The organism is Halalkalibacter akibai JCM 9157 (assembly GCF_000513135.1).
Lineage (GTDB): Bacteria > Bacillota > Bacilli > Bacillales > Bacillaceae_D > Halalkalibacter > Halalkalibacter akibai.
On the sequence record NZ_BAUV01000011.1, the window covers coordinates 57,672 to 101,537 of the forward strand.

General features: G+C 35.9%; 40 protein-coding genes and 5 pseudogenes. 32 read left to right on the top strand and 13 right to left on the bottom strand.

Annotated features, from left to right (window positions below):
• Positions 1-100 precede the first annotated feature (100 nt).
• The 8 genes and pseudogenes from JCM9157_RS08675 (at position 101) to JCM9157_RS08710 (ending at position 11,168) form a co-directional block, all read left to right on the top strand.
• Positions 101-1,542, top strand: a pseudogene (locus JCM9157_RS08675) (carbon starvation CstA family protein).
• A 363-nt stretch (positions 1,543-1,905) separates the two neighbouring features.
• The gene (locus JCM9157_RS08680) at positions 1,906-4,632 is read left to right on the top strand and encodes a GTP-binding protein (protein ID WP_148296838.1); all 2,727 of its coding nucleotides are present in this window, start codon (positions 1,906-1,908) and stop codon (positions 4,630-4,632) included.
• A 176-nt stretch (positions 4,633-4,808) separates the two neighbouring features.
• A complete protein-coding gene (locus JCM9157_RS08685; RefSeq protein ID WP_035663923.1) occupies positions 4,809-5,036 on the top strand; it encodes a hypothetical protein in 228 nt (75 codons plus the stop codon).
• A 52-nt stretch (positions 5,037-5,088) separates the two neighbouring features.
• A complete protein-coding gene (gene adhE / locus JCM9157_RS08690; RefSeq protein WP_035663924.1) occupies positions 5,089-7,692 on the top strand; it encodes a bifunctional acetaldehyde-CoA/alcohol dehydrogenase in 2,604 nt (867 codons plus the stop codon).
• Between the two features lie 256 nt (positions 7,693-7,948).
• Positions 7,949-8,422 (top strand): hypothetical protein, encoded by a 474-nt coding sequence (locus JCM9157_RS08695; protein WP_035663927.1) that lies wholly within the window; start codon positions 7,949-7,951, stop codon positions 8,420-8,422.
• 14 nt (positions 8,423-8,436) lie between these two features.
• Positions 8,437-9,258, top strand: coding sequence for a DUF5667 domain-containing protein (locus JCM9157_RS08700; protein WP_035663929.1), 822 nt, complete (start codon positions 8,437-8,439; stop codon positions 9,256-9,258).
• A gap of 144 nt (positions 9,259-9,402) precedes the next feature.
• Entirely contained in the window at positions 9,403-10,116 is a 714-nt protein-coding gene (locus JCM9157_RS08705) for a sigma-70 family RNA polymerase sigma factor (protein WP_035663932.1), read from the top strand.
• Positions 10,113-11,168: an anti-sigma-I factor RsgI family protein gene (locus tag JCM9157_RS08710; RefSeq protein ID WP_035663934.1), complete on the top strand. Its 1,056-nt coding sequence runs from the start codon at positions 10,113-10,115 to the stop codon at positions 11,166-11,168. Before JCM9157_RS08705 ends, JCM9157_RS08710 begins: the two co-directional genes overlap by 4 nt.
• Before the next feature lie 218 nt (positions 11,169-11,386).
• On the opposite strand, the gene JCM9157_RS08715 is transcribed toward JCM9157_RS08710, so the two are convergent.
• The 5 genes from JCM9157_RS08715 to JCM9157_RS08735 form a co-directional block, all read right to left on the bottom strand.
• A complete protein-coding gene (locus JCM9157_RS08715; protein WP_035663936.1) occupies positions 11,387-12,058 on the bottom strand; it encodes an oxidoreductase in 672 nt (223 codons plus the stop codon).
• A gap of 15 nt (positions 12,059-12,073) precedes the next feature.
• Entirely contained in the window at positions 12,074-12,496 is a 423-nt protein-coding gene (locus JCM9157_RS08720) for a MarR family winged helix-turn-helix transcriptional regulator (protein WP_035663938.1), read from the bottom strand.
• Between the two features lie 17 nt (positions 12,497-12,513).
• A complete protein-coding gene (locus tag JCM9157_RS08725; protein ID WP_035663939.1) occupies positions 12,514-13,287 on the bottom strand; it encodes an SDR family NAD(P)-dependent oxidoreductase in 774 nt (257 codons plus the stop codon).
• A gap of 114 nt (positions 13,288-13,401) precedes the next feature.
• On the bottom strand, positions 13,402-14,214 hold the full coding sequence (locus tag JCM9157_RS08730; RefSeq protein ID WP_235714868.1) for a deoxyribonuclease IV: 813 nt from the start codon (positions 14,212-14,214) through the stop codon (positions 13,402-13,404).
• 139 nt (positions 14,215-14,353) lie between these two features.
• Positions 14,354-15,076: a DsbA family oxidoreductase gene (locus JCM9157_RS08735; RefSeq protein ID WP_035663941.1), complete on the bottom strand. Its 723-nt coding sequence runs from the start codon at positions 15,074-15,076 to the stop codon at positions 14,354-14,356.
• Between the two features lie 310 nt (positions 15,077-15,386).
• Between JCM9157_RS08735 and JCM9157_RS08740 the strand changes: the two genes are divergently transcribed.
• From JCM9157_RS08740 to JCM9157_RS08750, 3 genes are all read left to right on the top strand, one after another.
• The gene (locus JCM9157_RS08740) at positions 15,387-15,854 is read left to right on the top strand and encodes a hypothetical protein (protein ID WP_148296839.1); all 468 of its coding nucleotides are present in this window, start codon (positions 15,387-15,389) and stop codon (positions 15,852-15,854) included.
• Positions 15,855-15,905: 51 nt separating this feature from the next.
• Positions 15,906-16,646, top strand: a complete 741-nt coding sequence (locus JCM9157_RS08745) for a Cof-type HAD-IIB family hydrolase (RefSeq protein WP_035663946.1) — start codon at positions 15,906-15,908, stop codon at positions 16,644-16,646.
• A 440-nt stretch (positions 16,647-17,086) separates the two neighbouring features.
• A complete protein-coding gene (locus tag JCM9157_RS08750; protein ID WP_035663948.1) occupies positions 17,087-17,275 on the top strand; it encodes a hypothetical protein in 189 nt (62 codons plus the stop codon).
• A 113-nt stretch (positions 17,276-17,388) separates the two neighbouring features.
• On the opposite strand, the gene JCM9157_RS25890 is transcribed toward JCM9157_RS08750, so the two are convergent.
• Both JCM9157_RS25890 and JCM9157_RS08760 read right to left on the bottom strand, forming a co-directional pair.
• Positions 17,389-18,216 (bottom strand): LysM peptidoglycan-binding domain-containing protein, encoded by an 828-nt coding sequence (locus JCM9157_RS25890; protein ID WP_035663950.1) that lies wholly within the window; start codon positions 18,214-18,216, stop codon positions 17,389-17,391.
• A gap of 324 nt (positions 18,217-18,540) precedes the next feature.
• Positions 18,541-18,984 carry a universal stress protein gene (locus tag JCM9157_RS08760; RefSeq protein ID WP_035663952.1) on the bottom strand — a complete coding sequence of 148 codons (444 nt, stop codon included), beginning with the start codon at positions 18,982-18,984 and terminating at the stop codon, positions 18,541-18,543.
• 144 nt (positions 18,985-19,128) lie between these two features.
• Here JCM9157_RS08760 and JCM9157_RS08765 point away from each other — a divergent pair, with 144 nt between their 5' ends.
• The 7 genes and pseudogenes from JCM9157_RS08765 to JCM9157_RS08795 all read left to right on the top strand — a co-directional run bounded on the left by JCM9157_RS08765 (position 19,129) and on the right by JCM9157_RS08795 (position 25,466).
• Positions 19,129-19,749, top strand: a complete 621-nt coding sequence (locus JCM9157_RS08765; RefSeq protein ID WP_035663953.1) for a YczE/YyaS/YitT family protein — start codon at positions 19,129-19,131, stop codon at positions 19,747-19,749.
• A 349-nt stretch (positions 19,750-20,098) separates the two neighbouring features.
• A complete protein-coding gene (locus tag JCM9157_RS08770) occupies positions 20,099-20,377 on the top strand; it encodes a YkvA family protein (RefSeq protein WP_035663955.1) in 279 nt (92 codons plus the stop codon).
• A gap of 15 nt (positions 20,378-20,392) precedes the next feature.
• On the top strand, positions 20,393-21,181 hold the full coding sequence (locus JCM9157_RS08775) for a TerC family protein (RefSeq protein ID WP_035663956.1): 789 nt from the start codon (positions 20,393-20,395) through the stop codon (positions 21,179-21,181).
• Positions 21,182-21,204: 23 nt separating this feature from the next.
• The gene (locus tag JCM9157_RS08780) at positions 21,205-21,882 is read left to right on the top strand and encodes a serine/threonine protein kinase (RefSeq protein WP_035663957.1); all 678 of its coding nucleotides are present in this window, start codon (positions 21,205-21,207) and stop codon (positions 21,880-21,882) included.
• Between the two features lie 73 nt (positions 21,883-21,955).
• The gene (locus JCM9157_RS08785; RefSeq protein WP_035663958.1) at positions 21,956-22,423 is read left to right on the top strand and encodes a hypothetical protein; all 468 of its coding nucleotides are present in this window, start codon (positions 21,956-21,958) and stop codon (positions 22,421-22,423) included.
• Positions 22,424-22,628: 205 nt separating this feature from the next.
• Positions 22,629-24,208 (top strand): annotated as a pseudogene (mbcS, locus tag JCM9157_RS08790) (acyl-CoA synthetase MbcS).
• A gap of 128 nt (positions 24,209-24,336) precedes the next feature.
• Positions 24,337-25,466: pseudogene (locus JCM9157_RS08795) on the top strand (NAD(P)/FAD-dependent oxidoreductase).
• Between the two features lie 156 nt (positions 25,467-25,622).
• Here JCM9157_RS08795 and JCM9157_RS08800 read toward each other — a convergent pair.
• Positions 25,623-25,964 (bottom strand): hypothetical protein, encoded by a 342-nt coding sequence (locus JCM9157_RS08800; protein WP_035663960.1) that lies wholly within the window; start codon positions 25,962-25,964, stop codon positions 25,623-25,625.
• Between the two features lie 196 nt (positions 25,965-26,160).
• Between JCM9157_RS08800 and JCM9157_RS08805 the strand changes: the two genes are divergently transcribed.
• Positions 26,161-28,023 carry a diguanylate cyclase gene (locus tag JCM9157_RS08805; RefSeq protein ID WP_035663962.1) on the top strand — a complete coding sequence of 621 codons (1,863 nt, stop codon included), beginning with the start codon at positions 26,161-26,163 and terminating at the stop codon, positions 28,021-28,023.
• 52 nt (positions 28,024-28,075) lie between these two features.
• On the opposite strand, the gene JCM9157_RS08810 is transcribed toward JCM9157_RS08805, so the two are convergent.
• Positions 28,076-28,774, bottom strand: a complete 699-nt coding sequence (locus JCM9157_RS08810) for a DUF1287 domain-containing protein (protein WP_035663963.1) — start codon at positions 28,772-28,774, stop codon at positions 28,076-28,078.
• Between the two features lie 189 nt (positions 28,775-28,963).
• Between JCM9157_RS08810 and JCM9157_RS08815 the strand changes: the two genes are divergently transcribed.
• From JCM9157_RS08815 to JCM9157_RS08835, 6 genes and pseudogenes are all read left to right on the top strand, one after another.
• On the top strand, positions 28,964-30,121 hold the full coding sequence (locus JCM9157_RS08815; RefSeq protein WP_035663964.1) for an exonuclease SbcCD subunit D: 1,158 nt from the start codon (positions 28,964-28,966) through the stop codon (positions 30,119-30,121).
• Positions 30,118-30,468, top strand: a complete 351-nt coding sequence (locus JCM9157_RS23325) for an AAA family ATPase (protein ID WP_052013033.1) — start codon at positions 30,118-30,120, stop codon at positions 30,466-30,468. The genes JCM9157_RS08815 and JCM9157_RS23325 overlap by 4 nt, the downstream gene beginning before the upstream one ends.
• A gap of 2,207 nt (positions 30,469-32,675) precedes the next feature.
• A pseudogene (locus tag JCM9157_RS26195) lies at positions 32,676-33,209 on the top strand (SbcC/MukB-like Walker B domain-containing protein); the annotation flags it as partial.
• Between the two features lie 201 nt (positions 33,210-33,410).
• Positions 33,411-33,698 (top strand): hypothetical protein, encoded by a 288-nt coding sequence (locus tag JCM9157_RS08825; protein WP_035663966.1) that lies wholly within the window; start codon positions 33,411-33,413, stop codon positions 33,696-33,698.
• Between the two features lie 323 nt (positions 33,699-34,021).
• The gene (locus JCM9157_RS08830; protein ID WP_035663968.1) at positions 34,022-34,612 is read left to right on the top strand and encodes a hypothetical protein; all 591 of its coding nucleotides are present in this window, start codon (positions 34,022-34,024) and stop codon (positions 34,610-34,612) included.
• Between the two features lie 110 nt (positions 34,613-34,722).
• A complete protein-coding gene (locus tag JCM9157_RS08835) occupies positions 34,723-35,016 on the top strand; it encodes a hypothetical protein (RefSeq protein ID WP_035663970.1) in 294 nt (97 codons plus the stop codon).
• Between the two features lie 74 nt (positions 35,017-35,090).
• Here the strand turns inward: JCM9157_RS08835 and JCM9157_RS08840 are convergent, their stop codons facing one another.
• Complete coding sequence (locus tag JCM9157_RS08840; protein ID WP_035663972.1) at positions 35,091-35,336, bottom strand: HPr family phosphocarrier protein; 246 nt, start codon at positions 35,334-35,336, stop codon at positions 35,091-35,093.
• 242 nt (positions 35,337-35,578) lie between these two features.
• Positions 35,579-35,704 carry a hypothetical protein gene (locus JCM9157_RS25725; RefSeq protein WP_268870935.1) on the bottom strand — a complete coding sequence of 42 codons (126 nt, stop codon included), beginning with the start codon at positions 35,702-35,704 and terminating at the stop codon, positions 35,579-35,581.
• A 155-nt stretch (positions 35,705-35,859) separates the two neighbouring features.
• Between JCM9157_RS25725 and JCM9157_RS08845 the strand changes: the two genes are divergently transcribed.
• Positions 35,860-36,651 (top strand): Cof-type HAD-IIB family hydrolase, encoded by a 792-nt coding sequence (locus JCM9157_RS08845; protein ID WP_035663974.1) that lies wholly within the window; start codon positions 35,860-35,862, stop codon positions 36,649-36,651.
• Positions 36,652-36,718: 67 nt separating this feature from the next.
• On the opposite strand, the gene JCM9157_RS08850 is transcribed toward JCM9157_RS08845, so the two are convergent.
• Entirely contained in the window at positions 36,719-36,898 is a 180-nt protein-coding gene (locus JCM9157_RS08850) for a hypothetical protein (RefSeq protein ID WP_035663976.1), read from the bottom strand.
• Positions 36,899-36,986: 88 nt separating this feature from the next.
• Here JCM9157_RS08850 and JCM9157_RS23330 point away from each other — a divergent pair, with 88 nt between their 5' ends.
• From JCM9157_RS23330 to JCM9157_RS08860, 3 genes are all read left to right on the top strand, one after another.
• Positions 36,987-37,730: a DNA polymerase beta superfamily protein gene (locus tag JCM9157_RS23330; RefSeq protein ID WP_052013035.1), complete on the top strand. Its 744-nt coding sequence runs from the start codon at positions 36,987-36,989 to the stop codon at positions 37,728-37,730.
• 85 nt (positions 37,731-37,815) lie between these two features.
• Positions 37,816-37,956, top strand: coding sequence for a hypothetical protein (locus JCM9157_RS24895; protein WP_162831759.1), 141 nt, complete (start codon positions 37,816-37,818; stop codon positions 37,954-37,956).
• Positions 37,957-38,092: 136 nt separating this feature from the next.
• The gene (locus JCM9157_RS08860; RefSeq protein WP_052013036.1) at positions 38,093-38,623 is read left to right on the top strand and encodes a CBO0543 family protein; all 531 of its coding nucleotides are present in this window, start codon (positions 38,093-38,095) and stop codon (positions 38,621-38,623) included.
• A gap of 140 nt (positions 38,624-38,763) precedes the next feature.
• Here the strand turns inward: JCM9157_RS08860 and JCM9157_RS08865 are convergent.
• Positions 38,764-40,028: pseudogene (locus tag JCM9157_RS08865) on the bottom strand (L-lactate MFS transporter).
• Between the two features lie 583 nt (positions 40,029-40,611).
• Here JCM9157_RS08865 and JCM9157_RS08870 point away from each other — a divergent pair.
• From JCM9157_RS08870 to JCM9157_RS08880, 3 genes are all read left to right on the top strand, one after another.
• Entirely contained in the window at positions 40,612-41,943 is a 1,332-nt protein-coding gene (locus JCM9157_RS08870; RefSeq protein ID WP_035663978.1) for an extracellular solute-binding protein, read from the top strand.
• A 112-nt stretch (positions 41,944-42,055) separates the two neighbouring features.
• The gene (locus JCM9157_RS08875) at positions 42,056-42,907 is read left to right on the top strand and encodes a carbohydrate ABC transporter permease (RefSeq protein WP_235714870.1); all 852 of its coding nucleotides are present in this window, start codon (positions 42,056-42,058) and stop codon (positions 42,905-42,907) included.
• A gap of 76 nt (positions 42,908-42,983) precedes the next feature.
• Complete coding sequence (locus JCM9157_RS08880; RefSeq protein WP_035663979.1) at positions 42,984-43,814, top strand: carbohydrate ABC transporter permease; 831 nt, start codon at positions 42,984-42,986, stop codon at positions 43,812-43,814.
• The last annotated feature ends 52 nt before the right edge of the window (positions 43,815-43,866 follow it).

A 43,866-nucleotide genomic window follows, 5' to 3' on the forward strand; every position in this document is an offset into this window, starting at 1 on the left:
TCTTAACCTTCTATACAGACATGTTATCACAATTTCGACACAAACGAGATTGTGGGCCATATAATGAAAGCGTATTCATAAATTGAAAGAGGTGTTTAACTTGATAACATTTTTAGGATCTATTGCACTTTTAATTATAGCTTACTTCACGTATGGGAAATTTATTGAGAAAATGTTCGGAGTAAAGGATGCTAGACCAACTCCTGCATACAGCATGAAAGACGGAGTCGATTATATCCCAATGGGGACAAATCGAAATTCCCTCATTCAATTGTTGAATATTGCTGGTGTTGGACCTATTTTCGGTCCAATCATGGGTGCTCTTTACGGGCCTGTTGCTTTATCTGGATCGTAGTTGGTTGTATTTTTGCAGGGGCAGTACATGATTATTTAACAGGGATGATTTCCATTCGTAATAAAGGAGCTCACTTGCCACAATTAGCAGGAAAGTTCTTAGGAACATTCATGAAGCATTTTGTAAACTTTGTTGCTGTTTTACTTTTACTTCTTGTTGGAACCGTTTTCGTAACGGCGCCAGCTGGCCTTCTTTACAACTTAATGAATGGTTGGGTTGCATTAGGTGTTATTACTGCAGCAATCTTTATTTACTATATCTTTGCTACAATGTTACCAGTTGATAAAATCATCGGTAAAGTTTACCCAATCCTTGGTGCGCTTCTATTAATTAGTGCAGTTGGTATTGGAGGTATGTTAATTGTAACAGGAGCACCAATCCCTGAATTAACTCTTGAAAATATGCATCCTGCTGGAACGGCTATTTTCCCAATCTTATTTATTACAATTGCTTGTGGAGCTGTTTCGGGTTTCCATGCAACACAGTCTCCAATTATCTCACGTACATTACAAAACGAGCAAAATGGACGTAAAGTTTTTTACGGGATGATGATTGTTGAAGGGATTATTGCCATGATTTGGGCGGCAGCAGCGATGAGCTTGTTCTACGGACAGGATTTAAGTGAATTAATTGCTACTGGTGGGGCAGGTCTTGTTGTAAGTGAAGTATCATTCACATTACTTGGGGCGCTTGGCGGAACATTGGCGGTACTTGGAGTTATTGTTTTACCAATTACTTCTGGTGACACAGCTTTCCGTTCAGCGCGTATGATTATTGCTGACTACATTAAAGTACCACAAATGAAAATTGCTAGCCGATTATGGATTGCTTTACCATTATTCGTTATTTCATTCATCTTAACGACAATGGATTTCACTCTACTATGGAGATATTTCGGTGTAACGAATGCAGCACTTAGTGCAATTGCATTATTTGTTGGAGCTATGTATCTAGCTATTCAAAAGAAGTTTCACTGGGTCGCTTTAGTACCTGCAACATTTATGACGATGGTATCACTGACATTTATCTTTAGTGCACCGATTGGCTTCGGTTTGGCAATGTCAACAGCTTATCTTGCAGCGTCAATTGGAACAGTTATCATTCTTGGACTGTTTGCATATAAGTTAAAATTAAACCGTGCTGAATCTGACTTCCAGCTTGATGAAGAAGTCGATAAGGTAGCTTAATCAAATAGTTAAACCACAAGGGATTTTAAATCCCTTGTGGTTTTTTACTGTTTTTCCTATTATACTGTCGTTATTTGGTATAACATAGTAGAAAGTTCGAACTAGAAGAGACAGGAAAACCCGATAGATCTAGTATTCAAGTAATATGGCTTTAAGAAATGTCAAGAAAGAAGTTATGTAAAAATGAATAAAAGACAATCTAGATTGTAGTTAAAATGAAATATGACTGAAACTTTCCATCAAAAAAAATTTGTTACAATATCGTGATAAAGCAAGATTCATCTTAATATATTCATTATTGAGAAATGAATTGAATGTGCTTTAAGGTTTTTCGGGTAAATCCGTATAACTTCGGGGAAGGAAATGACTATGACACTAGAAAATAAATTAATTCAAAAAACCTATTATAAACAATTCATTGAAAACCAAGAGAAAAAAGAAGGTGCAATCCTTAAATTAGCTAACTCTGCATTAGAAGAGTTGAAAAATGAATTACCAGATTTATCACAGATTCGCTTTTCACAAGGAGAGTTGTACTATCAACTAAAAGACTACGAGGCAGCGATCTTTAAATGGGAAAACATTCATAATGATCTTAAGCCATGGGCACAAAAAAATATGGCAGATGCCTATTATGAATTAAATATGTTAGCAGAGGCTGAAGAATTGTATCAATCTGTTGAATCAGATCATTTAACGTTAAACACAGAAGTATTGCTTCAGCTTTTTTCACTTTACATGGATATGGAACAATTGGAACAATCGGCTAATATTATCAAAAGAACCGTAGATTTGAATCCAGATTATCCGAATGTCACTACTATAGCCAGGTCCTTTTTTGAAGAATACAAAGATTATAGTAGTTTAATTGAATTAACAGTAAATGAAACGTTACGCACTGAGTCAATTGAATGGTTCCAAACATTGCATGAATATGTTAAACAAAAAATGACAAAAACGACATCTCCTGATTATTTTCTACCGATTCTTCAAAAACTAGCAGATGTTGATCAAGTGAGATTCGAGCAAATGGTTCTTGCGTTTTGGAATAGTTATCAAAATGGTCCTTTCTATTTTGAGTGGCTTAAGCAGTTTAATGAGCTATTCAAATCGACTGAAGTCTATCAGTCGAATTTATGGATTGATTTATCGAAGAAATACGAACAATCTTATTTTTCTTTAATTGATGGTTCATTCTATATCAATGAGATCAGAGATGTTGTTCCCAATTTACTAGAAAATTGGTTGAAAATTAGCCATCAACCAGAGGCTACAGCCGCTGCTGTTCTTGCATGGGAGGAGACATTCCCTGAAAGCTTTATTGAAGCAGTGGTAGATCATGCAATCAAAGTAAAATCAGATCTAAGCGCTGAATCCAATTTAATGCAACATAGTTTGCAATTATTCGAAGCGATTTGTAAGTGGGCAAATGAACATGATGTAGAAGTAAGTAATTACTTGAATTGGAGTGTGGAGCAGTTATTAGATGGGGACAGTCATAATCTTTTGATTGCAGGAAGTTCAGGAAATGGAAAAACAGCCTTTATTAATTCTTTATTTGGAGAAACGATTTTAGAATCTTCGTATTCAACGATTGTGTTTCAAAATCAACAAGAATTAGAAATTAGAAAAATAACTGAATCACAGATAGCAACCGATGTAACTTTAGAAGAATTCAAAGAAATAACGACCATTCGCAGGCAACCTCATCTTGTTGATGTTCGATTACCTTCTCCATTTCTAAAGCAAAATAATGTAGCGATTATTCATACACCAATTTATAACGGAGATAGTGAAGGCAAAGAATCTCATATGCTTCATTTAGCAGATTGTTTGCTCTATGTACTAAACGCGAATACCCCTTTTACAGATGAGGAAAGACAGGTTCTATTAAACATCAGTCAACATGCACCTAGCCTACCTATCCATTTTATTTTAAATAAAATAGATGTTCTAAACGAACAAGAAGCAAAAAGGGTTATTGAGGACACGAGTGCTCGGGTTCAAAGTGTTTTCCCGAATGCAAAAGTATTAGCTTATTCTTCGCTCGTAAATAAGCATCAGTACAAGTTGGTTGAGATGATAAAAGAGGCTTTGCCTAAACAAAGGAAGTCAACAAATGCAAAATTGTTACACTTCATTCGAAAAACGATTACTTACTTACTCAAAAAGCGAGTAGATTTAGAAAATGAACTAATTGATTCAGTTCATTGGAATGAAGAAGCCGTATTGAAGTTAAATGGAGCTATTCACCAACTAGAAGATCTAGAGAAAGAAAAAGTAGCTGTAATCAAAAATGCTTATCAAAAAATAAAAGTAGACACTAAAAATCAATTAAAAGCAGCTGTTCCAGAGTTACTTCGGGAGTGTGCTAATCTAGTTGATGAAACAAGTGATTTTAAGAAACTTCATCTAGAGCTCAATAAAGAGATGAATAAGAAAATTCAACAATACATTCAGAGCAATTTATTGCCTGCATTTTCCGATTCCATTCAGCAATGGTTAGAAAAATCAAACGTTGAATTTATTCAAACTCAATCCTACTTAAAAGAGATGTGTGAAGGATTCAATGCCTATTACCGGGAAGAACGATTCAAATTTAACTGTGATTTTAGAGTGTTAGATGATTGGTATCGTGATATTGACCGTATGACGAACGGAGTTTATCTTGATGATATCAATGTTCTATTGCGATTAACACCATCACAGTTACTTCTAAAAAGTTCTGGTAAATTTTTTGGCGTGTTTCCGACAAATAAAACGCTGCTTGCAAATTTGTATAAAAAATTTATTGAAAATGAAAATTATGAACAAGTAACAGACACAATTACGAATCAATTCATGATGCAATTTGATATGTTTGAAAAAGGACTCCAACGTGATATTTCTCTTTCCTTTAGAAGTCCATTTACAGCAATAAATGAAGCAATAAGAGAAGCAGAACTTGAAATTGTAACAACAAAAGAATCATTGAAAAAGCTACGAGCTAATCCTGAGATTTATATTGATCCTTTAACTTTATTTAAACTGAAGTTAAGACAACAGGAACTAATGATTGAAACAAAGCAAACTCCGCAACTTTTAGTTTAGATATCCTAACCCTAGATGTTTTTAACACATCTAGGGTTTTTATTTTGCTCCTGATAATTCCTTAAAAATATATTTTTGAAAAGTTTTAAAAAAGTGATGAAAATCACATTTTTTGGAAAACAATGGAGTTACAATCAACTTGTGAGATAGAAACAAGTAAGAAGGAGGATACCAACATGATGCTTTGCGAGTGGAGAGATTTTTCAACGGATACTGAACTTTATACACAAGCTGATTTTGAAGAGTTAGTAAATGATGAATTCGAAGCTATGATGTTTCAAGGTGACGAAAAAATTCCTGCTTATGTTTGGACGGTTAATTTCGTCTGCATTATTCAAAAAGGAACGCGCATGATAGATGATATTTCAGTTACAAAAATTCCTAGAAATCCAGTTTGTGCATAGCTTTTTTAAAAACAATAACTTGTGAAAACATTCACATATAGGGGGATTTAAAATGGTTGTTGATCAAAAACAATTGGTTGAAAAAGCAGAAGTGTTAAAAACGGTTGATCAATTAGTAACAAATGGTCAAAAAGCGTTACGTGAATTTGCACAGTTTGATCAGATTCAGATTGATGAGATCGTAGAGAAAATGGCTTTAGCGGGACTTGAAAATCATATGGAACTAGCGAAGCTTGCTGTTGAAGAAACGAACCGTGGAGTGTTTGAAGATAAGGTTATAAAGAATTTGTTTTCAACAGAGTATGTCTACCATAATATCAAATACGATAAAACGGTTGGGATTATCAACGAAAATGAATATGATGGTGTAATTGAAATTGCTGAACCAGTTGGAGTGATTGCTGGTGTTACTCCTGTTACCAATCCAACATCAACAACCATGTTTAAAGCCCTAATCGCGATTAAAACGCGTAATCCAATTATATTTGCTTTCCATCCATCAGCTCAGAAGTGTAGTAGCGAAGCAGCGCGTGTACTACGTGATGCGGCCATTTTGGCTGGCGCACCCGAACATTGTATTCAATGGGTTGAACAGCCATCTATAGAAGCAACGAAAGCGTTAATGAACTCAGAAGGAGTCGCACTGGTTCTTGCAACAGGTGGTGCTGGAATGGTGAAATCGGCTTATAGCACTGGTAAACCAGCTCTTGGTGTAGGTCCAGGGAATGTTCCTTGCTACATTGAAAAAACAGCTGAAGTAAAACGTGCAGTTAACGACTTAATTTTATCTAAAACATTTGATAATGGTATGATTTGTGCTTCTGAGCAAGCTGTAATAATTGATCAAGCTATCTATAATGAAGTGAAGCAAGAGCTCATTAATAATAAATGTTATTTCTTAAATGAAGAAGAAAAGGCTAAAGTAGAGAAGCTAGTCATTAATGAAAATACTTGTGCTGTTAACGCAGATATCGTTGGTAAATCAGCTTACTTTATTGCCAATTTGGCAGGGGTCACAGTTCCAGAGGATACAAAAATCTTAATCGCCGAATTAAAAGGAGTAGGACCTAAATATCCACTTTCTCGAGAAAAATTAAGCCCAGTACTTGCTTGCTACCGCGTACGCACAACAGAAGAAGGAATCACTCGTGCCGAAGAAATGCTGGAATTTGGTGGCCTAGGTCACTCAGCTGTCATTCATTCTAATGATGAAGCTGTAATTAAACAATACGGGTTACGTATGAAAGCGTGCAGGATCATTGCGAATGCACCATCTTCTCAAGGCGCAATCGGTGATATTTACAATGCTTTCCTGCCATCTTTAACACTTGGTTGTGGTTCTTACGGGAAAAACTCTGTATCAACAAATGTAGGAACCGTTCATTTAACAAATGTCAAAAAAATCGCGCGGAGAAATGTGAATATGCAATGGTTTAAAATTCCACCCAAAATTTACTTTGAGAAAAATTCAACTCAATATTTAGCTAAGATGCCCAACATCACAAAAGCATTCATTGTAACAGACCCTGGGATGGTGAAACTTGGATATGTTGATAAAGTCTTGCACTATTTAAGACAACGTCCAGATTATGTTCATTGCGAGATTTTCTCTGATGTAGAGCCAGATCCATCTATTGAAACAGTAGAAAAAGGCGCCGAGATGATGAGAAGCTTTCAGCCTGATTGCATCATCGCATTAGGCGGAGGGTCTGCGATGGATGCAGCGAAGGGAATGTGGTTATTTTACGAGCATCCAGACACAAGTTTCACTGGGGTAAAACAGAAATTTTTAGACATTCGAAAAAGAGTGTTCAAATATCCGACACTTGGAACACTAGCTCAATTCGTGGCTATTCCAACAACATCTGGAACTGGATCTGAAGTAACGTCTTTCTCTGTTATTACAGATAAAAAACAGAACATCAAATATCCGCTTGCTGATTATGAATTAACACCAGATGTGGCAATCATTGATCCACAATTTGTCATGACTGTTCCACCTCACGTAACAGCTGATACTGGTATGGACGTGTTAACACATGCAATTGAAGCCTATGTATCTATTATGGCAAATGATTATACGGACGGACTTGCAATGAAAGCTATTCAACTCGTATTTGAATATTTACCTCGTGCTTACCGCAACGGTAATGACGAGGAAGCACGTGAAAAAATGCATAATGCTTCTACAATTGCCGGCATGGCGTTTGCGAATGCGTTCCTTGGTATTAATCATAGTTTAGCACATAAACTAGGAGCTGAATTCCACATTGCCCATGGTCGTTCAAACACGATTCTAATGCCACATGTTATTCGATATAATGCTCTAAAACCAACGAAGTTTGCCGCATTCCCTAAATATAAACATTTTGTTGCAGACAAACGTTACGCAGAAATTGCTAGAGTATTAGGGTTACCAGCTGCAACAACAGAACAAGGTGTTGAGAGTCTCGTTCAAGCGATTATCAAGTTAGCCAAAGAAATGGATATTCCAATGAGCATTAAAGATAACGGGGTTGATGAAAAAGTCTTTGAAAGCAAAGTGAATTATCTAGCTGAAAAAGCATTTGAAGATCAATGTACAACGGCGAATCCGAAGCTACCATTGGTGACTGAGTTAGCTGAAGTGTATCGCGCGGCTTATAAAGGAGTTTAAAGTAAAACAATGACTATCTTTAAAGTTAAGTAAGATTGAATGATGATTAAGAGGTTGTCCTAAAAGGTCAAAAAGACCTATGGGGGCAACCTCTTTCCTGTTGTAAAATAAGAACTTTTGAGTAGGTTGACTTCAATAGGTTACATTGTTTCTTTTTAAAAATTGTTTGACCCCCTTAAAAAAAGATAGGCATTCGTATAGATTAGGGAGTCGGTTTTTTTACTTACATTTTGTATGACAAGCGAGGTGGCCACCAATGACAAAAATCCGATTAGTCATGTTTATGACGCTGTTACTGATTGTTTCAGCATGTGAATCAACACAAGCTGAGCATATCGAGAAAGTTGTCATGTACGAAAACGAAAAAGCGGGCATTCAGATTCTTGAATCAAGCAATTGGATGTTGGATTCAGAGGTTTCAACTGAACCATTTAATGTCACATTTAAGCAAGATGAAATTAGGGCAATTGTCTCCATAATTCCAAACATAAAGTCATTAGAAGAAATAAAGAAAGAGCTAGATCTAACAAGTGATTATGTTCAAATTATTGAAGAAACACCTGAAAGACTTTCTTTCAGAATGGAGCAAACCGAACATACCCGTTCAGATATTTATGTTCAACAAACTGGAGAGGAAACACTAGTTCTAGCATTTTTTACACCAGATCATGACTATTTAGCAAACTATGAGAAGATAGAGGAATTCAGAAAAAATATTACATTATATTGAGAGAGGGTTTAACAATGAAAAAAATATCGCTTATATTGATAGGAACACTGCTAGTAGCACAATCTGCATTCGCTGAAGAGAATATAGTTCAAGAAATTGAAGAAGCTCCAATCTATGTTTACACAACTGAAAGTAAAGGTGAGGAAGGTCTAGAAGTTGATTCCGATTTAATAGGGTTTGTCGATATTTTTCAAGAAGTTGCTATTGATCTAACAGAAGATGAATCAAATAAAATGCTATTATTGGTAAAATTCATCTCGCAATCTAATGAAAAACTGCAAGCTCTTCTAAATGCTGGTGAATATGAACAAGCTACTAACATGCTCAATAAATATAATGAAGATGTAGCCGTAGTTCAAGAGATACTTGAGACACCTAATGCTGTGAAAGATCCAGAAGAACTTACTGTATATGAGGAAGTTTTAGAACAATTACCAGAAAAAACATCTATGCGTGGAGTTAATTTAGAAAAGTTATTAAGTGAAGGAACACTGCCAGCTACTGCACTTGCAGGAATTGAAAAAGCATTAGCTAATCAAGAAAGAGCACAAGCTAAACGACAAGAAGCAAAAGATAGAAAAGCAGAACGCAAAGCTTTAAAAGTTGAAGAAACAAATGAAGAAGAAGTAAAAGAAGAAGAGGTTGAGACAATCGTTGAAGCCGCAAATGCTCCGAAGTCAGCAAAGCCAGAAAAAGCTGTTAAAGTACAGGAAAAAGCTTTAAAGAAAGCTGAGAAGAATCTAAAAAAAGCTGAAAAATCAAATGGAAAAGGTAAGGGTAAAGCTGAACAAGCAAAGGAAAGAAACCAAGGCAAAAAAGGAAAATCTCATGAGTAGTAAAAGATAAACTCTTACTTGACCAGCAAAGAGATTTAGAAGATGGGTAACAACTGTTGACAGTTGTTACCTATTCTCTAAAGTTCTTAAACGTGCTATCGTAGATAAATCAAAGAAAAGGTCACTAGAGTAGGTGTCAGCACAATGAAACCAGATGATTTAAGTGTAATGTTAAAGCGAGTAAAAACAGGCGACGAATTGGCACGTGAACGCTTAATTACTCATTATAAGCCGTATATTATAAATGTTGCAGGTCAGATCACCCATAAGTATGTTTCGTGGAGTGAGGAAGAGGCTAGTATCGCTTTGCTCGCATTTAATAAAGCGATTGATACATTTGATCCATCAGCAGGTCGTCAATTTCTAAATTACGTGTACTTACTAATTAATAGAGATTTGATTGATTATTATCGTAAAGAAAAAAAAGAAACTCACAGCTCACTTGACTTAACTAATGACAATGATACGTCTCTTTTAATAAATGAACATGAACAGTCAATTGAGCAATTTGAAAAACAAGTTCAAACTTCTGAACTAGTGGAAGAAATTTTAGAATTCGATGCAGCATTAAGAGAATTTCAAATTACCTTTGAAGAGCTCGAACATTATTCTCCAAAGCATAGTGATACAAGGGACACATTATTTGTATTAGCATCTGTTATAGCTAACGATGTTGAGTGTGTTGAAACATTAAGAAAGAAAAAGAAGTTGCCCATATCTATGATTGCAAAAAAATACGAGTATAAGAAAAAAATGTTAGAGCGCCATCGGAAGTATTTAATTACATTGGTTGTGCTTTATCAGAATCCACAGTGGGAGCAACTTTCACAATTCATTAAAAAGGAGGGAAGTAGATGAATAAGGGTAGAATTGAAGGGACTGTTCTAAAAGTTACAGAAGCGCACGTTGTTCTACTAACAGAAGAGGGAACGTTCAAAAATGTAGCTTTGCCTAAATCAGCAGAACGTCCATTAATAGGGGAAAGTTATGTTCATGTTGAAAAAAAGAAATTTATACCTCGACGTTTGTTCCAATACGGTACAGTGGCAGCTGCGATTTGGTTACTTATTCTTGCTTCGTTTGCTTTCCCATTTGGAGGAAAGGCCGAGGAAGCTTTTGTTGTAACTATTGATATTAACCCGAGTCTAGAGTTAGCGGTCGATGAGCAGTATCAAGTGATACGAGCTGAGGGCTTAAATGATGACGGAGTAGAAATACTTTCCTCGTTGCTAGTTGAAGGAGATTTAAAAGATGTAATGGATCGAATACTAGATGAAACTATTATAAAAGGCTATATCTTAGTTGACGAGCCTTTGATTTCAACATCCGTCGTTCCTTTACAAGAGGAATCATTAGAAGTGATGTCGATCGTAGAGGAAACGATTCACCTTGTTCTGGAAGAACACCAGATTGACTCAGAGGTGAGTATTACTCAAGAAGATAAAGAACTTTACGATGAAGCAAAACAACATAATCTTTCAGTGAACCTCTATAAAGAGATAAAAGGGTTACAAGAAAAAGGAATTGTTAAAAAGAAAAATGACGTAAAAGGCAAAAGTCTTGCTGAATTAAAGCAAATGGAAAATCAACAGCGTAAAGAAGCAAAGCAGAAGCAAGGTTCAACTCCAAAGCCGAATGCAAAGCCAAATCCGAAAAAGGAATCAAATCCATCGGAGAAAAAGGTAAACAAGGAAAAAGCAAGCCAGTCAAATGAAAAGAGTTCAAATAAGGAAAAGAACAAAGCAGTTAATGGTAAGGATAAGGGGAAGCCAACTGAGGGACAGCAGGGGAAACCTTTAAACAAAGGAAAAGAACAAGCTGAGAAGAAAAAGCAGCCTGCTGAAAAGAAAGGCAACTCTGGAAATGGAAAAGGACAAGGAGCATCACAAGAACGTGGTAATCGCAATTAAGTTTAAAATCTGGAGTGTTGGTCCAGTGGGCTGATAGTTATTCTTGTTAAAAACTTAAAATTATTCAAGATAAAAAGAAAGATCCTTCATCGGTACGATGAAGGATCTTATTTCTTCCAGTGTCCAGTCTATGAAATGTCTAATGATTTCATAAGTGCCTTATGCATTAGTTACTACTTTATTAAAACGTAAAGAGTCCTTTTCTTTACTTACAAAAGCTATAATACAGATTGTTTTAATGTTTCCATATCAACAGACGAATAAATAAAGGTTCCTTGTTGTGATTTTTCTGAGACTTTTAACATAGCCATTGCGACTGTTTGGCTGTGAATGGCTTTATATCGTTTCAGTGGACCCTTGAAAAGAAAAGGTAGTAGGAAAAACGTGAGTTCAGCTGTTTTCTCACCTAATCTAAATTCTTGTCTATTTCCTAGTAATAGGGAAGGGCGAAAAATAGAGACTGTTTGAAATCCAATTTTCTGTAATTCCTCTTCTAATTCACCCTTAATTCGTGAGTAAAAAATCGTTGATTTAGCGTTTGCACCAAGTGCACTTACGAGTAAAAAGTGTTTAGCACCCAGTTTTTTAGTGAGATTGGCTAGTATAAGAGGATACTCAACATCGACTTTTCTCATAAGATCCTTCGATTTGGCTCTTTTAATTGTTGTTCCCAAACAACTATAAACATCGTCTATTTGGAAATTGATTTGTTCATTTTCAAGATTATTAAAGTCAATAATTCTCTCATCTAATTTTTCGTGTTTAATATCTAAAGGTCTACGTACAAGTACTACTACTTTTACATACCTTGGACTCTCTAACAATAAATTTAGTAAATCACTACCAATTAAACCAGTTGCGCCAATTAGTAATGCGGTTTTAGTTTGCACTAGCTTCCTCCTAGTTTAATCTGCACGATTTAATTTTAATATCATTTGTTTTAATTGAATAAGCTCTGAATCGGTTAAAACACCAAACATTTTTTGCATTTGTTGGTACTTTTGTTCTCTTGCTTTCTTAAGCATTGCTTTTCCTGCTGAAGTAATATATAACCCGATCGCTCGCCGGTCTTCTATTAGAGGTTTTCGATCAACTAACCCATCTTTAACAAGTTTGTTAGTAAGTCCGGTTATCCCTCCTGTTGTAATGTGTAGGCAAGCAGCTAAGCTTGATGGACGAAGTGACTGATTTTCTAATAGTTCAAGTATTAGTATGTGAGAGGGAGAAAGACCTATTTGATTTGACATATTCCATTCATTCGACCAATTTCTAGCATACAGGAGAAATCCTTCATAAAGCTCTACCATGACTTGATATCTAGAGTTCATTTAAGCAATCCCACCCTTTATTTGTTGGTCTTACTTAGAATCTTCTGAAGTAACTGTCTTGGAAGTAATCGTGTTAGGCCAACCATACTGCGGAACTTCCAACCTGGAACAACGACAGGGAGTTCTTTTTTCATTGCATTATATCCAGATAAGGCAACTTCTTGTGCGGTTGTACCATGAACATTAAATATTTCTTCTAAATGGCCTACATTTGCAACAGTAGCAAAATTTGTTTTGGTTGGTCCCGGACAAAGAGCAGTTACTGCGATATCGCCTTTTTGTTTTAATTCACTATGTAATGACTCTGAAAAGGAAAGAACAAACGCTTTTGTAGCAGCGTAAACACTCATTGTAGGCGTAGCAACAAACGATGCAACAGAACCGACATTAATAATTCGGCCAAAGTTATTTTTAATCATGTCTTGAACAAATAAATGGGTGAGTTCGGTTAACGCTATTATGTTTAATTGAATCATGTTCATTTGTTTATTCAAATCTAATTCAAAGAAAGGACCAGTCATTCCGTAGCCTGCGTTGTTGACTAGAATGTCTACGTGTTTATTTAATTGCTTGATTTCCTTATAAACTTCGTTGGCAGCTCCAGGAACAGAAAGGTCTTTTACGATTACGGTTATCTCAATTTGAGGATTGTTGAGTTCCTGTTTAATTTCTTCAAGTTTAAGTTTGTTTCTTGCGATTAAAATTAAATGATAATGGTTTGCGGCAAAAATTTTAGCCATTTCATAGCCAATGCCACTACTTGCACCAGTTAATAACACTGTTTGCTTCATTACATACACCTCAAAATGAAGAATTTATCTTAGTACTAAGATAAAGTTATTTTACTATGGGTTGGTCGGTTAGAGCAACTTATACACTCTTGAATTATTGATGTGTCCATGTTTTCATAAGCATAATTTCCTCGCGATGTTCGTAGATTCGTCTTTTGGTGTTTCTAATATAAAAGGAATTTCGGATAAAGATGAAGTACTCAACACTTCTTGTAATTGAGATGGTGTGATATGACCGTCTATTAAATTAGCATGACGGTCTTTTCTTTGCCCAGTTGAGTACTTGGAATTATTAAAATGAACTGCTTTCAATTCATTAAAATAATTCAACTCTATAGCTTTTTTTTCTAACAAAGACCAATTTTCCCCGGTCCAGATCCCACTTGCAAAAGCATGACAGGTATCGAAGCAAAAGCCTATTTGATCTGGAAAATCAGTTAAGGAACGAACTTGGACCATTTCTTCGAGTGTAATTCCCATATCACTACCAGCACCAGCGTTGTTCTCAAGTAAAATTTTCGCTGTTCCACTCCAGTTGGTTAAAACCTGGTTTAATACATCAATCATTTTCTTATAACCTTCAAGTGGATCAGTTTTTGTTGTCGTGCCAAAATGAACGACAACACCAATGGAGCCACAGGCCTCAACAATTTCTAGATCATTCTGAAGTGAGTAAATGATTTGCTGTTCAAGATCTTTATTATCTGGAATAAGTTTAGTTGGATAGGGGCTATGAGCAACGGAAGCGATATTATGTTCAGAACAAAAAGTAGCGCAGTCCTTAGCATCTTCTAGATCAAAATTTTTTACCCCAATACTTCGAGGATTTTTGGGGAAATACTGAAATGCGTTAGCACCTAAATCTAAAGCAGTTTTAGCTGCCTGCAAATAACCGTTACGAATACTTACATGACTACCAAAAAACATGAGAGACTCCTCCAAAATTAGTAAGTGTAATCTTCTTTTCCCCGATTACAGACTTTATTATGTTAAGTGTTGAAAATTAGCAACAAGGGACTAAGAAAAACACTAAGTCATTGGAAGTGACCTAGTGTTTAACTACGGATTATTTGTTGTCGATGTCACAGCCAGTTTCATTGCAAACAGCAGCAGTTTGATCGGTTTTTCCTAATGGCTGTAATGTCTGTTTCTGGTTTTCTTCTTCCCATACTTGTTCAAGAGCATTAAGAAAGACCTCTTTAGGCTGAGCTCCTGAGATTGCGTATTTTCGATTGATGACAAAAAAGGGAACCCCTTGAACACCTATTTCTCTAGCTTCTTGTTCATCAAAACGGACTTCTGACTCAAATTGATCTCCTTTAAGGATAAGATCTGTCTCCGTTTGATCTAAGCCCAGTTCAGCTGCTAGTTTTAGAAGAGACTTTTTATCGCTTAACACGATGTTGTCATGAAAATAAGCATGTAATAACCGTTCTGTCATCTCAGCTGCATTTCCTTTTGTCTCAGCAAATTTGGCGAGGCGGTGAGCATCCAATGTATTGGTGAACTTAACTTTATCATAATTGAATTGTAATCCGACCTCTTTTGCCTGTTGAACAATGTTATCGTTCATTTTTTTAGCCTGTTCAACAGAGGTTCCGTATTTCTTTGCTATTGCTTCATGTATCGTTAGAGTAGTTTCACGACTAGCATTCGGGTCCAATTCAAAAGCTTTAAATTGAATCTCAACTTTATCTTTGTGAGGAAAAACGTCTAATGCTTGTTCTAAACGACGTTTCCCAATATAACAAAATGGACAGACGAAATCAGACCAGACTTCAATGATCATTACTATCACATACCTTCCTTTATTCAATAAGGATACAGTAACATAAATTCATTTAATCAGCTAAAAAAGAGTGTCATGTTCCTAGATATTTTTTCATATGAATCAAGACAAGCATAGATGGGAGGAGTCTGTTACGTGTCTTTTTTGCATGAAAATGGATGGTTACTTTTCTTGGTGTCTGAAGGTTTAACTTGGATTTTAATTGCTTTCTTTTTTTACTGTCGATACTGGCTAAGGTATGATAGGTTAAGTCAATTATGGTTAATTCTTATCGTTTTTATAAATATCTTTCAAATTCTTCTTGGTGGTATTGATTTTTATATTACCGGTGAAATTTCGTTTTTTTCAGATATTTATTGTTCTATTCATTACATATGCTACAACTCTAGGAAAATCAGACTTTCAACGCCTAGATCAATTTATTAAGGAGAAAATTCATGCAACGAGTAAACGAATAGACCGTATTACAGAATTGGAAGAATTGCGCCAATACCTTCCTTTTCGCCTCAATCTGTTTGCGTTACACACAATTGCTTTTGTGTTAATACATTATTTCTGGCTCTTACTTGATGTATCTGTAGGGGATAAGTGGACGAATTTCATTACAGTCTACTCAAGTTCTTGGTTCCAGCCCATCACATCCACATTTTTCGGGAATTCTATTTTCGTGATCATTAGCTATGTTTGGAGCATCATTTATTTATTTGATTTAATCGTTTTCCTCGTCTACGTAGGTATTAGGCTTTCATGGATAAAAGAGGGAATCAGCAGAAAATAGTTAATTCTGGTATTATAGGATTGTGATAAGCCTTATAAGGGAAGTGATCATATGGCAATAGAAAAAACAATAAAATTAATAGCAATTGATATGGATGGAACGTTATTAAACCAAAATCATGAGATTTCAATTGAAAACCGAAAAGCAATTAAAGAAGCAGAAGAAAAAGGAATTCATGTGGTCATTAGTACTGGACGTACACGAATGACTTGTGATAAGTTAGTTAATTCACTAGGTCTTACATCGCATCTAATCACTGTTAATGGCAGTGAAATTTGGGACGAGAACCGAACGCTTATTGAGAGACAATTACTGGATCTTGAACATATCGAACAGATGTGGGGATTGAAACAAAAGCACAATACTACCTGCTGGGATGCGACTGTAAACCAAGTGTTACGAGAAGATTTCCCAGAGGAACTGTCAGAACATCAATGGATGAAATTTGGCTTTGATATAAAAGATGACCAAATCAGACAAAGCATTTTAGATGAATTATCGGCTAATCCTGCTTTGGAAATTACAAATTCAAGCCCGACTAACCTTGAGATAAATGCTGTTGGAGTTAACAAGGCAAAAGCAATTGAAAAAGTCTGCGATAGAATTGGAATCACTATGGACAATGTTCTAGCAATGGGTGATAGCCTTAACGATTTAGCGATGATTAAAGAAGCCGGCATAGGTGTCGCAATGGGAAATGCACAACCATTCGTTAAAGAATGTGCTAATTGGGTAACGGCTTCAAATGTAGAAGATGGAGTTGCCTTGGCGATCCGAAGATGGGCGTTGTGAATAAAGACGGGGGACTGAAGAAGACTTGGGTCTCCCGTTTTTTTCGTTGAAAGTTATCCCGAATAACGTAACCACAATTGCGATAGAATGGGGATAACACAAGGGAGTAAGATTACCTATTGATACATTAGGCTTTTTTTGTTGACATAGACTGTTTTTCTGAACTGTTACAACTATCATAGACAAGAAGCATAGAAATCTCGTAAACTTAAATTATCTTAATAGCCTTATAAATTAAATATTAGTAACTTTTCTTAAAAGCTCTTAAAGTGCCGTTTCACAATTTATTAAGTTGAATATTATGATAGTGAGTAGAATAAGTATCTTGTAAGTTAATATATCTATAAGAATAGACTAAGTTAATAGTTGTTGTATGGTAATAGAGACTCACTGAATTCTGCTTGAATGTTAATTAAAATAATGAAAAGGAGGTAAAACAAATGGACTATCTCATGTTCTGTGATCATTGTGGAATGCCAAAGCCGATCGAAGAATACATCATGAGGGAGTACTTTTGGATTGCAAGTCATGTTTATTGTAACAATTGTGAAATGGCAAATGATATTCCAAAGCATTTACAATCTCTGGCTCTAGAGATGAGAAAAAATCGCTATGGCAGTATAGACTAATTGCTTAAGATAAATTTTTCTAGAGATAAAAGGGACAAGCGACTAACCAACGTTTCTTTTAATTAATCAAAAAGGATCAATTTGTTTTTAAAAAACAAATTGATCCTAAAATGTTATTTATAGACAGTTACTTTTACGTCACGAACACCCCAGTTGATAGCATCTTGCTTCTCAGGAATAAAAAGGTCAATTTTATTACCAACAATTGCACCGCCTGTATCACCAGCAATCGCATGCCCATAGCCTTCTACATATACTTTAGAACCTAGCGGGATAACAGATGGATCTACTGAGATAACCTTTTTATCTGGATTATCGAGTAAATTAAGGCCAGTTGCTGTAATACCAGAACATCCGTTACAAGAAGCAGTATAAGCAGTTGCTGACATGGTTAGTTCCATCGCTACATCCTCTGTAGAAGTTTCCTCTTTGACAGGCTTGTCTACTTTGACTTCAGGCTCTTGCGTTTGTTCTTTTGTTGCCGCCATTTCGACCGGTTTTTCAACAATCCTTTCTGCTTTTTGCTTTTCAGATGTTGTTACTGTTTCTTGATTTAAGGAAGCTTTTGATGAATGCTCCAAGTAAATATCTAAAATTTGCCCCTCGAAAATAAGGCTTGCGTCTTTTATGTTATTCCATTCTTGTATTTGTTTCCAATTAATATTATTAAATTTCATGGAAATATCAGATAAAGTTTCTCCTTTTTGTACTTCATATTGTTCTACTAATTCAACTTTAAGACGATCTCCAGGATATATAAGGTGGCTTGAAAGATTGTTCCATTCTTTAAGTGTATCAACTGATATGGAATGTTTAGATGCGATCGCTGATAGTGTGTCTCCTTTTTGAATTGTTACTTCTGCAGCAGATGCATGTAATCCAAAACTAAGTGTTCCAAGTAGGGTAGCTACAGTGGCGAGTGAAACAATACTTTTTTTCATGTGATACCTCCAAAATGTGTTGTAACTATTCAAGTGCCTTAACTATAACATCTATCTTTCTAATCCAAAGAACAAGAAAATAACATTTGGATTACACACATAACAGATTGATGTTAGGTGTGTGACAAGCCTTACGTGATTTTACATAATGCACTTTTGAACTCCTAACTATTTCACGTTCTTATGTGATAATATGAAAATAGGAAAAGGGATAATCCAAAGGCTTTGCTACTGCCCTTTTAGATTATCCCAATGATGGACGGCTAGAATGGAGATATAGAACGATCTGTTACTCAATGTTGCACAATATACTGTGATAAATTGTTAATGTTGTTTTCTTACAATTAATACATCACATTTTGCCCGTCTAGCTATATTCTCTGAAACACTTCCTATAAATAATCTCTCAACAGCGTTAATTCCGGTTGCGCCTGCTATAATGAGATCTGCTTGATACTTATCTGCTATGTCTCTAGGAATTTTTATTTTCGGTGATCCGTAATCAAGAGCTATTTCTACATCAAGAATGCCAGCTTCTTCGGCGTCTTTTTTATAAGTTATTAACATCTCTTGCCCATATTTTTCAGTTTGTTCTACAATTGTTCGGTCGTACTGTTCAATAGTTGCTGATGGTCTATTATCAATAATATATGAAATGACAAGCTTAGCTTCCTCCAACTTTGCCATTTTAAAAGCTTTCTTTAAAGCTAATTCAGATTCAGTTGACCCGTCCACTGCAACTAAAATAGTCTGATAATGAAAAGCCATTTTTACCAACTCCTTCGTTTATCTAGTGATCCTATATGTTAATCGTAATGGATTTTTACTCAGACGACTGTGATGATCATCACAGTTATAAAGTCATTAAAAAGAAAGTAGGAATTTTTTATTAACTATAAAAGTAGGTGTGAAGTGAAAAAACGTTTAATTATTTATTTGGTTGGGCTTTGTATTACAGCTTTAGGTATTTCCTTGATCATTTTGTCTCAGGCTGGAGCTGGTCCAATGGATATGGTAGCTGTTGGATTAAATCAGCATTTAGGATTAACTATTGGTGTATGGGCAATTCTTTCTCAAGCCGTCCTTGTGTTAATTACAGGGGCAATTGAGTGGAAAAGGTTACAATTGGAATCCATTATAGCGATAGTCGTTAGGAGTTGGTTTCTTGATTTTTGGATTTACATAGCATTGAAAGACATTCCTTTTACAGCTACATGGGGTTCGCAGTGGCTGACCTTTTTACTAGGCATTGTTGCAGTTGGACTTGGTATTGGTATCTACTTAGAAGCAAGATTACCAAGAACACCAATTGACGGTTTGATGCTAGCAATTCACAACAGGACAGGGTGGAGCTTAAGCGTGTCCCGAATTTTAATTGAAGCAGGAGCTGCAATTGCCGGTTATTTGTTAGGTGGACCAATAGGTTTAGGAACCATATTAATTGTCTTGATTTTAGGAAGAATTATTCAATTCACGAACAAAAAAGTTAAGCAATTACTAAGAAATCCATCAGTGGCAGTGGCCAATCATTAAGTGGAAGAAGTGGGAGAAACATGAAAGTAGTTATTATACCAATCCGTATAAAGGAAGCTTACTGTTGAAAGATCCTTCGTCTTTTAAATTTCGACAGAAAAATAGGTTGACGGAAGGAGACCGATAGATTAATATAAACTCATTCATAATAAAATAGTTCTCCTAAAGGGGAGTAGCTTTTACAGCAAAGTCGTCATTACGGAGCAAATGCTCTCGGCTTTGTTGGCGACGATTACGTTGTTAGCAAGACCTTTACATTTTGATGGTAAAGGTCTTTATTTGTGTTTAATTAACCTTTACCTGTCTAATTGGTAAAGGTTTTTTGCATTTTAAAAGGTGGTGAATGGTTATGGGGAAAAAGCTGAAGAGACTTGGGTTTATGCTGAAATTCTGGAGATTACTTCCTTTTTTGAAAGACTTTTTTCTTTCTGAAGAGGTGATCTGGAAAAAGAAATTTCTGGGTATTGGTTTGTTAATCATTTATGTAGTATTTCCATTTGATTTAATTCCTGACTTTCTCGGGATATTTGGTTTATTAGATGATCTTGTGATTGCAACCTTTGTGATGAACAGAATAATTCATTTAGCGCCACTAGCTTTAAAACAAAAATACGAGTTGCAAGTATAGGGAGGATTATAAAAATTGGATTTCTCAATCATTATTGAATATAGTTGGGTGCTTTTATTATTAATACTATTAGAAGGTTTGTTAGCGGCGGATAATGCTTTGGTTCTTGCTATTATGGTAAAGCATCTTCCTGAAGAGCAAAGGAAGAAGGCGTTATTTTATGGTTTAGCGGGAGCATTTGTGTTTCGCTTTGGATCGTTATTTGCTATTTCATTCTTAATTAATGTATGGCAAGTTCAAGCAATTGGTGCTGTTTATTTGTTATTCATTGCCCTCAATCATATATTTAGAAAATTCATCATAAAAAAAGCCGAGGATTCGATCGAAGAGAGCAAGCAGAAAAAGCAATCAGGCTTTTGGGTTACAGTTCTAAAAGTGGAACTTGCAGACATTGCTTTTGCAGTCGATTCTATTTTAGCAGCTGTCGCATTGGCAGTGTTGCTTCCTGATACAGGTCTACCAAATATAGGTGGGTTAGACGGAGGAAAGTTCCTGGTCATTTTTGCGGGTGGATTTATTGGTTTAATTATAATGCGTTTTGCAGCAACTGTCTTTGTTAAACTGCTGCATGCTAGACCAGGTCTGGAAACTACTGCGTTTATCATTGTTGGTTGGGTTGGAGTAAAGCTTGCAGTTTATACTTTATCACACCCTGCACTAGGTGTAATTCCAGAAGCTTTTGTTAAATCACCTTATTGGAAGATAACCTTCTATGCTGTCCTTGTTCTAATAGCAGTAGGTGGTTGGTTCTTTTCTAAAGAGGTCCCTGAGGATCAACAAGAAAAAACGAATCAAACGGCTTAACTTTAAATGAAGGGTTGATTAATATGGAATGGGATCAAGCAGCTGAGATGATAGATAAGATTGAAGTTGTCGCAAGTAAAAATAATGAACTTGTGAAAGTGAAAGATGTCCCTGAATGTTATCAATGTGTTGGTGTTGGAACGGATGCTGCTGTATTCCGTTCCACAAAAGCACCAGAGTTTGCCTTTAAAGTATTCAGTCATATTAAGCTTGAAAAGATGGAAATGGAAAAGCGAGTATATGACGTGCTAGGAGATACGTCTTTCTTTCCTCGATACTACGGGAGTGGTGAGAACTATCTAGTTTTAAGCTATGAAGACGGTTTGACATTGTACGACTGTTTAATTAAAGGGATTGAAATACCGAAAAGGGCTATAGAAGATGTAGAAGAAGCACGTGCATATGCAAAAAGTAAAGGGTTAAATCCTAGAGACATTCACTTAAGAAACATTCTTCTTCACAATGGAAGAGCGAAGTTGCTAGATGTCTCAGAATATATGAAACAAGGAAATGATACTAGGTGGGAATGTCTAAAAGCTGGATATATGGAATATTATTATTTATTGAGTGGAAAGCCAATTCCGGTTTGGATACTTGAAACAGTTCGGAAGTGGTATAACCAATGTGAACCTGAGTTTTTTAATGAGCAAGAGTTTATTCATAAGCTGTTCAAGTTGTTTAAACTCGAAAATAACACATAATGAGGTGTAACTTTTCAATTCTTTCCTTCGTTCTAATAGTACGTAGCATGATAACAAATGAGTAGGTGAACATATGATATTCGCATTATTACTTTTTGTGGTGTTAATCGTGTTTATTGTCTTAATAGTTTTTGGTGCAAAACGCACAGTTACTCATCTAACAGAAGAGGAGCGAGGAGATATGGTGAAGCAAGTGTATCAGTATGCCGTTGCATTTATCACTTTAATTATGGTGATAGGTGGTGGTGTTTTTGCGTTTATGTCTATAGCGGATTATGTATCACCGTCAATGTATGTTGAGTCATTTGAAGATTACAAGAATATGAGAGACTATAAATCAGAGGATGGGACGGTTCAAAAGGAATTGAGTGAAACCGAGTGGCGAGCTCAATATGACGCAATGGTTGAGCAGCAAATAGAAAATGGGAAACAATCCGCTCTAAACAGTCTCATTAAAAGTCTAGGTTGGATTATTATTCCCCTTCCTATATTCATTTTATTTCAACGTCGTCTTCATGGGAGACGGAAGGAAAATAGATAATTAGAATAAGTGAAGCGATCAGTTAACATAAAACTTTTCGCTTCTTTTGGTATAAGAGAGACATTCTATGTATTTTTTGTAATTAGAAAAGGGTTCCTTCAATATAATGACGAAGATGTGAGTGTGTCCAAATTTCTTATTAGAGTGTCGGGACGCATTAGTATTTAATAAAAAAATGTAAGCGTAAACAAAAGGGAGGAATATAATGAATCATTCAGATTTACTTGCTCCAGAACTTTATAATATGGCTCAGGACATTGACCGGTTTGCAGATGATCCTAAAAAGGTGGCTCTCATTTGGACGAATGAAGATGGAGACACTCAAAAAGTAACGTACTTACAATTAAGAAAACAATCCAATCGCTTTGCAAATGCATTACAGCGGATGGGACTAAAAACAGGAGAGAAGGTAATGGTCACTCTTCCAAGAATCCCTGAGACATACGCTATTTATTTAGGTGCTTTAAAACTTGGGTTAATTATCTCACCAGGATCTGAAATGCTTAGAGAGAAAGATTTGCTTTATCGTGCCGAACATTCACAGGCGAAAGCAACAATTTGCATAGATACTATGACGGACCGCTTTGATCAGATAAGAGAAAGTACGAGCATAGAGTATTTTATTTCAGTTGGAAAGGAGGTAGAGGGTTGGAGTCATTACAATCAACTGCTTAAAGGAGAATCTGAACAATTCGAAATGGTACAGACTAGGTCAGATGACATTGCCTTTTTAAATTATACATCAGGAACAACAGGAAATCCTAAAGGGGTCATTCATCCACACAGCTGGCTTATGCTCATCAAGCTATCGCAGCCAAATTATGGCTTGATGTGAAAGAGAGTGATATTGTTTGGGCGACGGCTGCGCCTGGCTGGGCAAAGTGGAATTGGACACCGTTTATGTCAACACTTGGATCCGGTGCTACTGGGTTTGTTTATAACGGTAGATTTGATCCAGAAACTTATTTACGGTTATTGGAATCGTACAACATTAATGTTCTCTGTTGTACTCCAACTGAATTCCGTTTTATGGCAAAGCTAGATAAGCTAGAACGCTATCAACTTCCCCATCTTCGGAGTGCGGTAAGTGCAGGGGAGCCTTTAAATCAAGAAGTAATAGATACGTTTAAGAAATTTTTTGGAGTGCAAGTACGCGATGGATACGGACAGACTGAAAATACACTTTTAATTGGTACTTTAATGGGGATGGAGTCCAAAACAGGTTCAATGGGGAAACCGACTCCAGGAAATCAAGTTGCTATTATCAACGAAGAAGGTATGCCTGTTCCGAATGGTCAGGTTGGCGATATTGCAGTACATCGTAGTACACCTGCTTTATTTAAAGGCTATTTACATGATTCAGAAAGAACTTCTGCTGCCTTTCGTGGCGATTGGTATTTAACCGGTGATCAAGCGAAGATGGATGAAGACGGTTATTACTGGTTTGAAGGTAGATCGGATGATATTATTATTAGTTCTGGTTATACGATAGGACCGTTTGAAGTGGAGGATGCCCTTATTCGCCATCCTCTAGTGAAAGAATGTGCAGTCGTTGCGGCACCAGACGAAATTCGCGGTTCTATTGTAAAAGCGTATGTTATTTTAAAAGATCAAGAAGCGGGCAATCAAGTTTTAGTGAATGAACTGCAAGAACATGTTAAAAAGATGACTGCACCTTATAAGTATCCACGAGCCATCGAATTTATTGATGAGCTTCCTAAAACGACTTCAGGTAAAATACGTCGTGTTGAGTTAAGACAGCTTGAGAAACAAAAGAATAGGTAGTGTACAAAGGACTTGGGGCAGAAACCTTTTGCTTCAGGTCTTTTTACGTAAATTCATTGGTGTTTGCTATCCGTTACGAGTAAAATACAAAAGAGATATTGAAAAAAGAAAAGTGTAGGTGTGTTTATATGAAACCATATATCATTGTTGGGGCTGGAATTATCGGAGCTTCAGCAGCTTACCATCTTGCTAAAAAGGGAGTAAACGTCCTTTTAGTTGACCGACAAGAACCAGGAAAAGCAACAGATGCAGCTGCTGGTATTGTTTGTCCATGGCTTTCACAAAGGCGAAATCAAGCCTGGTATCAGTTAGCAAAAAATGGAGCGAAATTTTATCCCTCATTAATAAACAAATTAGAAGCAGATGGAGAAAAAGAAACCGGGTATGCGAGAGTCGGGGCTATCAGCTTCATGTTGATGAAGGGAAATTAGATAAAATGGAGGAACGTGTTCGGAAACGACGCGAGGAAGCACCTGAAATAGGAGAAATTACACGATTAAGTCCTGCTGAGACGAAAGCACTATTTCCCCCTTTAAGGGATGACTTTGGGGCTGTGCATGTAAGTGGAGCAGCTCGTGTAAATGGAAAAGCACTATGTCAGTCTTTAATTCAAGCAGCAATTAAACATGGGGCTACGTATATACATGCAAATGCACAGTTAACCTTTGAAGACACAAAAGTGACTGGAATTCATTATGAAGGGAAAACAGTATTAGCGGAACAGGTGTTGATAACTGCTGGAGCATGGGCAAAAGAATTATTGCTCCCTTTGGGAATTGAATTCAAAATAGAACCACAAAAAGCTCAAATCATTCATTTAAAGCTTGAAAACGTGAACACCAATTCCTGGCCAGTTGTGATGCCTCCAACGAATCAATACTTACTTTCGTTCGAAAAGGGACAAGTCATCATTGGAGCAACCCATGAAAACGATGGTGGGTTTGATCAACGCGCTACAGCTGGAGGAATTCATGAAATCCTAGACAAAGCCCTTAAGATTGCACCAGGACTAGTTGATGGTACTTTTGTAGAAGTAAAAGTTGGTTTTAGACCAGTTGCACCAGATTTTCTCCCTGTAATCGGAGCGGTTTCTGGCTTTAAAGGTATTATAGTTGCCAATGGCCTTGGATCATCAGGTTTAACAGTGGGTCCATATTTAGGTTCAGAGCTTGCGAAGCTGGCCCTTGGTGAAGAAACCGAGATTAGCTTAGAGCTTTATAATACAGTAGGTGCAATGGATGATTATATAAATGATTAAACTACAAGGTTAAGCGTTCGTGCTAGTTCGCTTAACCTTGTTTCATTATGTACAGGCAATCTCAAAGTCAATGAGTTGCTACATTAGCGATAACTGTTGGGAGGAACGTAAAAATGGGTTACCCAAACGTGGATAACCCTACTTGTAAATTTGATATTAAAAACCATCTTCTCCGCCAGTGTAAGGAATATTTAGATTCTGCTCGATCACACGAAGTCTTTGGTTCAATCTAAATAAGCGATTAGTATGAATTTCATCATTTTGATTTAAACGTAAAATTTCATCATTGATACGACTTAATTCACTATTTAGACGAATGATTTCTTCATTGATACGGGTTATTTCCTGAACTTGTGCTTGGTTTTGTCTTTCTAATTGATCGACTCTTTGATCTAGTTGTCTAGGATCACGTTGATAGTGGTTAAAAGAATTAGCTGGGAAAGATCTTGCTAATTCAGGTTGTTGGGGAACATAGCCATGATAGTAATACGGGTTCATTTTTACAACTCTCCTTTTAAATAGATGATTACCCTAATAAACTATGTAAACAACATGAAAAACGTTATTCTTATAGAAAGGAAGTAAGAATAGGTGACAACTCATATAGTCTTTTGGTATGATAAAAGAGTAGTAATAAAGTCACGGTCCGGTAAACGGTATTTACTTTTTAATTAAGGGAAAAGTAGGAGAAAAAATGAAAAGGACAACTGCAGTTCAAGCTGTTTTACTTACTTTATTTGTGAGTATTTGTGTTTTTTTACTTGTTATAACGATTAATCTAAACAATACAGATCAGCATGTGCCTGAAGCTATTGATGGAGTTATAGACTTTCAAGGGTGGAGTTTTTCCGAGAATGGGGAAGTTGATTTAAAAGGGGATTGGGAATTTTATTGGGGGCAACTCCTTGAACCTACGGCATTTCAAGAAGAAATTCAACACCGAATGATAAAAGTACCTTTAGTTTGGGATCACCTTGACCAAAAAAAAGGTTATGCAACATACCGTTTACTTGTGAATGAATTGCCGTTAAATGATATATACGGATTAAAGATCATGGACCTCTACTCAGCTTATACAATTTGGATCGATGGAGAAAAAGTATTATCTACAGGTACCATTGGAGACTCTTTTGAAACTGAAAAAGCTCAATTATACCCGCAAGTTATCACATTTACACCAACTTCTGAAGTTACTGAAATTGTTCTACAGATTTCAAATTTTCATTTTCGAGAGGGAGGTATTTGGTACCCGCCTACACTTGGAATATCTAAACAAATCCACAAGGACCATACAACTCAGGTTGCTTTTGATTATTCAGTGTTTGTGAGTCTGTTGTTAATTGGTCTTATTCATATCATTTTATATATTAACAGAAGAAAAGATAAGGAATCGTTATGGTTTGGGTTATTCTGTTTAGCTATTAGTTTAAGATCTATTGCTGTAGGTGAAATGATCCTAATGGATTGGTTTCCAGAAGCTCCATTGGAAGTAATAACGAAATTCTCGTATTTCTGGTATTTTCTAACTGGACCATTTGTTCTGCTATTTTTATACAATATGTATAAAAAAGAAACGTCATTGTTTATCACAAAAGTTATAAGTATAATTGGGTATCTCTTTGCCAGTACAGTTCTTTTCTTACCGGCAAGTATATATACGAATTTCCAGCTTGTTTACAATATCATTATTATAGTTATAGTTAGCTATGTTTTTTATGTATTAATAAAGGCGATGATGAAAAAGCGAAGAGGAGCTTTTTTTATGTTCCTTTGTTTCCTCTTTTTCTCTTACACGATCATAAATGACATCTTAGTCGTTCACTATTTATATTATGGAAAACAGTTAACCGCATTTGGCTTATTGGTGTTTGTCTTTTCGCAATCGTATGTGTCCTTCTCGAAATTAGCAAGGACATTTCGGGAAGTTGAAGAAGTTCGCGAAGAGTTAAAAAAAGTAAATGAAACTTTAGATGAAAAGATTATTGCACGAACAGAACAGTTAGAGCGTTCTCAACAGAAGTTGTTAGACATGAATGAACAATTAAGTAAGCTTTCCTATTCCGATGGATTAACGCAAGTAGCAAATAGAAGATTGTTTGACCAAACGCTAATGGATCAATGGAAGCTACATGAAGAAACTCAACAACCTATTTCACTTTTACTTTTGGATGTTGATTTCTTTAAAGGCTATAATGATAAATATGGCCATTTAGCTGGTGATGACTGCTTGCGAAACGTAGCTCTTACCTTAAATCAGCTGTTTAGTGAAGAGCATCAATTAGTAGCTCGCTATGGTGGAGAGGAATTTGCGATTATACTTTCAGGTGTTGCCAAAGAAGAGGCTATTCTTTTGGCTGAGTTCTGTAAAGAGAACATTCTAAATCAAAAAATACTGCATTCAGAATCACCTATTTCACCATTCGTTACAGCTAGTATTGGTGTAGCCACGATGATTCCTCATGTACGGCAAGGCGAACAAGAACTCGTTCAAAAAGCAGACGAGGCGCTTTACCTGGCTAAGGCTCATGGAAGAGATAAGGTAATGGCTTGTAGTTAGTCAGTGGAGAAAATAAGATAGACTCTACGTTGTGGATAGTAGAGTCTATCTTTTAATAATGCCAGCGATAATGACCAGCAATTGGAGTTGTAAAAGATGTAAGTTTAACTTCTGCAGCAAATGGAGGGTTGTTATGGATGAGGTATGGAACTCCGTCTTTGTCTCTTTTATCTGAAACGATTCCAACATGGTGGAACCCGTCAAGAAAAACGACAATATCACCTGGTTGCCACTGAGCTAGATTCGTAACATCACGTGGCCTTAACTCGGTCGTTAAGGACTCAGTAAAGCGTTGAAAATAAACAAATTGATTAGGAACGCGTCTGAAGTCAATGTTAGGGTCAGGCTTTTGGTCTACTCGTGGGTACAATTCAACATGATTTTTAATATCTTCATCTATTAAGTCTTTAAATTCTATGCCAGCTCCGAGCAACCCGCGCCAAATCACATCTGTACAAACACCTTCGTTATCAGGAGGAAATCCACCGGCGTAATAAACACTTTTATAGGTTGTCCGCTGCTCTACTTCGTTTCTAGCTGCGTTAACGATGTCAATTGGATCAGGTATGCCATTATTGTTACGATCAGTAAGCATATACTCAATTGGAATTTCTACTCTTTTCTTAAAGGGCATCTCAATATGAATGCCTAGTGAGTCATAAATAATGCCTTTTTTATATAAAGTAGATGCAATTCCAATGGCAATAAGAGCAATGAAAAAGATTTTACCTAAATATTTAAGTTTAGACATATTTTAACCTACCTTTTTGTTAAGGAGATTTCGTTTAATAAATGTAATTATTTCTGTTTATGATAAACTAAATTAGTAGCTTATAGGGGTATACCGCTTTTGGTATACCCTTTCTGGCATACTAATCTTATTAACTTATAAAGCTATTATAAATGTACCACAAAATGGAAAAAGAGGATGGTGTATTCAGTGAAATTATTTCATACGGCAGATTGGCATCTTGGCAAACTGGTTCAAGGTGTATATATGACAGAGGATCAAAGACATGTGCTAGAACAGTTCGTTCAAGCAGTTGAGGAAGAAAAACCAGATGCTGTTATTATTGCAGGAGATCTTTATGATCGCTCGATTCCTCCAACTGAAGCTGTTGATTTATTAGACGAAATTTTGGAGGAAATTGTCATTAAATTGAAGACGCCTGTTTTAGCTGTTGGAGGGAATCATGATGGACCAGAACGGTTAGATTTTGGTAGCAAAATCATGAAAGCAACGGGCTTTCATATTAAAGGATCTTTCACGGATGGATTGGATCCTGTTGTCCTGCAAGATGAATATGGCGATGTACACTTTCATCTAATTCCATACGCGGATCCGAGTAAGGTTCGTTATGAACTTAAAAATGAAGAAATCAGAACTCATGATGATGCGATACGAGCAGTGATAGAGAAAATCCAAGAATCACTGGATCAAAAGGCTCGTCATGTTTTTATTGGACATGCATTTGTTACACCAGGAGGAGAGAAAAAAGAAAACACGAGTGACTCTGAGAGGCCATTAGCTATTGGTGGTGTTGAACATGTGAATGCAGCCCTTTTTAAACCTTTTCATTATACGGCATTAGGCCATCTTCACCAGGCACATCACGTAGGAATTGAAAATGTACGTTATGCAGGCTCGCTCTTAAAATATTCAATTTCAGAAGAACATCATAATAAAGGCTATTATGTTGTTGAACTTGAGCATGATGGTCAAGTAACTGTCGAAAAAAGACTATTGAAGGCAAGACGTCAGCTCCGGACAGTGGTAGGACTTATAAACGAAATTGAACAACATGAACGGAATGACGATTATGTGTTTGTAAAATTATTAGATGAAAACCCGGTTATTTATCCGATGGAGCGTGTTCGTTCTGTGTATCCGAATGCAATGCATGTTGAACGGAAAATGCCAATTCTTAATCAAAATGGGGATATGACCCCTACAGTTGCCCGTTCTAAAATGGACGAGCTTTCTCTTTTTAAAGCTTTCTATAAAGAAGTAAAGGGTGAAGAGATGAAAGTAAAAACGGAGGAGTTGTTTAAAGAGGTACTACAAGAAACAATGCGCAAAGAGGGGGAACGAGGATGAAACCGTTAAAAATTACGATAACAGCCTTTGGGCCTTATAAAAACGTAGAGACCATTGATTTCACTGAATTAAAGGAACAGCGGTTATTTGTTATCTCAGGGAACACGGGAGCCGGTAAGACAACGATTTTCGATGCGATTTGTTTTGCTTTATATGGGGACGCAAGCGGAGAAGATAGAAGTGACTCAAGAATGTTGCGAAGCCAGTTTGCAGATGAAGATATTCATACGTCTGTTGATTTTCAGTTTATTTTACGTAATCGCACGTATCGAGTGTTTAGGCAGATGGCTCATGTTAAAGCTCGAATAAAACCGCCACTGGTGATAAGTATGAAATTTATGAAATAACGAACGGAACAGACGAGCTGTTAGTTGATAAATTAACGGTTGGAAACGTGAATCAAAAAATTCAAGATATCATTGGATTGACAAAAGACCAGTTTCGCCAGATTGTCATGCTCCCACAAGGAGAATTTCGTAAACTGTTAACTTCGGATACAGAAAACAAAGAGGAGATTCTTCGTAAGATTTTCCGGACGGTTCATTTTAAGCAAATGACTGAAGGGTTAAATGAAAAACGAGTAGAGTCGCAAAAGCATTTTGAAGCTAACAAACAAGAGCGTGACCTTACTATGAAAAATCTTGAGAAGAATCTACCAGCTAGAGAGGGTTCAATTCTGTTTGAAGTACTTAATCAAGATCATTACAATACACACCAAGTCATTGAAGCGTTAGCGAAGGAAATAGATTTTTATCGCGAACAGCAACAAACTTTAAAAAAACAAGTGTTACAGAAAAAAGATCAGTTAACTAAAAGCACAACTACTTATCATCATTCAAAAGCCATTAATGATCGTTTTACTGCTCTAGAAAAACATCTTGAGCATAAAGAATTATTAGAGAAAGAACAGTCTACTATAGATATCAAGAAACATAGGTTACAAGAAGCAGAGAAGGCAAGCCAAATCGAGCTGCAAGAACGTTTCCTAAAGGAACTAGAAATGGAAGAGAGTCAATTACAAGATCAAGTAAAACAATTAAAACACGAACTGAACAATGCATCTGAGCTTCTATCCGGGGTCCAATCCGCATTTTTAATCGAAGAGAAAAAAGCGCCAGAGCGAGAGGCAGCCCATTTCCTTGTCAACAAACTAAAAGATATGATTTCTGAAGTTGCAGCCCTAGATAAAAAGAAACAAAAGGTAAGCATACTCAAACAAGAAGTAGCAACCTGTAAACAGCAAAATGATGATATTTCGAGTCAGACTACTGAATTGAAAAAAGAAAAGGTTAGTTTAACATCAGAGTTAAAAGAATTAGAAAAAATGGTGCAAAAGCTACCTGAAACGAGCGAACTAAACCAAACGACACGTCAAAAGTTAAAAGTGGTGAATGAGTGTATTAGTCTGTCCACCAAAGCTACTGAAATCTCTAAACAAGCTTTCAATGAAGAAGAAAAATTAGGAACATTAAAAGAAGAGTATGAACAACTGGAAACGCGTTGGATTGAGGGACAAGCGAGTTTATTAGCACTTCATCTTCACAACGGAGATCCTTGTCCAGTCTGTGGTAGTAAAGAACATCCTGACTTAGCAGAATCCCAACAAGAAATCCCGACAAAAGAACAGCTTGAACAAAAACGAATGTTAAAAGATCAAGTTGAAGGAATATATCGTACGTTACAAGCACGAATAGAGAGCTTGAACAATCAGCTAACAGAAAAGGAAACAGATCTACAGGTTTTGGGTATTGACCATAAAGATTTAAATTCAGTGTATAGCGATTTAGAAGAAGCAGGTCAAGAGCTTGAAAAGAAACTTACTCAACTAAGAGCAGATCAAGATAAATTTGGAAAAGTTAGAAGCAAGTTAGAACATGTAGAAAATAAACTTGAAGAGTTAGAAATGACCAAGGAAGAAAATGACAATACACTTCATCAATTGCTAGCTAATTATCAAACGGAACAAGCATTATTTGAGGAGAAATTACAAACGATTCCTGAACATCTTCAATCTAATCAAGCCCTTGCTGTCGAAATAGAGAAAGCAGAAAATGATAAACAGTTATTAGATCATGCTTGGAAATCCATTCAAATAAAATTAAATCAAGCAAAAGAACAGAAGCTGAGAGCTGAAACAACCTTAAACAGCCTTGCCAAACAGTTGGAAACGACTTTAGAAAGAAAAGAAAAAGCTGCATTCAATTTTAAAGAAGTACTTTTGAAAGCTAATTTCCAATCAACAGAAGATTATAATCAAGCAAAACTGACTGAAACTGAACGAGCCGAGTTGAAAGAAGAAATAGAGCTTTATACAAGTCATCTTCAGGCGATTACAAAACAAGTCGCAGACCTACAGGTAGAACTAAAAGGAAAAGAAAGACAAGACCTAAATCAGCTATTAGAACTTATTTCAACATTAGAATACGAACTAGAGCAAGTTCAGCGTTCGCTTTCGCAAATCACTCATTATCTTGAATCTGCAACGACGGCTTCAAGCGATATTTGCCATGCTCACGAAAAAGTGAAAGACGCAGAGGAGATATACTATCTTCACAAAGATTTATATGATGTCGTAAGAGGTGAGAATTCAAAGAAAATTTCATTTGAACGCTTTTTACAAATTGAATTTCTTGAAGAAATCATTCAAGCTGCAAACCAACGCTTAAATCGACTTTCCAATGGTCAATTCCATTTAATTCGCAGTGATCGCTTAGAAAAACGAGGCAAGCAAAGTGGACTAAGTCTCGATGTATTTGACAATTATACGGGTCATAATCGTGATGTAAAAACACTGTCTGGAGGGGAGAAATTTAACGCTTCACTAAGTTTAGCTCTTGGGATGGCTGATGTAATTCAATCTCATCAAGGTGGGATTTCGATTGAAACAATGTTTATTGATGAAGGCTTTGGATCATTGGATGAGGAATCGTTAAATAAGGCAATTGACACTTTAATTGATCTTCAACAGTCTGGAAGATTAATTGGAGTAATCTCACACGTTCAAGAATTAAAGCAAGCAATCCCGGCTATTCTTGATGTGAGAAAAATGCGAGAGGGTCACAGTGAAACTAGGTTTCTCATCAAATAATTGAATAGGAAAACAGTTATGATTAACAAAAAATCTCTAGTAAAACACGAAAACTTTTCAAAAAGTTACTGAGTACTATCGCAAAAATTGTAAAAACCTCCTATTGAAATGGTAAAGTCGTGGATGCTGTGTACAACAAAAAAGAAACAGGATACTATAGCAATTGTAAAGACGAATTCACATTTCTAGGAGGTTTTTTATATGAAAAAGAAATTATTTTTAACAGCAGCTTCAGCAGTTCTAACGGTGGGGATCTTAGCCGCTTGTGGAGATAGTGAACTAGATGAGCCAACGATGGGTGAAGGTCAAGACTTCGAACAAGAAGTGGAAATGGAGTTCGATGAAACTGAGGGCACTGAAGAATTTGAAACTGATTTAGACACAGAGCTAGATGAGACTGAAACGGACACGGAATTTGAGTCTGAATCTGAATTTGAAACTGAGTCTGAACTTGATGAAGAGACAGATACGGAAGACAACGGACTTTAATAGTTAATTAACCTGATTAGTATGATTTTCTCTACAAACTATCTCTCTAGCTGAGAGTCTATATAGATTAGTTGATTGATTATCTTAACCAGGATAAAAAAATTAAAACTGCTACCACTACTTGCCTACAAAGGATTACTCCTTTGTAGGCATTTTAAAAATATAATGACTTCGTTTATTATTAGAGGTTGTCCCAGGTTAAAACCAACCTATTGGGACAGCCTTTAGTTGTATTCTAGTACAAAATACTTAAGTCCTCTTCCATATTGTCAATAATAACTTCTTCTATATAATAAGTAAGATAGTTCGGTACAGGAGGCATTATGAATAAACTAGGATATATGGTAGTGGGGGCAATTTTCACCATGATCATTTCAATTGGGGCTTTGACATTTGCGGATACGATCACTTCTTCAAATGCAAATGTCCAAGAAGAAAATTTAGTAGATCAGATGACACAGCTACCAATTCAAGAGAGTGATAGTCAAGTGACCATAAACTCACCGATTTTAAAAACAAATGAAATGGATCTAAACAATCAAATTGAATTAAGAGAAGAACAAGCTGTATATACTTCTTTTGCTAACAGTGATGAAGGGATAAACGCTCTTAAAAAGCTTGAAATTAAAATCGAGAGTGATCAAACTAAAATTAAGGTGAAACAAGAACAAAAAAAGAAGAAGATAAAAGCTGAAGTGGAAATTGAATTAAAGAATGAGAAAATGAAGCTTAAAGACCAACGAGCTGAAACATTTATTCAAGAGATATTAGCTGATTATAGTATAGACAGTGACAACGTCGAGCAATTGGCTGATTTCTTGCTGGAAGAGTTTCAGATGAATCCTCATGCAGTTGAAGTAGAAATTAAGATTGAAACGTTAGATGGTTATGAAATTGAATATTCAAATGATTAATTTGAAAAAAAGCACTGTTCTTATGTTAAGAACAGTGCCTTTTTTAAGGGATGCTTATTAATAAAATAGTCAATACTGTTGAAGTGTTTATTAAAAAAGATGGTGATAATATGAATGTATTTATTTTGGTAGCAATTATATTCGTTCCCCTTGGGATGTGGCTTTTGCAAGTACGTTGGAATCAAGCTGGCTCTCTTTTTACAGCGTTTTCCATTTTGTCGCTTACCATTTTCGGATATATAACGGCTGAAGCAATTTACACGATTTTAAAAGCAAATGAAGTTTTTATGACGACCATACATGGAATTTTCCTAAAGCCACTGTTTCTTATAACAGGAAGCTATCTCGGCTTGTATTTACTGTATCGAACGTGGTCTCTATTATGGAGGGATTTAAGAGGATGAATCATGGGTGAATAAAAGATAAAGGGCTTGCTAAGTATTTAGCAAGCCCTGGTCTCTTTTCAATGAGTTAGAGATTAAGCTTTTTCAAACAAGCCAAGAGATAAAAAGGCTTCAACAACTGCTGAGTCATCGCTTCCTTGTACTTCTAATTCTATAACTTGATCAGGTTGCAAAGAAACTGCCAATAAGCCTAGTAAACTTTTTGCATCAATTACCCAGTGATCCTTTTTTATTAAAATAGTCTCAGGGAATTCACTTGCCTTGTTAACTAGTTGGCTTGCAGCTTCACCAAAAATTGGTTTTAATACTTTAACTTTCATCGCTTCACTCTCCCTAAAAGTATTACTAAATTATATAATGAATATGGCGAATTTTCAATAATTAGAATGCGTTTTCATAAATATTAAAACCTTTTAAAGATAATGAGCTTGTTATAAGTAGAAATAAGAACCAAAACTCTTCGCTGAGAGTGAATTTTTCTATAAATACCAAGCTGTCTCAAAAGTTATTTTGACCTTTGAAACAGCTTTTTGATGTTCTCACTGTCATAATGAGAAAATATTTATTCTTTACTATCTTGCATTTCTCTGCTCATTTTAGAAATCGTAATTCTTTCTTCACCTGTGCTAGGCTGAACGGCGTCTTTACTTTTAATCATATTACGCTTTGATTTAGAACGTTTACTCATGGCATTCACCCCTTCGTTAAATTAACCTGTTACAATGAGTAGTTTCTGCTTAAGGAATTATTTTTATGTGAAGTGATCTTTTGTTTTCAAATGTAAAAATGTAGAGAATTAATCATGTTATACTTATTTTAAATAAACGAAAAAGGAGTACTAATATGTCTGTATATAAGATTTTATTTTTAGATATTGACGGCACAATCTTAACACCTGACGACTTAATTGAAGAATCAACAAAGGAAGCAGTTAAACAAATAAAGCAAAAAGGGCTAGAAGTGTTTTTAGCGACAGGTCGACCGCTTCATGAAATTCAAGAGATTGGAGAAGAGTTAAAAATCGAATCTTTTATAGGTTATAATGGTGCTTACGCAATACATAAAGGAAGAGATGTCTTTAATGAGCCTGTGGAGGCAACTGTAGTTGACCGTTTCTTAAATACAATGAAATCTAGGGGGCATGAAGGAGTACTGTACACAAACGGTCAAAATCTACTGACGAACAGTGAAGCTCCGATTGTAAAACGTTTTGTTGAGCACTTTCACTTAAGACATAATGAAGAATATAAAGATACTTTTAAACAAGATATTCTTGGAATTTCAATTATGAATATTTCGAAAGAAGAAGTTCACTTATATGAAGAGGAGGGTGTGATTCATCTATCTCCAATTAATGTGAGCGAATTCAAAGAACATTCGTATGACGTTATACGAGATAAGGTGAACAAAGGCTTTGCGGTTCAAAAAGTTTTAGATTTACTTAATATAGATAAAGAATCAGCGATAGCTTTTGGAGATGGAATGAATGACAAAGAAATGCTTAAACTTGTAGGGAACGGCTTTGCTATGGGGAATGCTCAAGAAGAGCTTTTTCAATATGCAGATCATCAAACAACTGACGTAACAAACTCAGGTGTTTTTAATGGGTTGAAAGCATTAGGGTTAGTTAAATAAATAAGAGGCAGATGAAACACGGATTACATCCATGCGTTATCTGCCTTTGCGTTTATTCGTATAAGGATTAGGCTTCTGGTTGATAGTATTCAATAACGGGGTGCGAATCTTCATTTGCACCAATCTGGTTCTCTAAAATCATTATTGCTTTTCTTAAAAGAACTTCATCTGACTTATCATGTAATGTATTACCAATGACATCCTCTAAGCCTTGAATGACCTTCTTAATATTATCTTCCGGAATCATACATACCCTCCAAAATTAAATGTTGTTGCCTTAATACTTTAACCGAATTTTAATAAGAACATTCCAATTTTGAAAGAAGGGAAATTTAATGAATAGAAAGTTGGTTTTCAAAGCTTTAGTTGGCTCTGGTAATTACCATTTATCAACACCGGAATCTGATAAGGACTATAAAATATTTGTCCTACCTTTTTTTCAAGACCTATACAATGGCAAAGTATATACAAGAAGTGTAGTAGGTAAAAACGATGAGGAAATTCATGATATACGTAAATTGAATCAATTATTCTGGAAATCGAACGTAAATTTTGTTGAAGTTCTCTTTTCGATTGAGATTGTTCACAGTGAATCAGAATGGATTAAAGAGTCAGTTGATCAGATACTGGCACTGAAAAAAGAAATTGCTTCGATGAACTTACCTTATTTGTACAAAGCATGTAAAGGGATGTTTCTGAGTAAATCAAAGTACATCGAAACTGGGAATCAAGAAACGAAATTATTGGTTGAAAAATTTGGCTATGATACTAAGTCGGCTATGCATACTTTTAGAATTCTTGATTTTATTGAAAGATATGCAGACAATGAGTTCACAGACTTTAAAAAGGCCATTCAATATAACGAAACCGAAAGAGAATTCCTATTGAAATTAAAGCAAGGTGCTTTTACTCAAATGGAATTTAATCAATTAATAAGAGCGAAGGTTGAAAATTTTGAGAAGCTAGAAGCTATGTATCAGCAACAACCTGTTAAAGAAGATGTAAAAGCAATGCTTGAAGAGATTATTTACAAGCTAGTCGCTAACAGTGTCCAGTATGAATTAAATCAAGAGGATTAACAAATTTCACAAAAAAAACCGCTTTTAAATTTCCTCCGATTGCAAATTATATAAACAAGCTTTATCAATAGGGGGAAATAATAAAATGGATGAGCAATGTTTTTATTGCGAAGATACGGTTGAAGGCAAATTTCACCATGGATTGTTTATACAGCAAAATGAACAAGTTGATAAAGCTCTGTGTTCAGATTGCTACAAAGACTGGTTAGAAGGTATAAAAGGATAGTAAGGATGAAAAGACAGGACTTCGCCTGTCTTTTTCATTTTAATGATTTGGGATCACCGATGAATAGAAATATGGTAGTTCCAAAGAATATAAATAGATGTGTTTTTAACTTATTGTTTGAAAAGGGTGTACCATAATGCATATTCTTACTGCCATAATAAGTATTATTGCTGTTTTGGGTTGGGGTAACTGGAGAAAATGGAAGGAATATCATGCCACGTTACTTTTTTTCGCTCTTGGCAACATCCTCTACAATTTCTTAACGGCGAATTACTTATTATGGCGAATGGATGCAGACTTTCTTTCGAATCATACTATTACTGAACTTGTTTATACATTTGTTGTCTTTCCTGCAACTGCTATTCTCTATTTAGGAAATTATCCTAAAAAGCGCATTAAACAAATATTACATAATTTACAGTGGATATTTATTTATGGAGTATGGGAATATGTGTTTACATTGACTGGGCATATTGAATATCAGCACGGTTGGACTCTCGGTTGGTCTATTGCTGTTTTATTTGTGATGTTTCCACTGTTAAGGCTTCATACAACAAGGCCGTTATTAACTTACATCTTGTATGCCATAGTATCTGTGCTTCTTCTTTGGTGGTTTGATGTTCCTGTTCATATTCCTATGGAAGAGCGAATTAATTATGGACAGTGATGTGTTTATTAAGCAGTTTAAAGCCTTTATGAGATCACTCATAAAAGGCTTTGAAAATTGAAACTCTATTTAATACAAAAAAATATCGTTTCTAAAACAAACCAACTGGTCAGTCTAATTAAGAAGTGTAAACTAACTCATCATGACACAGCATGCTTTTGTTTTTGTTCTAATTGTTTTTCGCTTTTTCTAATATCAAGTTTCATCATTATTGAAACGACGAAAGCAAGTAGAATGAGAGCAGAGAAAACATAAAAGACAGGAATGTAGCTGTCGGTTCTTTCTCTAATTTGAGACACGATCATTGGACCAAAAACACCACCAAGCGACCAAGTAGTTAAAAGATAACCGTGAATTGCACCAAGTTGTTTAGTCCCAAATAGGTCTCCAATGAATGCTGGAAGGTTTGAAAAACCACCGCCATAACAACTAACAACAAGTAAAATGAGAAATTGAAAAATTAAGACACTCGTTATAAATGGAAGAGTTAAAAAAGCAACAATTTGGATCGAGAAAAAGATAATGAAAATATTAGAACGGCCTATGTAGTCAGAAGCCGCAGCCCAACCCAGTCGACCACCACCATTAAAAATCCCCATAACTCCTACCATCGTTGCAGCAGCAGCAGCTGATAATCCAACCACTTCTTGGGCCATGGGTGAAGCAACGGATATCATCATAATACCAGCAGTTGTGTTGATAAGCATCATCGTCCAAAGCATCCAAAACCGTTTTGTTTTAACTGCTTCTTTAGAAGTTAATTGCTGTAAATCTTTTTTAATGATCTTTTTACCAGAGGCAATGTCTTTTTTCATTGATTCAGGCATCCAGCTACTGTCGGAGGAGCTATGTAAGATGCCCCAATAACCATTAAAATAAAGTAACAAACTCCCAGTAAATAGAATGTGTTAGTAATACCGATCGTACCTAGTAAGTTAGCTGCAATAGGTGCTGTTACAAGTGCTCCTGAGCCAAAGCCGAGCACTGCCATTCCAGTAGCTAATCCTCTACGATCAGGGAACCATTTGACGAGTGTCGAAACAGGTGATATATAACCAATCCCTAATCCAAGTCCACTAGCAACTCCGTAAGTTAGTAAAAATAATGGAAGAGAGTCAATAGCAATTGCCAAACCTGAACCCGCTTGACCAATTCCGAACAATACGGCAGCTACCAACGCTGATTTACGGGGGCCGTTTCTCTCTACAAATTTCCCAAACAAGGCTGCAGAAGAACCAGCAAGCGCCATCATAATTGTAAATGCAATTGTCACTTCTGTGGGTGACCAACCCATTTGGTTACTGATTGGATACGTATATACACTGTATGCATAAGCAGCACCGATAGAGATATGAATAGCTATCGCAGATAAAGCGATAAGCCACCTATTTTTCGTTGTCTTCATAAAATTCCTCCTTCAGACCATATATTTGAAAACCCTTACATACATGATATAGCCTCTTGGCTAAAAAATCAAACTAATGTAAAAATTCACAAATGTAGAAAGATAAAGGTAAAACTTTAGTAGCGAGACTATTTATAGATCTTAGAAAGTCTAATAAATAAACAAAGAGATAAGCTACCTGTTTATTTGTTAGAGTTTTTTTAAAATTAAAATATATTTTCGGAATTAAAAGGAATTCTTAAAAAGATAGTAGAACTATTTACATCAACTTCATAATAAATCTATTAATTATTGAGTTGAGATAAAATATATATTATAAAGCCTAGCACTTACACACGAGGAATATTTAGATATACTAGTAAATAAAATTATGAAACAAGTACATATAGACTAAGTCATATGTGCAAATATAAGGTTTCTCGCTTAACAAAAAACTTTGTAAATAGTAAATCAAAGCTAAAATGTACACATGTACATTTAAGGAGGTGATGCTAATTTTGAGATAGAAAACAATAATTTTGAAATCGCTTACTTGCAGGGGGAGTTTCACGAGTACCAATAGAAAAATGAAGGGGTGAATGTAATGAAAAGAAATTTATTACTATTAATTGTTTCTCTCTTATTAGCCATTTTCTTAACAGCTTGCGGATCTGGAAGTGAAGAGGCAGCATCAGATCAAAATAATGAAGATAACAAAGATACGGAAGAAGTGGGAGGAAATGAAGAAACGGTTGCCGGCGATGTGGAACTAGATTTTTGGTTTATTGATCCAGGTGTCAAACAAGAGATCTATATGGAGGCGGTTGCACGTTTCGAAGAAAAAAATCCAAATGTAAAAGTAAATGCCCTTCAAATTCCTAATGATGATTATAAACAGCGCATGGTCGTTTCGATGTCGGGTGGAAATCCTCCTGATGTTTTTCATAGCTGGGGCGGTGGCTGGTTAAAAGAGTTTGTTGAATCTGATCAAGTGCTAGATTTAACGAATGAAGATATAGATTTTGATCAATATTATGATGTTGCATTAGCAAATTCAACGTATGATGATAAAGTCTTTGGGTTGCCACTAGGGTTATCTCCATTCTTTTTTTACTATAACAAAGAGATTTTTGCTGATAATGGTTTAGAAGTCCCTGAAACATATGATGATTTGTTAAACGCAATAGATGTATTAAAAGCAAACAATGTAATACCAATAGCTTTAGCAAATCAAACGAAATGGCCTGGAGCATTCTACCTTATGTATTTAGCAGACCGTATTGGTGGATCAGAAGTGTTTGAATCTGCTTATCACCGTACAGGGGGCGGGTTTGATCATGAGGCTTATGTTCAAGCTGGTGAGTACATCCAAGAATTAGTAGAAAGAGGCGCATTTAACCCTGGCTTCAACGGTGTTCCGTATGATGCTGGTCAAGGAAGACAGTTAATTTATTCTGGTCAAGCAGCGATGATGCTAATGACAACAGGATTTCTAAACAACATGCGTGACGAATTCCCAGAGTTCGAAGAAAGAATGGGTGTATTCACATTCCCTGGTGTTACAGGTGGAAAAGGGGATCCGAAGATGTTAAATGCGGGTGCAGCTCCAGTTTGGTCTGCGACAAAATCGGAACACTCTAAGTATGCAGTTGAGTTAATTAAGGAATTAACGAGTGCTGAAACAGCTCAAGCTTATGTTGATCGTAGTGGTGCACCGGTTGCGATTGTAGGTGTAGAATCACAAGATCCATTTGTAAGGGAAGCTCAACAAATGATTGAAGAAGCAAGCTCGATTGTGTTCCCTTATGATCAAACGTTACCGCCAGTACTAGGTGAGCTTCATAAAGATACGGTTCAAGAATTGTTTGGGTTAACAATGACCCCTGAAGATGCTGCGAAGGCAATGGAAGAAAAAGCAAAAGAGATATTAGACTGATAGTAAAATAGAAGAGGACTAACAAAAAAGGGTCTGGTCAGTCCCTAGCATATGTTTTTACGCTAGGATCAGACCCTTTTTAATATGGATAATAGATTCGGAGGGGAATGCAATGAATCCTGAGGTTGGTGTGGAAACGAATCCTAACGTTGTACGAAAAAAGCAAAAGCAAAAACAAGCACGTACGATTCTTTTGTTTGTTCTGCCAGGTTTGCTTGTTTATTCAGTGTTCATTCTGTATCCTATTCTCGCAACGTTTAACTATAGCTTTTTTAACTTTAGCGGAGGACAATCACAAAGAACGTTTGTTGGTCTTTCAAACTATACAACATTGTTTGCAGACCAAACTTTTTGGCAGGCATTAAAAAACAACTCATTTATCATTCTAGTATCAGTTTTCGTTCAGATTCCTCTAGGGTTAATGATGGCGTTAGTGCTTTTTAGTCCGATTAAAGGAGTTAAACTCTTAAATGTGTTGTATTTTTTACCATACTTAATGTCAACGGTCGCAATTGGTTTATTATGGATTTTTATGTTTGACCCGATGAATGGACCTGTTAATCAGGTTGTGAAATTATTTGGTCAAAACCCGATACCATGGTTAGCGGATAAAAATACAGCGATGATTGCGGTTTTACTAGTTATTGTCTGGCAGTTTGCTCCCTTTTATATGATTTTATTTAAAGCGGCGATGGTTGGGATTCCAGATGAGTTATATGAAGCAGCTAGAATTGATGGAGCTAATGGAACTCAACAGTTCTTTTATATTACGTTCCCTTCTTTAATCCCGACGATTGTCACTTCATCCATCTTAGCCGTGGTTGGATCATTGAAGCAGTTTGATATCTTCTACATCATGACAGGTGGAGGACCTGGAAACTCAACTGAAATTCTAGGTACATACATGTTTAAACAGGGCTTTATCAACTTCAACATGGGCTATGCAAGTACGATTGCAGCATGATGTTTATTCTGGCCTTTATCGCTGTTTTAATCATTCAATTCATTGAGTATCAACGTAAGAAGCGGGGGATTATGATATGAGACCTTTGGAGCTTACAAAACGTATTCTCATTTATGTGTTAGCGGCTACCTTTCTGATATTTGCCATTTATCCGTTCATGTTTATGATTGGAACGTCATTTAAAAGCATGTCTGAATTTTTCAGTAATCCTTTTTCTATTTTTCCAGAAAGCTTTACAATGGAACATTATATGTCTGTGTTTCATATGGGCCTCACTAGCTACTTCATCAACAGTATTATCATAACCGTATCAGCTGTTGTGTTAGTCGTAATGATTGCATCACTAGCGAGTTATCCGTTGAGTAGGCTGAAGTTTCGATTGAATAAACCGTTATTCTTGCTGTTTGTTGCTGGAATGATGCTCCCGATTCATGCGACGTTAATCCCAATTTTCATTATGACAAACAACGCTGGAATTTATGATACGCTTTTTGCGTTACTAGGACCTTACGTTGCGTTTAGCTTGCCAATTTCGATCTTTATCCTCACTCAATTTATGCAGGAGATTCCAAAAGAGCTCGAGGAAGCAGCGCAAATTGATGGAGCAAACCATTGGAAGATTTTTTCGAAAGTTATCTTTCCGAATGTTGTACCTGCTATTTCAACAATTGTTATTTATAACTTTGTCTTTTTATGGACGGAATTCATCTTTGCCTTAATTTTAATTCAATCACCTAAAAATATGACTTTGCCACTAGGACTTCAGAACTTCTATGGTGAGTTTTCAATTAATGTGCCAGGTTTGATGGCAGCGCTGACGTTAGCAAGTTTACCAGTATTACTTCTTTTCATTCTAGCACAAGAAAGAGTAGTCAAAGGACTATCAGGCGGAGCAGTAAAAGGTTAAAAGCATCCATATAAAAAAGCACTTCTATGCCATTCTGGATAGAAGTGCTTTT

What these genes read in the sequence shown, in the direction of transcription:
- JCM9157_RS08830 (WP_035663968.1), top strand. Translation starts at nt 34,022, where the DNA reads ATGAATAAACTAGGATATATGGTAGTGGGGGCAATTTTCACCATGATC.
- JCM9157_RS08720 (WP_035663938.1), bottom strand. Translation starts at nt 12,496, where the DNA reads ATGAACTCTAGATATCAAGTCATGGTAGAGCTTTATGAAGGATTTCTC.
- JCM9157_RS08810 (WP_035663963.1), bottom strand. Translation starts at nt 28,774, where the DNA reads ATGTCTAAACTTAAATATTTAGGTAAAATCTTTTTCATTGCTCTTATT.
- JCM9157_RS08785 (WP_035663958.1), top strand. Translation starts at nt 21,956, where the DNA reads ATGATATTCGCATTATTACTTTTTGTGGTGTTAATCGTGTTTATTGTC.
- JCM9157_RS08850 (WP_035663976.1), bottom strand. Translation starts at nt 36,898, where the DNA reads ATGATTCCGGAAGATAATATTAAGAAGGTCATTCAAGGCTTAGAGGAT.
- JCM9157_RS24895 (WP_162831759.1), top strand. Translation starts at nt 37,816, where the DNA reads ATGGATGAGCAATGTTTTTATTGCGAAGATACGGTTGAAGGCAAATTT.
- JCM9157_RS08705 (WP_035663932.1), top strand. Translation starts at nt 9,403, where the DNA reads ATGAAACCAGATGATTTAAGTGTAATGTTAAAGCGAGTAAAAACAGGC.
- JCM9157_RS08870 (WP_035663978.1), top strand. Translation starts at nt 40,612, where the DNA reads ATGAAAAGAAATTTATTACTATTAATTGTTTCTCTCTTATTAGCCATT.
- JCM9157_RS08695 (WP_035663927.1), top strand. Translation starts at nt 7,949, where the DNA reads ATGACAAAAATCCGATTAGTCATGTTTATGACGCTGTTACTGATTGTT.
- JCM9157_RS23330 (WP_052013035.1), top strand. Translation starts at nt 36,987, where the DNA reads ATGAATAGAAAGTTGGTTTTCAAAGCTTTAGTTGGCTCTGGTAATTAC.
- JCM9157_RS25890 (WP_035663950.1), bottom strand. Translation starts at nt 18,216, where the DNA reads ATGAAAAAAAGTATTGTTTCACTCGCCACTGTAGCTACCCTACTTGGA.
- JCM9157_RS08845 (WP_035663974.1), top strand. Translation starts at nt 35,860, where the DNA reads ATGTCTGTATATAAGATTTTATTTTTAGATATTGACGGCACAATCTTA.
- JCM9157_RS25725 (WP_268870935.1), bottom strand. Translation starts at nt 35,704, where the DNA reads ATGAGTAAACGTTCTAAATCAAAGCGTAATATGATTAAAAGTAAAGAC.
- JCM9157_RS08710 (WP_035663934.1), top strand. Translation starts at nt 10,113, where the DNA reads ATGAATAAGGGTAGAATTGAAGGGACTGTTCTAAAAGTTACAGAAGCG.
- JCM9157_RS08840 (WP_035663972.1), bottom strand. Translation starts at nt 35,336, where the DNA reads ATGAAAGTTAAAGTATTAAAACCAATTTTTGGTGAAGCTGCAAGCCAA.
- JCM9157_RS08745 (WP_035663946.1), top strand. Translation starts at nt 15,906, where the DNA reads ATGGCAATAGAAAAAACAATAAAATTAATAGCAATTGATATGGATGGA.
- JCM9157_RS08880 (WP_035663979.1), top strand. Translation starts at nt 42,984, where the DNA reads ATGAGACCTTTGGAGCTTACAAAACGTATTCTCATTTATGTGTTAGCG.
- JCM9157_RS08805 (WP_035663962.1), top strand. Translation starts at nt 26,161, where the DNA reads ATGAAAAGGACAACTGCAGTTCAAGCTGTTTTACTTACTTTATTTGTG.
- JCM9157_RS08700 (WP_035663929.1), top strand. Translation starts at nt 8,437, where the DNA reads ATGAAAAAAATATCGCTTATATTGATAGGAACACTGCTAGTAGCACAA.
- JCM9157_RS08725 (WP_035663939.1), bottom strand. Translation starts at nt 13,287, where the DNA reads ATGAAGCAAACAGTGTTATTAACTGGTGCAAGTAGTGGCATTGGCTAT.
- JCM9157_RS08780 (WP_035663957.1), top strand. Translation starts at nt 21,205, where the DNA reads ATGGAATGGGATCAAGCAGCTGAGATGATAGATAAGATTGAAGTTGTC.
- JCM9157_RS08685 (WP_035663923.1), top strand. Translation starts at nt 4,809, where the DNA reads ATGATGCTTTGCGAGTGGAGAGATTTTTCAACGGATACTGAACTTTAT.
- JCM9157_RS08750 (WP_035663948.1), top strand. Translation starts at nt 17,087, where the DNA reads ATGGACTATCTCATGTTCTGTGATCATTGTGGAATGCCAAAGCCGATC.
- JCM9157_RS08770 (WP_035663955.1), top strand. Translation starts at nt 20,099, where the DNA reads ATGGGGAAAAAGCTGAAGAGACTTGGGTTTATGCTGAAATTCTGGAGA.
- JCM9157_RS08860 (WP_052013036.1), top strand. Translation starts at nt 38,093, where the DNA reads ATGCATATTCTTACTGCCATAATAAGTATTATTGCTGTTTTGGGTTGG.
- JCM9157_RS08735 (WP_035663941.1), bottom strand. Translation starts at nt 15,076, where the DNA reads ATGATCATTGAAGTCTGGTCTGATTTCGTCTGTCCATTTTGTTATATT.
- adhE (WP_035663924.1), top strand. Translation starts at nt 5,089, where the DNA reads ATGGTTGTTGATCAAAAACAATTGGTTGAAAAAGCAGAAGTGTTAAAA.
- JCM9157_RS08760 (WP_035663952.1), bottom strand. Translation starts at nt 18,984, where the DNA reads ATGGCTTTTCATTATCAGACTATTTTAGTTGCAGTGGACGGGTCAACT.
- JCM9157_RS08800 (WP_035663960.1), bottom strand. Translation starts at nt 25,964, where the DNA reads ATGAACCCGTATTACTATCATGGCTATGTTCCCCAACAACCTGAATTA.
- JCM9157_RS08680 (WP_148296838.1), top strand. Translation starts at nt 1,906, where the DNA reads ATGACTATGACACTAGAAAATAAATTAATTCAAAAAACCTATTATAAA.
- JCM9157_RS08875 (WP_235714870.1), top strand. Translation starts at nt 42,056, where the DNA reads ATGAATCCTGAGGTTGGTGTGGAAACGAATCCTAACGTTGTACGAAAA.
- JCM9157_RS23325 (WP_052013033.1), top strand. Translation starts at nt 30,118, where the DNA reads ATGAAACCGTTAAAAATTACGATAACAGCCTTTGGGCCTTATAAAAAC.
- JCM9157_RS08825 (WP_035663966.1), top strand. Translation starts at nt 33,411, where the DNA reads ATGAAAAAGAAATTATTTTTAACAGCAGCTTCAGCAGTTCTAACGGTG.
- JCM9157_RS08835 (WP_035663970.1), top strand. Translation starts at nt 34,723, where the DNA reads ATGAATGTATTTATTTTGGTAGCAATTATATTCGTTCCCCTTGGGATG.
- JCM9157_RS08730 (WP_235714868.1), bottom strand. Translation starts at nt 14,214, where the DNA reads ATGTTTTTTGGTAGTCATGTAAGTATTCGTAACGGTTATTTGCAGGCA.